Below are 56,002 nucleotides of genomic sequence, written 5' to 3'. Positions count from 1 at the left end.
GGCGACCTGGCGCCGATCGTCGCTCGGCAGGCCGAGTTGCTCACCGGGCTGGGTGTCGCCCCGACCGAGACGTCCGCGACCTCGGTGGATCTGGGCTGCGGGCCGGGCAATCAGAGCCTGGCCCTGGCCGGACTGGGCTTCGACCGGGTCCTCGCGGTCGACACGAGCCGAACACTGCTGGACGAACTCGCCGGATACGCCGCCGACCTGCCGGTGATCGAGCCGGTGCACGCGGACATCCGCACCGTCCTGGCCGAGTTGACCGCACCGGAGGCGGTCGCGGCCGTGGTGTGCATGGGCGACACCCTCACCCACCTGCCCACGAAGGACGATGTGAGCGCGCTGCTCGTGGACGTCGCCCGGGCTCTCGCACCCGGCGGCCGGCTCGTCGTCACCTACCGCGACCTCACCGAAACCCTGCACGGTATAGACCGGTTCATCCCGGTGCGCAGCACCCGCGATCGGGTGTTCACGTGCTTCCTGGAATACCCGGACGAGGACACGGTCCTGGTCCACGACCTGCTGCACATCCACGACGGCAGCGCCTGGACCCAGCACGTCGGCAGCTACCCCAAGCTCCGGATCGCGTCGACCTGGCTCGCCGACCGCTGTGAGGACGTCGGCCTGAAGGTCGAACACAACGAACCCGGACCACGCGGTATCCAGGTCCTGGCAGCGCGCAAGAGGTGACGGCCGCACGGGGTCACGGCCCGACAGCCCGGCGGCCGGAGGATATTCGCGTGCGGTTCGCGCGGTCGCCGTGATACCCCAGGCTCCCATGGAAGATCTCGAAACCACACGCCTCGTGCTGCACCCACTGACCGTCGCGGAGGTGGAGCGCGTGGTGGCCGGCACCCCCGGCGAGGACGCGCACTGGGCGCCGGGGTATCCGACGCAGGGCGATGTGGTCGGAGGCCGACGCTTCCTGGACACGTGCGCGAGCAGCGGCGATCCCGGTGTGTTCGGAAACTACGAGATCCGGCGCCGGGACGACGGGCGGGCCATCGGTGGGCTCGGCTTTCATGGAGCGCCGGACGCCGACGGTACGGTCACTGTCGGCTACGGCCTGATCCCGGACGCCCAGGGCCACGGCTACGCGACCGAGGCCCTGCGCGAACTCCTGCGCCTCGCCCGGGCGGCGGGCGCCGCACGCGTGCTGGGCGACACCGCGCGGGAGAACGTCGCGTCCCAGCGGGTGATGGCGGCCGTCGGTATGCGGCTCACCAAGGAGGACGCCGACCTGAGGCACTATGCGATCACGTGGCCGAAGCACGACGAGGATCCCGACGCCTCGACGCCCGGGCAGCCTGCGGGGGATGACGCTTCCTAGGTGCCGGGGATCGCGGTGCGGCGGTAGGCGTCCGGGGTTTGGCCGGTCCAGCGTTGGAAGGCGCGGCGCAGGGCGCGGGCGTCGGTGTAGCCCAGCCGGCCGGCTATCGATTGCACCGGAAGTTCGGTCTCGCGCAGCAGTGCGGCGGCGCGCTCGTGGCGGACGGACTCGATCTCGTCGCGCCAGGTGGTCTCCAGGTCGCTCAGTCGTCGCTGTAGGGTGCGCGGGCTCATGGTCATGCGCTGCGCGACCAGTTCCAGGCTGAGTTCCTCGCCCAGCGCGCCGGCGACCACGGATCGGAACGTGCCGTGCCAGCCCGCCGCGGGTCGGGCGTTCTCCAGCAGGTTGTCCGCGTACCGGCGCAGGATCAGGGCGAGTTCGTCATCCGGGCCGGGCGGGCGGCGCGGTGGCGCGTCCAGGTCGAGGAAGGTCATCGAGTTCGCGCGGGCGCCGAAGTCGATGGCCCGCGTGCCGAACGCCTCGATCAGGTGCCGGTGATCCTTGGGCGCCTCGTGGGCGAGGGCGACGTGTACCGGTACCACCGACGGCCCCCTCGCGTCCCGTGCCCGCCTGAGCATGATCGCCATCGCGAACTCGTCGATCGCGGTCACCGCCGCCGGCGAGTACTTCGCGATTCCGTACGTGATGGTCAGCCGTCGGTCGTCCTCGACCACCGTCATGTCGACCGCGGGGTCGGTCATGGTGGGGAGGTAGCGGGCGGCGTCGCGGCAGCCGTCGGCGAATGTACCGGCGGTGGTGAACAGGTAGTCCCACACGTGCAGCCGCCCCTGTGCGGCCGTCTCCGCGGTCCGGATGCCGGCACCCGCCGGGCCGGCGTGCGTGATCAGCTCCCATGCCCGGACCACGCTCGCGGTGGGTACCCGCAGCAGCGGGTCCGCCGGCGTCTCCGGTTCGAAGCCCGGCAGAAACGCGAGTTCGCTCCGGGCCACCCCGGCCCGCAGGGCGGCATCCCGCACCACGCGCGCCATGTGTGAGGAAACCGTGTTCTCGATCACTGCCGGAGCATATCCGGGCGGTCAACCGCAACACCGATCCGGGATCTGTCGCGGATGGTCCCCTGATCGGCGCGAAGTGTCCCCCTTCTCGGCGTCGCATGTCCCCCTTCTCGGCGTGGAGTGTCCCCGTCTCGGCGTGGGATGTCCCTCCGGTGCGGGCGGTGGGTACGACTCGGCGGCGGTCGGAATCCGTGCGTGGGGCACGGATCCGGCCGCCGCCGAGAGGAGCCGGCCGTCGTCGGCCGGTGGGTCAGGGGCCGACCGTGCCGTCGATGCCCTCGCGCAGGAGGTCGGCATGGCCGTTGTGCCGGGCGTACTCGTGGATCAGATGGAACATGACCAGACGCAGCGACACGTCCTCGCCGGACTTGGGGTTGTGGCCGGTGACGTCGAGGGACTCGGCGGCGGTCTCGATCCGGCGCGCGTGCTCGATCTCGGTCTCCCAGGCGGCGAAGGCCTCCGCTCGGGTGGACGTACTCGCGTCGTAGGCCACCTGGAAGTCGCCCCGGTCCGACCACACCAGCGGGATGTCCTCGCCGTTGATCACCCGGCGGAACCAGGCCCGTTCCACCTCGGCCATGTGCCGGACCAGGCCGAGCAGGGAGAGCGTCGAGGGCGGCATCGACCGGCGGCGCAGGTCCTCGTCGGAGAGGCCGTCGCACTTCATCGCGAGCGTGGCCCGGTGGTAGTCGAGGAAGGCGCGGATCATCTCGCGCTCGTCGGCGATCACGGGCGGGCTGGGGCGTTCGGTGGGCATGGTGGCTTGCCTTCGATCGGTGGTGGGTGGGTGTCGGCGCGACAAGCCATCATGCCGTGCGCTCCGATGCCGTCGATCGAACCCGGTGCGCACGATCGGCTCAGACGTCGTCGGGGGCCGGCCGGCGCAGTGCGTACCCCTGGCCGAATGTGCGCAGGGTGCGCGCGACGGCGCGACGGGCGTAGGTGTTCGGGGACGCCGCACCCGGGTCGGAGTCCGTCCCGAGACCGCCCGCGGGCAGGCTGCGCAGTACCTCGGCCGCCTCCGCTCGCAGTCGCGGGCTGAGCAGGCCGAGCGCGGAGGTCGCCCGCCGTGTCGCGACAGGCGTCGCGGTGGGGTCGGCCAGGAGGGTGCGCAGTTCGGCCGCCGCCGCGTCGAGGAATCGCGGGCCGAGCTCGCCGAACAGCCGGGCCGCACGAGTGCGGGTGTACCGGCTCGTGTCGGCCCGGGCCAGGACGGTACGGAAGACCTCGGCGGCTTCGGGGAGGTGGCGGGGGCTCAGGAGGGCGAGCCGGCGTGCGATGTCCACGCGGTCACCGGCGCCGGCCTCGGCGGACCCGAGCAGGTCGCGCAACGCCCGGATGCCCTCGGATCGGTATCCCTGCCCGAGCTCCGCCAGACGCTCCGCCGCGGCACCGCGGGCGGAGGGCGGGCAGTCGGGAGCGGTGATCAGGGCGCGCAGGTGCTCCGCGCCCTCGGCGACGTATCCCGAGCCGAGTTCGCCGAGGGTGCGGGCAGCCAGCGTGCGGACGGCGGGTGTATCGGTGCGAGCCGCCAGGATCGAGCGGAGGATGACGGCGACGTCGGCGGTGCTGCCCGCGTGCACGGTCAGGAGCTTGCGGGCCGCGTCCACGCGTTCGTTGGCGGGCCTGTCGCGCGCGGTGACGATGGCTTCGAGTACGTCCGCGGCTTCGTCGCTGTATCCCGGGCCGAGCAGGGCCAGCGTCTGCGCGGCGTCGATTCGGGCGGAGACGTCGGCATGCGTTTCGTCGATCACGGCCCGGAGGAGGGAAGCAGCCTCGGGAGCGTACCCGTTACCGAGGCCGCCGAGCCGGCTCGCGGCGGCCGTCCGGGTACGGGGGGCGGTTTCGGACGAGAGGGCGAGGGCGCGCAGACGTGTCGCGGCTTCCTCGATGTATCCCTGCCCCACATAGTCCAGCAGTCCGGCCGACCACACTCGCTCCTCCGGAGTCGCCCAGGTCGAATCGGCGATCGATCGGAGCACGGTGGCGACCTCGTGCCGGTAGTCCCAACCCAGGTAGGACATCTGGAGCGCGGCGTCCGCGCATGCGCGCGCTGTGCTGTCGGGCGCGGCGAGCACCGCTCGATACGCGTCGAGGGCCTCACCGACGAAGCGTCGTCCTTGAACGGACAGCACACGCGCCGCGTCCGCTTTCAGGCTCGCGTGCACGTCCGGTGCTTCGACAATGGCGCGCGCGAACGTCGCCACTTGGGACAGGTACTCGACACCGAGCCCCTGCAGGGCCTGTATGGCGCCGAGCCGGAAGCCGTCCTGGACATCCGGATCGGCGATGATCGATCGAAGCGAGGCCGCGGACGTGGTGGTCTCCTCGGACGAGAGGCGAGCCAGGGCTCGTGCGGCCCTGATGTGTACGCCGTGGAGGGAGCCGGGATCGTCTCGCAATCGGTGGAGTACTTCGATGATCTCGACCGGTGGGGATGCCTCGAGCCCGATGAGAGCGTCGGCGGCCGCGACCCACAGGAAGGCGTCCGTATCCGAGGCCACCAGCACCGCACGCAGGGCCGCCATCGCCGCCCGGACATGGCCCGGCCCCAGGTCGGCCATGCTCGTCGCGACGGCGAGTCGGTCCTCGCTGTCCACATCGGGTGCGTCGAGCATCGTGCGCAGGACGCGGGCGGCCTCCGCGACGTGGTCGGGACCCAACTTGGCGAGGTTCACGGCGGCAAGCCTGCGCCACGAGGCATGCGTCTTGGGGTCGGTCGATATCGCCTGTAGTGCCGCCGCGGCCTCGACCACGTGCTTCGGGTCGATTCGGGCCAGCGTTTCGGCGATGGAACAGCGTTCGAAGAGAGAGGTGTCGGGTGCGACGAGGAGTCGGCGCAAGGTGGTGACTGCCTCGAGCACGTATTCCGGGGCGACCCTTGCCAACGCCGCCGCGCTGTCTTCCTTGGTGCCGGCGCCCGAGTCGGGGGCGACGAGTTCCGCACGCAGGATTCGCACCGCTTCCGGCAGGAGATCGGGGCTCAGCTCGGCCAGTTTGAGCGCGGTCTGGTAGCGGTCGAAGGGATGGGCATGCGGTGCGGTGAGGTCCGACCGCAATATCGCTTCGGCGTCCGGCAGCAGACGGGGGTCGAGTTCGACCAACCACGACGCGCCGTCTCGGCGGTCCGACGCCGAGGTGCCCGGAGCGGCACAGGCCGCTCGGAGCGCCCGTGCGGCCTCGGGGATGAACGCCCGGTCGATCTCGCGCAATGCCAGCGCGGCCTGCCCGCGATCGTCGATGTCGGCGTCCTCGGCGGTGAGAACCGCCACCAGGGCCTCGACACCGGGTGTCGTGTGCTCCCCGCCCAGACGGACGCAGATCGATGCCGCGTCCACACGTACGTGGGCGGAAGCGCGGTCCGAGGACAGCACGGCGCGCGTGAGGTCGGCGGCCTCGCCGGCGTGTTGTGGTCCGAGGTCGGCGAGTGCGCGGATCGCCGCGATTCGGGTTGCCGAAGGACCCTTCTCGGCGTTCAGTACGCCGCGCAGGATGCCGAGCGCGGCATCGGGATCGTGGATGGCGAGCGCCTGCGCGATTTCCACGCGCAGGTCGTCCCGGCGGTGGCAACCGCCCACGTACTCGTCGAGCGCGGCGCGCACGCTCGGCTCGGGGGCCAGGATCGCGGCGTCCCGGATGGCGTGTTGCACGGACTTCGGCCTGTCCTCGTTGGACAACGTCAACAGCAGGTGCGCCACGAACGAGTCGGTGTGCGATGCCGAGGCCGGAATCCCGCCCGCGAGCAACACCCCGGCCAGCGCCGTGTAGTCGCCGGTGCCCCGATTCAACCAGCCCAGGATCGTGTCGCCCGTGCCATGCAGATGGGCGTGGTGGGCGAGCACGGCGTGGGCGAACAGGTCACCGTCGATCGCGCGGTGCACGACGTACGCCCATTCGGACTCGGCCGCGTCGAAGTGCCTGGGCAACTCGTTCGCGCGGGCGCTCGCCGCGATGTGTTCGGCGAAGCTGTAGTGGGTGAAGCGCAGGAAGTCGGCGTGGTGGGTGAAGACGCCGGCCGTGCCCAGGACCGAGGTGACCAGGCTGCCCCATTCCGGGACGCCGCGGCGGGTGGGTCGGCAGCCGTGTTCGTCGAGCCGGTCGAGGGCGAGGTCCAGGAGGGTTCGGGTGGCGGCGGCCGGGTCGGTGACCACGGTGACGGCCAGGTGCTCCACGAGTTCGTCCCGGTGTTCGAACAGGAAGGCCGCGCTTGCCCGGTGGGCGGCCGAGCGTGGGGTCCAGCGGTGTAGGACGGTTTGTTGCTGCTCGTGTACCTCCTCCAGGTGCGCGTCGGCCAGCAGCGTGAAGTAGTCGCAGTAGAGGGTGAATCGGCTTCCGGGCAGCGGGGTGCCGGGTTGCTTGCGGTAGACGAGCGCGGCGACGGTGGCCAGCAGCGGGACCCGGACCAGGTCGCGGATCCCGGCCGCCTCGGTCTGCCGCAGGAAGCCGTCGGCCAACTCCGGCCCGTCCGCGTGGTCGTGGAACCAGCGGTGGGCGAACTCGCGCAACTGCTCGCGGTCGAAGGGTTCCAGCGTGTACGTCCCGGTCGCCGCGTGCTGGAGCGGGGCCAGTTCGTCGTTGGGCAACGGGCGGGTGGTGATCAGCAGCCGGAATCGCCCGTCCGGATTGCGGACCCGGCCGGCCAACTCGGCGACCAGGCCGCGCCGTCGCTCGGGATCGGTGATCTCGTCGAGACCGTCGACGATCAGCAGGCAGGTGGTGCCCTCGGGCAGGTGGTCGAGCAGGTCGTCCGGGAGGGGGTGGTCCAGGTGCGGGGCCAGTTCGGCGGAGAGGATGCGGACCAGGCGGGGGACCAGCGCGCTGCGGTCGGTGGCGAGGCGCCCGGCAGTGACCCGGAGCGGCAACAGGCGTTCGGCGTCGTCGCCTTGGCCCGATCGTGCTTCGTAGGCGGTGGACAGGGACGCGGCCAGTTGCAGGCTCAACGTGGACTTGCCCTGGCCCGCGCCGCCGGTGATCAGAACGTGGCGGTGCAGGTCGAGGGTCTCCTCGGCGGCGCGCGCGGGGGCCACCGGATGCACCGTCGACTCCACGGTCGAGTCCACGGGCACGAAGTGCCGCTTGCGTCGCTCCTCGTCGTGTCGGTGCCGGAGCAGGTGCCGCTCGTGATCGCGCGACTCCTGGCGCGGCTCGGCCGGTTTCGTGGTCGGCGCGCTGCGGGCCTGTTGGCGGACGTACACGGTGGCCAGGCCGTCGAGCGGCGCGTCGTACAGGCGGTAGGTGAAGTTTCGCGCGGCGATGGTCTGGGCGTGCAACAACTCCCGTAGATGCGGCGGCAATGAGGGTGTGGTGTCGGCGGCCGAGGGGTGCCGGTTCCAACCGAGGACGATCCGCGCGCCGTGGTCGTCGTTGCGCTGCTGCGGTGGTGGGAAGCCCAGTTCGGGCAGGACGCGGTGCAGGTGGGTGTGTACGGTGGCCAGATCCAATGCCTTCGGGCCGCCTGGGACACCGTGTTCCAGGATGTCGATCAACCGGCCGGTGAAGGCGGTGTATCGGCCGCCGATCGGTGCGACCGCCTGTCGGGTGGCGGAGGCCGCGGCGAGGACGTAGGTGCCTTCCACGCGGGACATCTCGGCCAATCGGGCGTCTTGGGGCACTTGCGGGGCGCTCGGGCTCGTGGATCCCGATTTCGGGTCCGTCGTTTCCTCTCCCGACCAACCCGGCCCTGCATCGCCCGGTCCCATCGGCTCCGGTCCCATCGCGTCCGGTCCCATCGCGCCGGCGAGGGCTCGGCCTGCGAAGCAGCAGTCCAGGAGTACCGCCTTGGCGGGGACTCGGCGGGCCGAGCGCAACACGTGGCGGACGTCCTGGAAGGGCAGCGCGGTGTACGCCCGGTCGGGTCGGCACCGGGGGAGGGACAGGAGCAGGTCCTCGGTGTCCGGCGAGATCAGGCCGTGACCGGCGTAGTACAGCAGTACCAGATCGGTCGCTGCACCGGCCGCGTCGCTCAGCGCGTCGAGGACCTGGTCCCGGTGCTCGGGCTGCTCGATCACCACGCAGTTCCGCGCGGGCAGGCCCCACACTCGCGGATCGGTCAGCAACTCCCGTAAACGCACCAGGTTTCGGGCCACGGCCGGGAGTGGCGCGAGATGCTCGAAGTCGTACGCGCCAACCAGGACCACGCGCGACCCCTGCGGGTCGTGCGGCCCGGCGCCCGTGCCACTCACGCCGCGCCGTCTCGGGTCGCCGGCTCGCCGACGAGCTGCACACGCATCCATCCCCCTTGGCCTGCCGAGCAGTTCAGCGTAGTGGGGTCGGGGGGTGGGGGAGGAAGGCTTGGGGGGAGATCGCGACTGTGCTCTGGGGGGCTGGGGGGCTGGGGGTCTGGGGGTCTGGGGGTCTGGGGGTTGTGTGCTCTGTGGTCTGACGGCCTCGTCGTTGGGCCGCGTCGTTCGGCCCGGGGGTTCACTCGTGTGGGTGATCCCATCACGAGTCGGTCGCGCGTCCGCGCGTATCCGGGAGAGGGTGACTGCGGCCGGGCCGGATGGGGTGCGCAGAGCCCGCCGACCGGCGCCTTCGCGGGCCCGTCGCGGGTGTGTCCCAGGCGTGCTGCGGGCGGGTCACAGGTATGACCGAGGCGTGACGTGCGTTCGGCGGCGGTCGTTTCACCCATCGAACGTGGAGCCGCAGGAGGCTCTTGTCCCCGTTCGAGTTGGAGGCCGTCGTGAGTGGTTCCCAGGTACCCGGACCCCGCTCGTTTGCCGCGTCGACGTGGCCGGAACGCTACGCACAACCGGACTCGTACGCGAGCTGTCCGATGTGCCGCAAGGATTTCACCGCACCCGACATCGGGTGGGGATTGTTGCTCAAGCGCGGTGTGTACGGCAACGCGTACCTGTGGCGCGCCGGCCGGGTGCGTGGATACATCGTGGTGGTGTGGACCGGCGGACACGTTGCTCGGCTCACCGCGTTGTCGCCCCGACAGCTCGCGGGCTTCATGGCCGAGGTGATCTCGGCGGGGCGGGCGATCGAGGCGCACTATCGGCCGGTGCCCAAGCTCAACGTATCCCTGTTGGAGAACGACATCCCACATCTGCACGCACATCTGATCCCACGTCACCCCACCGAGCCCTCCCCGGGGCACCCGCAGCCCTTCGCCCACCTCGACCACGACCACCAGGACGAGACCCGCATCCAATCCGACGCCGCAGCCCTACGCGCGCTCCTCGCCTACACAGGCGCAACCTACGCCGCGGAATCGGGCGAGGGCGGCCCATGAACGCCGCCCGTGAACGACAACCACCCACCACCGACTCGCCCGCAAGCCGGCGAACCTCCCGGGCCCACCGAAGCCGCAGCCCCCGAGAGCGCCCGTCGACGGCCCTTGCGGAGGGTTGACACCCCTCGAAGCCGATGACCCACGCGGCGAACTCGATACTTACACCACGAAAGCCGGCCCCACCCCGGCGGAGCAATCCGAATGACGCGCCGACGAAAGGGACATCACGTCGCCGGATGCTCGGGCAAGACGCCGCGCAAGAGGCCGGGCCGAGGCGCTGATCGGTGGCCGAGTCGGCCCTCCGCACGATCGGCCTGGCCCGTCTCCGCTCGAAGACCCGCAGCCGCAGTCACGTCGAGCGACGCGTTGCCGTGCGCATGCGTGGGGGCGGGGGTAGGACGCGGGCTCGGCTCGGATTCGCAACCTACGCGACCCGTGCGGCGCTTCTCATGTCAGGGCCTCGGCGGGAGGATCGCGATGTCCGCCGAAGCCGTGGAGCTACGCGGCTCGCGGCGTGTTCGCCGGGATCTCGAAGATGATCTCGAATCCGTCGCGCTCGTTTCCCCGTTCGCCGACCCGCGTGAAACCGAAGCCCGCGATGGTGGCCAGGGAGGCGTCGTTGTCGGATCTGATGGTGGCCCGCACCGTCCTGACATCGGGTTCGGCGGCGGCCCTGGCGAGTAGCGCCGTCAGCATGGCGCGGGCATAGCCCTGGCGGCGGTACCCGGGCGCGACGGTGTAGCCGATCTCGACCATGCCGGCCTGGTCCGGTGGCCCGTGGAATCCGCCGTCGCCGACGACGGTCCCGTCCGGCTCGGACACCGCGGCTCGCGTGATCCAGGGCGCGGCAGCCGGATCCTTGGCGAGTTGGTCGGCGCGATAGCCGAAGATCCAGCGGGCCCGGTCGCCGACGAAGTACTCGTCGAGGGGGACCCCGGCTTCGGCGCTGCCACCGGCGAGGTCACCGTCGGCAAGCGCGCGCAGCGCCTTCGCGCCGAGTTCGACGAAGCGGACGCGCTTGGGGATGGAGAGAGGTTCGTTGTTCATCGCGGCGATGTTCGCTTGAAACCGGAATGTTGTCCACCGCTTTAACGGTCCCGGTGGGCATGGCGGTTCCGCTCGGTCGGGTCGGGTCACGAGAAAGGGCGTACGGATGCCACGATGCCGACGCCGAGACCCATCTCGCGATCGATCGCCTCCCATGGACATGCGGCTGACGGTGCTCACTCGGCGTCTCGACGCGTTGGTGGGCAAGGCCGGGCGGGACGCGCGCGCGTCCGCAAGCCTGGTCGAGATCCGGGACGGCCACACCCTGATCCCACTCGACCAACCGGCCGAACTGGCGGAAGCCATCCGGAAGTTCACCCGGACCGTACATCCGGCGGCGCCATGACCGCCGTACGGGGCACGCGCCCGACGGCGGAGCGCGACCACGTCGCTGCCACGTCTCGGCGCCGCCCGCGCCGACCCCGACCGGGATACGCCACCGCCTCCGGAGCTTTTCCGGTCCCCGCGCCGACCCCGCCGCCGCTTCGGTCCGCGCTTCGGTCCCCACTCCGGTCCTCGCTTCGGTCCCCACTCCGATCCCCGTTTCGAAGAGCCGCGCCCGTGCCGGCGGTGCGCACGAGGCCACGCACCATGGCGACGCCAACCGCCACCGCGAGCGCGTGCAGGACCACCGCGTACGCGAGGTTTTCCGGCAGTGTGGTCCCGGCCGGGTGCGCGAGCGCGAGATAGAGCGTGAACGGCAACTTCCAACCGCTCCACGCGAACAGTGAGCCCGACCCGATCCAGCCGAGGGCCACCGGGAGCCAACGCGGCAACCGGGCCGGCCGGCCCCACACGAGCAGCCGGCCGGCGATCGCCGCCACGAGGGCCCAACCGCCCCAGATGCCGGTCAGGATCCGCCATTGGGCGTCGCGTGCCTCCGGGTGCGCGACGCCCAGCTTGCCGCCCATCGCCCAGTACAACCACACTGCCCCGAGCACGGCGCCGCCGACCGCCGACCACGGGACCCGCCGGCGAGCGGGCCCGGTGGCCGTGGCTCGATCACCGACGCGTCCGGCGAACACGTCCGGCCGACGCCGCAACAGGTACGCGGGCAGCGCGAGGGCCAGACCCAGTCCCATACCGACGAAGCCGATCTGGACCAGCACCGCCTCCCAACCCGGCATCGACGCGTCCTCCGCGCCCGTGCCGGCATCGCCGGCCGCCTCCGGGCCCGCGCCCGCATCCCCACCCGCCTCGGTGCCCGAGTCCGAGTCGCCGCCCGATGTCCACACCGAACCCAGCACCGCGTACGGCAACATCGGCACCAGGAAACCCGTACCCACCCACGCGCAGAACGCCAAGGGAGCGCCGGGAATCCGCATCCCCCACGGCCGGACGAGCGCGAGCGCGACGGCGATCCCGATGCCCGCCATGCCTACCGTCGCCGTGTTGAGCACCACCCACTCGGTCAGCCCGAAGCCCGAGCCGATCGGCAACATGCCGACCAGGGAACCGACCACCCACGACACCTTGATCAGCAGATAGGGCGTCAACGCGAGCGCCGCCCCGTACCCTCCGACTCGGCCCGATCGATCCCACCACCGCACCGGAACTCCCCTTTCCTCGGCAGGAGTTCCAGCCTGCATCGACGAGTTACCGGGCACATCGGTCGAGCGGCGGGGCGCCCGTCCCCCGATCGGGGACGGAACGGGTCGACCCGGGAGCGAGTGGCGACCGAGGAGCGGCTCCGACGGAACGACGTGCAGGACCGGCCCGTGCGTTCGCTACGTCCGGGGCGCGCCGTACCAGCGCCACGAGGTTCGGCGCGCACGGCCCGGGAGTTCGGCGCGCCCGGTGGCCCAAAGCAGTGTCGGCCACGGGTCCGTGTCCTGAGGTACGTCGGGGAAGAGCCGGGCGAGGACGCGTGCGCACAGATCGGCGGGCGGCGTCCAGGGCAGTGCGAGACCCTCGGCCAGGTCGTGGGTGTGTACCAGGGTCTCCACGATGCCCATCGCGGCGAAGCCCTCGGGGTCCGAGGCGCCGTGGCCGTGGTGCGCGCGCACGCTCGGCGGCGTGGTCCGGGTCATGGCGACGAGCAGCGCGCCGCTCGCCTCCAACACCTGCAACAGGCCGTCCGCGCCCGCCGCGCGGTCGGCGTGGATGACGTTCGCCGGTCCGCCGGGCCGTCGACTCCACCATAGGAACGGCACCTCGCCCGCCATGGGCGGGACGCCGGGACCCAGTTGCGCGGCGTACGCGAAGAGGTCGTCGCTCAGGTGCTCGACCGTTTCCCAGCAGTCCCACTCCAGCGATCCGGCCTTCGCGTCCCAGGCCTCGGTGGGCACTCCCCGGAGCGCGGCCACCGCGAGTCGTACGGCCCGATCCAGGTCATCCGGCGTCACCGGTCCCGGTGACACGGACGTGGCGTCCGAGGAGGGTTCGGACATGGCCTCTTCAGCTGATTCACGCATGGATACGACCGTATCGCCACCGCTTCGCGAACACGAGGCGTACCGTGCCGCGCCCCCGCAGCCGGTACGCCGGGCGGCACCTGTCGGGAGCGCCGTCGGCCGTGCGGCCGAGAATGCCGGCGCCTGCTACCGTCGCGCTTCGAACCACGTGATCGTGACGTCGTTGGAAAACGACTCGCGGGCGGTCACGGCGAACCGCGTAGGGTCGAACTCCCCGTCGAACAGCGGGGTTCCGCCTCCCGCCACGACGGGGTAGCTCTTGATGATCAGCTCGTCGAGCCCGGGCAACAGCGTGCCCGCGAGCCGGCCCCCGCCGCACAGCCAGATGTCCCGGCCGGCCTCGCGCTTGAGCTCGCGGACCAGTGCGAGCGGGTCGCCGTCGACCACGGTGACGGCCGGGTCGGGGGACTGCCCGAGGCTGCGGGCGACCACGTACTGGCGCAGGTGCGCGTACGGGCTCGACAGACCGTGTTCGAGTGCGGGGCGATAGGTGCCGTGGCCCAGCACGACCGTGTCGAAGCGCAGATTCGGCGTGTCCGCGAGGCCCGCCCGCGCGCGCATGGCGGTGGGTACGGTCTCCGGATACCGCGCGTTGACCCACGCGGCGTAGTCGGTGGCCTGTCGTTCGTCGCCGACGGGGTAGAAGTCGACCTGCCCCGCAGGGCCGGCGATGTAGCCGTCGATGGAGACTCCGATGTAGTAGACCAGCTTTCGCATGCAAATAACTCCAGACGTAGTACTCTTTTTGAAGTGGTCAGAACGTAGTACTACGTTTGGAGTGGTGTCAATGGTTCGCAGGAACGCCGAGCGTCGGGCGGCGCTCGTCGACGCCGCCATCGAGGTGCTGGCGAAGGAAGGCGCCCGCGGGCTGACCTTTCGGGCAGTGGACGTCGAGGCAGGGGTGCCGACGGGCACGGCCTCCAACTACTTCGCCAGCCGCGACGAGCTGCTCACCCAGGCAGGCGCCCGGGTCTACGAACGACTTCAGCCCGACGAGGCGCTGATCGCGCGGCAGCGGGCGAGTACGCCGGACAAGGAGGCGTACACAGTGCTGATGCGGGAGGTGGTCGGACGGGTCAGTGCCTTCCGGACCGGCTATCTGGCCTTGCTGGAACTGCGCTTGGAGGCCACCCGGCGGCCGGAGTTGCGCTCGGTGCTCACCGAGCGGGTCCGCGCCGACGTGGCCGCCAACATCGCCTATCACGAGGAGTCCGGGCTGCCCGGCGACGCGACCGCGGTCCGCCTGCTCTACCTGGCGTTCAACTGGCTCATCGTCGAACAGCTCACGCTGCCGGGGGTGTTCTCGGAAGCCGAGCGCGAACACCTCGTCACCGCGGCGGTCGACCGCATCGTGAACCCCTGACCGACCCCCGGGCGGTGCGACCGTGCCGGGGCGGCCGTTCGGCGGCACGGAGCCGGCGGTCGGGGTGCGGCCGCAGTGCGCCCGACCGCCGTCCGGGCCGGGTTCGGGCGTGACGTCCCTCCGCTGCCGGTCGTTGGTCCGGGCGGAGGTGTGCGTCCCGGCGCGCGGGTCGGGTCCCAGTGCCCGGTGTGCGGTCGCGGACACCGCCGCGTACCGGGGGCGACACCCGAAGCTCCCGGATCGATCTGGGGAGAGCGACACTTGAGCGACCACCGCCACAACGCCATCGCCTACGCCGCCATCATCCTCGAACGATCCGATGGGGCCGTGTTGTTCATGGAGCGCAAGGACACCGGCTTCGCCGACGGCCTGCTCGCCCTGCCGGGTGGCCTGGCCGACCCGGGCGAACTCCTCATCGAGGCGTGTGCCCGGGAGACCAAGGAGGAGATCGCCACCGACGTGGCCACGGCTGATCTGCGCACGGCGTACGTGTCCCAGGTCCTCGGCGAGACCGGTGTTCCGGTGATCGGTTGGTACTTCCACACCACCGCCTGGTCGGGCGTCCCGAGCAACGCCGAACCCGACCAGTGTGCCCGGCTGGCCTGGCTCGATCCGGCCGACCTCCCGGCCGACGTCGAGTCCACGGACGCGACGGCGGTCACCGCGTGGCACCGCGGCAACACTCCGGTCCGCTGGGCCTGACCGTCCCGCCGACCGCGCGGGTGGGCTATCCCGCCTCGCGGTCGGGCCAGATCACCCGCCCGTCCCGGAACACCAGCGGTACGGGCTCGGTGTCCTCCAGGAAGCGCAACCGCCCGAGTACGACCGACCCGTCCGGGCTCGTGTGCGCGTCATTGGCCCGGGCGGCCAGCCAGGTCAACAGGACGCCGACCGCGTCGAACTCGTCCGGATGCAACTCCTGACGTACGCTCACGACCCACCCGCCGGTGGTCGGCGTCACGTCGGCCGTCGACTCGCCACCGACCCTCAATGCCATCCCGGTACGACCCAGCACGGGACGCGGATCGTCCTCCACCGTCGGCACGCCGAAGTCGTCCACCACGACCACCGGAAACTCGGTCACGATGCCGCGGGCACCCGACGCGGGAAGAACCCCGCCGCCGAGACCGGCATGCCACCGCAACTCGGCGACCTCGCCGCCGGAGAGCGGCCCGCGGATCGCCAAGGCCAGGGTCAACTCGTAGAGATCACTCACACGTCGGGACCTTAGGGGTGGCGCCGACGGACGGCGACCCGACCGAAGTCCGTCCGCGTCCGTCCGCGGACAGGAGCGGCCGGGTGCGGCCGGGTGCGGCCGAGCTCGGACACGCGCGGGTGGGTGCGCGAGATCCATTGCGGGGTTCGGTTGTCGACTCCCGCGCGCGGATTCCCATGCACGTTCCCATGCACTTCACCATGCGACTCACCATGCAATCTGCCATGCAGCTCCCCATGCAAGTACCAGGTCAGACGCCTTTTCACGCCTTCCCATGATGGCCTTGCTCATGCCGAAGCACCCGTCGGCAACCGCGTTGATCGGAGTACTCGTCGCGGGTTCTCCCCCCGGGGCTCCGCGTGCGGTCGGAGTGCGTCCTGCCGGTGAGGGGGCGGAAGACGTCGTCGAGGTCGGGGGTGTGCACGGTCAGTGCCTCGGTCCGGATGGCCGCGTCGTCGAGGGCGTCGAGGACGGTGCGCAGGGCCGCGGCGGTGTCGTCGCCGGGGACGCTCACAATGAGGGTCTCGCCGTCGCGGGTGGTGGCGCGGAAGAGATCGGCGGCGGCGTCGAGTCGGTCCTGGTCGGCGAACCGGATCCGGATGTGGGCGCCGGGGGTGCGGCGTTTGATCTCCTCGGCGGTGCCCTCGGCGACCAGCCTGCCGTAGTCCAGGACGGCGACCCGGTCGGCGAGTCGGGCGGCCTCCTCCAGGTATCGCGTGGTCAGCAGGATGGTCACGCCGTGGTCGGCGACCAGGCCGCGGACGACGTCCCAGACGATCCGGCGGCTGCGCGGATCCAGGCCGGTGGTGGGTTCGTCGAGAAGGATCACGCGCGGTTCGCCGACCATCGCCATCGCCAGGTCGAGCCTGCGGCGCGTGCTCCGGGACAGGGTGCGCGCTGGTGCGTGGGCATCCCCGGCGAGGTCGAACCGGGCGAGGAATTCGTCGGCTCGTCGGTGACCCTCGGCCCGGCCCAGGCGGTGCAGGTCCGCCATCAGGATCAGGTTCTCCCGAGCGGTGAGCAGGTTGTCCGCGGCGGTGAACCGACCGGCGACGCCGATCGCGCGGCGCACCTTGTCGGCGTCCCGGGCGAGGTCGTGGCCCGCCACTCGAATGTGGCCGGCGTCCGCGCCGATGAGTGTGGACAGGATTCGTACGGTCGTGGTCTTGCCCGCGCCGTCGGGGCCGAGCAGTGCGAAGACGGTGCCCTCGGGGATGTGCAGGTCGATGCCGTCCAGCACCACCTTGTCGCCGTAGGACTTGGCCAGGCCGACGGCGCTGATCGCCGGTGCGTGGACGAGGGGCGCGGAAGTCGTGGTCATGGCAGTCGCATTCCCCGAATCGTGGCTCTGTGGTCTCGTCCCGGTCGCGCGCCGGGATCAGGCGCGGTGGATCACGATGTGGCCGAGGTCTGTGCGGGCACGGACCTCGACGGTCTGCTTGGAGGCGTCGGGGCTCCCGGCCGGGCCGAGCGAGTTGCGCACGTCGCCCACCCGGGTCCGTACGTCGAGCCGGGCCGCGGTGGACTCGCGGATGCCGACCTCCAGATTGCCGGTGCCGGTCCGCAGGCGTACCCGGCCGCGCGCCACCTCCTCGATCCGGATCGCGCCGTTGGCACACGTGGCGTCCACGTCGGCGTGCGCGACGCCGATCGCGATCCGGCCGTCGGACGAACAGACCCGCAGATCGCCGCCGACCTCGCCGATGGTGCTCTCGCCGGCGGCGTTCGTGATCGTCGCCGCGCCGGTGACGGTGCCGATCGCGATCCGGCCCGCCGCGACGATCTCGGCGTCCCCGATCACGTGGCCCACCCGGATGTCGCCGTAGCCGGTCCGGGCGTACATGGTCCGCGCCTCGTCGACGCGGATCGTGCCGACCGAGGTCTCGAGCCGGCAGCCGCCGAGCGGGCCCAGGCAGGTGAAGTCCGCCAGCGGCGTGCTGGCTTGGACCTCGGAGCCGGCCGGCAACTCGATGGCTATCTCCACCGAACCGCTCTTGCCGAGCGGTGAATGTCTCCCGGGCCCCTTGACCACCAGCCGACCGCCGGTGCAGGTGACCGAGATCTGCTGCGCGGCTCGTACGTCGAGTTCGTCCGCGCCATCGCCGGGTAACACCTCGACGACCGTATCGGTGCGCTTGCTCGCGGTGATCCGGACCGAGCCGACGTCGAATTCGAGGTCGACGGAGATCGGCTCGGGGGTGTCGAACCTGGGCATGGCGGTGCTCTCCTCGTGGCTGGTGGTGTTCCCGCCGGTGGGGCGGGGCGGGAGAAGAGTGGAGCGACGTCGGGTGGTCGGCGCGTGCGCGGGTGCGGGCGCCCTACGGCCGGCGGACCCAGCCGGTGTAGCGCCGTCGGCCCCGATCTCCGGTGGGGCCGCCTGGTGCGCCGTCGCGGGTCGCCTCGGGTTCGAGCGAGCCGGCGGCGGCGCGGACCAGCCAGGCGTTGACCGACAGGCCCTCGTACGCGGCGGTTTCCTCGACCCGGGATTTGAGGTCGGCGGGCAGGCGGAAGTTGATCCGCGCCATGCCGCCGTCCTCGCCGCGGGCCGGGGCCGTCGGTGCCGCGGCTGCTCCGCTCGGCTTGCGCTCGGGTGCCCGGGCATCCGCGTACGCCTCCCGCGCCGACGGCGCCGTCACCACGAACTCGGGGTCGAGACCGCGCAGTCGTATGTCCACCGAGCCCGGCGCCAGTTCGCGGGTGACCTCGGCCATCGCGGCGGACAGCGCGCCGAGCAGAACGAGTCGGGTGGCCGAGTCCAGCGGGGCGGTGAGGCGCTCGGCAAGGCCTCGGGCTTCGGCGCCACCCACGTTCGCAGCGACCGCGAGTTCGTTGCGGAGACTGTCGACGTATGGCGTGAGGTCCATAACGCCATCATGGCACGAAGATGGCGCCATGACGAGTCATTGTGACATCATTTCTCGATGATTAGGGGGTCATTTGTGGCGCAAGACTTTGCGGTGACAGCCTGTGAAAACCGGATCCGTGGTGTAAACACCCAGGTCGGGAGGCTATTTCTTGCCGACGTGCGGCATTGGCCCGTGGCCCTCGGTGGTGCCACGATACCGAAGCGGACCGGCAGTATGCACCGTGCCGCCGTCGAAGACCAGAGCCGTGGCCGATGCCTCCGGCGGCACACTCACGACGGCGGGCGCACGACGGCGAACGGGCGACGGCGCACGATGGCGAAACCGGCGACGACGAGCGCGCATCGCGGTGGAGGCGGCACCGGTGCGTCACGGGACCACCGCGTGTGCCGAGTCGTCCGGCCCGCCTGGGCCGCAACCACCATCGCGGCCAACCGACTTCCGCATCCGGTCGCCTCGTTCCGCCCGGCGGTGCCGCCGCGATGGGGCCGACCGGGGGATTCGCGGGGTCGTAAAGTGATCATGCAGGGGTGGCGAGGCACGGTTGGCGAGGGGGCCTGAAGACGTGGCGATACGGGATCAACTGCGGGGCATCGGCGGGGCGGTGGGCTCCGCGGCGGCGTCGGGACGCGCGGCGGTGGGGAATCGGATCGGGGCCGGTCGGGCCCGGGTCGCGTCGGGGGACTGGGTGCGCGGGACGCTGGACGCGCTGCCCGCGCCGGCCGCACCCGCCACCGTGGCCTGGGAATTCTCACTGGGCGCGCTGGTGTGTCGGCACCCGAAGGTCCCGGCGATCACCGCGCGACCGCTGCGGCTGCTCGACGGGCTGGGCGCGGTGCGGTTCGGCCCGGAGAGCGTCGGCTTCGACGGGGAGGACATCCCGTGGGAGAAGGTGATCCGGCTGACCGTGCACGACGCGTTCGCGTCGATGACCACGGCCGCGCTCGACACCGAGGTCGACCGCGTCCGTGAGGTGTTGCCGCCGCTGCCCGGCCGCAAGTGGGCGGTCACCAAGGTGGTGGAGGGTCTGCTCACGGTCGTGCTCGCGTCACTGGAACAGGCCGACGACCGACGACTGGACAGCGCGGCGGTGGCCTGCGAGATCACCTACCGCGGCCTGCTCGGCCGCGAGAAGACGCTGCGCGCGAGCCTGTTCGCCACCGCGCTGCTGGCCCGACAGACCGCGGTCGCGGACAGCCTGGTGGCCACCGCCCGAGCGCACGGCGTCGAGGTGGTCGCGGCCGTCCCCGAGGGCGGCGCCGACGACGCGGCGGCGGCCGAGCGTACCCGCGTCCTGCGCGCCCGCACCGACGCGGTCTCCGCGCGGCTGCGCGCCCAGCGTGAGCAGGCCGCGGATGTCGTCCCGCCCACCGAGCCGGCGGCCATCGGCAGCGCGCCGGGCACCACGTCCGCTCCGTCGGCTCCGCCGTCCGGCCCGAGCAACCCGGCCCACCCCAGCGACGCGACGGACCCGACCGACCCGTTCTCCTGCTGACCGCCCGGGCCGCTCGGCGGCGTGCCCCTCGGCCGGATCTGCGTCGTGGCGTGCCGGCTCGGTCCGACGCGCCTCGCGGCGCGCCCCTCGACCCGATCCGTTTCGCGGCCCGCGTTCCCGGCCCGACCCGGTGTGCCGCCGTGGGGGCGCGTTACGCGTGGGCCTCGATGCCGTAGGGGCGCAGGCCGCGACTGCGGTAGTTGAGCAGGGCGTTGGGGTGGTCCTCGGAGGATGTGTGCAGCCATACCCGGCGGACCGGTTCGGTCGGCGCACAGGTGGAGGTGCGCCACGCCTGACGGAGCAGCAGGGTCAGCGCACAGCCGCCCAGGCCCTTGCCGACGAACTCGGGGAGCAGGCCGAACGTGACCACCTCCACGTTCCCGTCGGGCTGCGGCTCCAGGTTGCCGATGCCCGCCCGCTCGCCCGCGTGCGTGATCAGCCAGGTTTGCCGCAGCGGGTGCGCGGCCCGAAGTTCCGCCCAGTCACGCTCGGTTCGGGACGCGCTGCGCCAGCCGTAGGGGGCGCCGACCCGAGCCTGGAGCGCGTACACCTCGGGCGTGATCGGGTCGAAGCGGTGCAACGCGAGGTTCGGGACGGAACGGGAGGGCCGAAGCTCGTCGGCCGAGGTCATCTCCAGGTACATCACGGTCTTCCCCATCGACGCAGGCTATCGCCGCCCCGATACGTCCGTCGCGTCGTGCTCCGGGGTCGACAGGGCATCCGGTTGGGCCGGACGGACGCCGCGGTCGACCGTGCCGCGCACTCGGGCCCGCGGCACGATCCGTTCGACTTCTTGTGGGTGTCATGTCGTGGCCATACCGGCGCAACACGGGACGGCGAGACTGTGGGCATGCGAAAGTTCAGCACACCGGAGATGCCTGTGACCCCACCGAACGACCTGCTCGACCCGAAGCACCACCAGGGACGCGAGCGCGGCATCGCGCTCGTCGCGCACGACCGATACAAGCCGGAGATGCTTGCCTGGGCCCGGATCCACCGCGAGATCCTGGCCGCCCACCGCCTGTACGCGACCGGGACCACCGGCGGCATCATCGCCGACGAACTCGACCTGCGGGTCACCCGGTTCCGTAGCGGCCCGCTCGGCGGCGACCAGCAGATCGGATCACGGATCGCCGAGGGCGACGTGGACCTGCTGGTGTTCTTCTGGGACCCGCTGAGCCCCCAGCCGCACGAACCCGACGTGCGCGCGCTGCTGCGGCTCGCGGTCCTGGCGAACATCCCGGTGGCCTGCAACCGGGCGACCGCCGACTTCGTGATCACCTCGCCGCTGTCGGCGACGGCCGACGATCCGGACCGCCCCGGCTCGCCGGTCTTCGAGCCGCTGGCGGCGTAGCGCGCCCGGGCGTACAGCGCGTGCACGCCGACGGGGCGTGCAGCGGGCGGGTACGGCCGCCGCCGCGCTCAGGGGCGGGTCAGACCCCTGCTGTCGGCGTAGCGCACCGCGTCCGCCCGATTGCGCGCGTTGATCTTGGCGAAGGCGTTGTTGATGTGCGTCTTGACGGTCGCCTCGCCGATCGACAGGGCGGCGGCGATGCCGGCGTTGGTCAGCCCGTCGACGATCAGCCTCAGTACCTCCACCTCGCGATCGGTGAGCCGATCGGGATGCGCGGCGCGCGGCACGGGCCGCGTCGATTCCGCCGACTCCGTCGATTCGGCCGAGGCGGCTTTGGGCGTGGCGATAGTCGGATGCGGGATACGCGGTCGCAGTGTCGCGGCCGGCTTCGGGTGCGCTGTCGGCTCGGGCCCGTCCGTCACGTCGGTCAACCTTTCGAGCACTGTGGCCTACGCGGTGATTCGGGCCGTGTTTCGGCGAGTTCTGGGTATTGGGGCCGTTCCGTACCCCGCCTCGCGCCGTACAACCTACCGGGGCCGACGTCGCCTTCCCGACCGCCGCACCGCGGGCGCCCGGGATCCTCCGTCGGCGTTTTCGTCGACCGAGGACCCCGGGCGGATGTGGCCGGCTCAGCCGCCGGCCGGCGGCGTCGGCGCGGGGTCCGACCAGTGGGTGAGGACCTTGGTGTACGGGTTGGCGGCGAGCCACGAGATCGCGTCCCGGGCGCTGCGCTCGTAGCTCTCGGCCAAGGCCCGGGCCTCGACCAGGGCGCCGGTGGTCTCGACCAGGCTACGCATCCGGGCGAGCGCGGTCTCCGGGTTGGTCTCGTGCAGGAGCGCGTGTCGGATCGCGGCGCGCTGCTCGGTGCCGCCGCGTTCGTGGGCGAGCAGTACCGGCAGGGTCGGCCGATGGTTGCACACGTCACTGTCGGCGGGCTTGCCCATCGTGGCGGCCGACGCGTCGTCGTACGGGAGCAGGTCGTCGCGGATCTGGAAGGCCAGGCCCACGTGCCGTCCGAACGCTCCGAGTGCCTCCACCGCCGCGTCGTTGCCGCCGCCCAGGATCGCCCCGACCCGGCAGGACGCGGACAACAGCGCGCCGGTCTTGCGAGTGGCCATCGCGAGGTAGTCCTCGACCGGGCAGTCCAGATCCCCGGCGAAGCCCAGTTCGTCGAACACCCCCTGGCACATCGCGTATCCGCCCTCGGCCTGGGCGGCCATCGCCCGCGCGATCCGCTCGCCGGGCACCCCGTGGCGCGCACACTCCGCGAGCGCGCCGAACCACGCGAAGTACAGGCTGCTGCCCGCGATGATGGCGCGCTCGGGGCCGTAGGCGATGTGTACCGCCGGTCTGCCGCGCCGCTCCTCGTCGGCGTCGATGATGTCGTCGTGGAGCAGGCTCCCGGTGTGCACGCACTCCATCCCGACGGCGGCCGGCAGCGCGTGCTCGACCTCGCCGCCGACCGCGAGCGCCGCGTACATCACCAACGCGGGTCGCAGCAGCTTGCCGGTCGGCAGGAGCGCGTAACGGTGCACCGCGTCCATGCCCTGGGCGTCCTGCGGCCAGCGGCGGGCGAACTCGGCGGCAAGGACGGTCGGTACGTCCACGATCGGCCGATCGCACAACTCGTACGGGGTGGGCGCGACCGTCGCGCGCGCCCGCTTGGTCGATCGACGTTTGTGCGCCGTCGAGGAAACCTGCGGTGTCTCGGTCACGGCTTGCGAACCCCCTGTGTCGCCCCCTGAGCGCGGCCCCCGCCGCGCCGGAGCGCATGGGGGCGACGCATGATGCGGACGCTCGCCGGCGCCCGGATCAACCCAACAGACCGCGGGGGTTCGGCGACAGCCGGGTACGGAAGCATCGCTCCGGCGTACGCTCACCCGAACGGGAATCCGCGCCTCCACACCCCACCATCGCGTGGTTTCGCGCCGGGGCACCCGGATCGTGGACCCTGCCGGCGGACGGGTCGATGTCCCCGGGCGGGCCGCGATCGTCAGTGGTAGCCGCTCAGCCCGTCCGCCAACTCCGCGCGGTCGCCGTCCCGGAGCGCGGCCAACGCCTGCTGCAGCGCGAACGTGCCGCGGATCGCGGCGACGCGCTCGCGGCCGGCGGCCTCGGGTATGCCCATCAGATCGAGTACCTCGTCGAGCAGGTCGTCACCGTGGGTCGCGGCGATCGCCGCCAGATCCTCCGCCGGATCGCCGAGCGAGACGTCGTCCCAGTCCAGCACGCCACTCAACCGGGGCACGCCGTCGACGGTGGTCCACAACACGTTCGCACCGCCCAGATCGCCGTGCACCACGGCCGTCGCGACGGGCGACAGGGCCAGTACGGCCGCCAGTTCGAGATCGGCGCGGCGGCGGCCGGCCGCCGACATGAGCGGGTACAGCTCCGCACGCACGTCGTGGGCGAACCCGGTCCACGCGCCCCCGGCGCCCGGGGCCACGCGGCGCAGCCCGGCACGCACGTCGGGGTCGGCCGCGGCGCCGGCCAGGGCGGTCAGCAACTCGGCGTACCGCGCCGCCGCTTCCGCCGGGACGGGCGCGTCCGGATCCAACGGCTCGCCCGGGAGCCGGTCCAGCAGGAGATATCCGGGATCGTGTCCCGCTCCGAGCGGTTCGGGGGTGCGCACGCCGAGCGACAACCCGGCGAGCAGCCGCAGTTGCGCGGCTCGACGCGGCAGTCGGCGTTCGGCCGCGTCGGTGCGCGCAAAGCACACCACCCGCGTCGCTCCGAGCACGACATCGTGGAACTGACCCCGACGTACCGTCAGCGCGGCGGGATCGTCGGTGGGCAGGAGTCGGGCGAGCAACCCGGCGTGCCGGGTGAGCACGTCCTCGTCGGCGTCCGGTGGACCGGACCGCGTGCGTTCAGTGGTCACTTCGCGATCATGCCGGCAGCTGCCGAACGACGCGCACGGGCCACCCGCAGGCTGCCTCGGCCCGACACGGCGGCGGTGCCGGCCGGCGCTCACGACCGCGTGACCGCGCGGAGACGCCGCCGACTCCCGGCGCGGCGCTCAGACCGCCACAGCGCGTTCCGCGCGCAGCGCCGCCGCGATCTCGACGCAGCGTCGGGTCTGGATGCGGACCAGGTCCAGGGACATGAGGGTCGGGTCGCCGGTGCCGCCCTCGAGGTCCGGCGCAGGGGGGAGTATGGCCACCGAACGCTCCGGCTCGCGCGCGCAGCGGCCGGGCGCGGGTCGGTGGACGATGCCGAAGCTGCGCATCAGCCCGCCATGCAGCGTGCCGGGGGCCGGCGTGGTCACGAACACGCCGAACACCTGCTCCTCGGTGCGACGTACCCACGCGCCCCGCATCTCGCGCGCGGCCGACGCGGTGGCGGGCGCGGTCCCGGAGTCCGAGAGTCGGCGCAACAACGCGACCACGTCGCGGTCCCGCGCCGGAGCGCCGAGCACGACGACGTCGGCCCAGCTCAGATCGCGCGCGGTCGCGGGTGGATCCGCTCTCGGGTCCGCCGGTTTCAGGTCCGGCTCGGCCTCCGGCAGCCGGCGCAACCGGACGTCGGCGCCGGTGTTCCAGGCGACCGCCGCCACCGCGTCGGCCAGCGCCCGAACACACTCGACGGTGTCGTGGTAGACCACTGTGACCTTGATCGTCATGTTGCCGTCTCCTTTGCCGATCCTGCGGCGCGCGGCCGCCCTCCCCGAATCCGGGACATCCTCACGCTAGGCGCGGACCGCCTTCCCGGAGATGGCCGTACGCGCCACGAAGAGGACTCCGCGCGCCGGCCGGCGGTCGATGGTGGTCGAACGAGTCGGTAGTGGCAGTCGATACCAGGCCGCACCGACATCGGCGCCCGGATCGCGGTGCGGCCACCGCCCCGCGCGGGGCGCACTCCGCCCCCACGCGCCGCACCCCGCGGGAACGCGGCACAACCGCCCGGACGACCCCGAATCGGCCGTTTCCCGTGTGACCGGTCGCCGGCCCCGAGTCCGGCCTCGATTAATGCGCACCCCCGCGTCCTCGAAGTGAACTTCCGGGGAACGGAAGGTACTTACCGTCGGACAACCGCGCCGCCCGGACACCGACACATCCGCCCGCCACCGCCGGACGTGACCTCGGCGCCCGAGGCGAGCGCGCGTGAATCGGGTACCGAAGCCCCGGTGGGCTACCGTCACTGTGCCCCGCTCACCGGAACCGCCCACCCGAGCCGCCCACCCGAGCCGCCCACCCGAGCCGCCCACCCGAGCCGCCCACCCGAGCCGCCCGCCCGAACCGCCTCGCCCCAAGCCCCCGCCCCCGTCGCCACCCCGCCCGACCCGTACCCAGGAGACCCGACCGATGGCGCTGGACCCGCTGGACAGCCGGATCATCACCGCGCTCATCGACGACGCGCGTTCGACCTACGCCGAGATCGGCGCCCGGGTCGGTCTGTCCGCGTCCGCCGTCAAACGTCGGGTGGACCGGCTGCTGGCCGCCGGTGTGATCACCGGGTTCTCCGCGTCCGTGGAGCCGGCCGCGCTGGGGTGGAGCACCGAGGCGTTCGTCGAGTTGTACTGCGTCGGGCGCACCTCGCCGAGCGCGATCGGACGGGCGCTGGCGAAGTTCCCCGAGGTGGTCTCGGCGAGCACCGTCACCGGCGACGCGGACGCGGTGATCCACCTGCTCGCCGAGGACGTACAGCACTTCGAACGCATCCTGGAGCGCATCAACGCGGAGCCGTTCGTGGTCCGCACCAAAAGCTCTGTCGTGCTTTCCCGGCTGGTCAGGCGCAATGGAACGAGTTGGCAGGGAGTGGAGACGCAATAGATCGGCGTCGACGCGCAAGATCGACCTCTTGGCCCGATCGCACACCCGTACGTAGGGTTTGAGGTGCCGGTGCGGACCAACCCGGCGCCCCACGGTTTTCGCCGGAACACCGACCCGCGCGGGATACGCCACCGCGGGAAACCCACCCTGCGCGGGAAACGCCGCCCGAACGCGCCGAGAGATTGTCGAGCCCCGCCATGCGCATGCACCGGTACGATCCCGCCCTCGCCGACCTGGTCTTCGACTACATGCGCGAGCGGCTCGCACTGGATCCGGTCCCGCTGGACAACCCCGGGCGCAAGGACAAGCTCGACCGCGCGCTCGACGGCCTGATCGGCGCGCAGGGCAACGACCCGGGCGACGTGCTGGCGATCTACGCCGACCAGCTCGCGCCGGCGGTCATCTCCTGCGACAGCCCGCGCTTCCTCTCCTTCATTCCGGCCGCGCCGACCAAGGCCGCGCTGCTGTTCGACATGGTCGTCTCGTGCGCGTCCCTCCAGGGCATCTCGTGGCTGGAGGCGGCGGGTGCGGTGGCCGCCGAGAACCAGGTGCTGCGGTTGATCGCGGACCTGGCCGGGCTGCCCGCGAGCGCCGGCGGTTGCTTCGTCAGCGGCGGCTCGGCCGGCAACCTGTCCGCGCTCGTGGTCGCCCGGGACATGGGCCGGCTGCGTACCGGCGCCACCGCCCGGGACCGCCTGCGGATCGCGGTCAGCGACCAGGCGCACTCCTCGATCGGCAATACGCTGCGCATCATCGGCATGGACGCGCTCGTGGTGAAGACCACCGACCACCGCCTGACCGGCGAGGCGCTGCGCGCCGCGCTGGACGCCGACCCGGACGTGGCGGACGTGGTGGGCGTGGTCGCCACCGCCGGCACCACCAACGCGGGGATCATCGACGACCTGGCCGGTATCGGCGCGGTCGCCCGCGAGCGCGACCTGTGGTTCCACGTGGACGGCGCCTACGGCGGCGCCGGCCTGCTCGCGCCCAGCGTGCGCGCCCGCTACGACGGGATCGAGCTGGCCGACTCGTTCGTGGTCGACCCGCACAAGTGGCTGTTCGCGCCGTTCGACTGCGCCGCGCTGGTGTACCGCGACCCGGCCCTGGCCCGCGGTGTGCACACCCAGGACGCGTCCTACCTGGACGTCCTGCACACCGACGCGCCCGAGGAGTGGAACCCGACCGACTACGCGTACCACCTCACCCGCCGTGCCCGCGGCCTGCCGCTGTGGTTCTCGCTCGCCGTGCACGGGACCGACGCCTACACCGAGGCGATCGAGACCGCGCTCACGCTGGCCCGGGACACCGCCGAGCTGATCCGGGCCACCCCGCACCTGGAACTGATCCGCGACCCCGAGCTGTCCGCGGTGCTCTTCCGGCGGGTCGGCTGGAGTGCGGCCGACTACCTGGAGTGGTCGCACCGGCTGCTGGCCGGCCAGGTGGGTTTCGTCACACCGACCGGTTGGGAGGGTGAGACGGTGGCCCGCTTCGCCTTCCTGCATCCGGGTACGACGATGGCGATGGTCGAGGAGATCATGGCCACGATGGTGTAACGCCCTACGGCCTGCCGCTCGCGCGTTCGGGTCGCCGTGGCCCAAACTGGAACCCGATGGACGGCTTCCGGGGGCCGGGCGCCTCACGGGACCCGGGGCTGGAGAGGACAGGCGTGGCGCTGGACGAGTACGCGGACCCGCCGATGATGGTGCCGGAGGTCGACGCCGTGACCGGCGCTGTCGCGCGCCTGGTCGGGGTCGAGGGCGACGACGTGCGCGAGGCCGGCGCGTACGCGGTCTTGCAGGGTCTGCTCGACGGCACGCCCGCCGCGGTCGCGGTGATGAGCCCGAGCCTTCGCTATCTGTACGTCAATCCGGCGCTGGCCCGGATGAACGGCGTCTCGGCCGAGGAGCACCTGGGCCGGAGCATCGGCGAGGTGCTTCCGGAGGTGGACGCCAAGGACGACATCCTGCGGGCGGTGCTCAGCGACGGCGTGGCCCGCGAGGCCACCTCCACCGGGATCACGCACGCGGGCCCGCCCGGGCGCCGCTGGTGGCACGGCGCCTACCACCGCCTGGAGCACGAGGGCGTGGTGGTCGGCCTGGCCGGCGTGATACTCGAGGTCTCCGAGTCCCGCCGCACCCAGATGGAACTGGACGCGGCCCGCCGCCGGCTGGCGTTCCTGGACGCCGCCGCGACCCGGGTCGGCACCACCCTGGACCTGGTGGAAACCTGCGAGGAACTGGCCGAACTGTTCGTCGCCGAACTGGGCGACGTGGCCGCGGTGGACGTGTTCGCGGTCGAGGGTGCCAACGGCACACCGCACGCGCCGGAGGACATGGTTCGGATGTGGCGGGCCGCGCTGTCGCACCGGCCGGGGATGGCCGAACAGGCCGCGATCCTGCGCCGGCCCGGCGAGAACGTGGACTACCAACAGGGCTCGATGGTGCCGCGCGCACTGAGCGAGCGCAGCCCCGTGGTGGTCAATCGGGCGAGCGACGAGGAACTGGCCCGCGAGGTCTCCAGCCCGGACCGGCTCGCGGTGTTCCGCTCGGTCGGCCTGCACTCGGTGGTCGCGCTGCCCCTGGTCGCCCGGGGCAGCGCGATCGGCATGGTCACCCTGGCCCGGCACGGCGCCGTACCGGCCTTCTCCACCGAGGACGTGGTGCTGGCCCGGGACCTGGCCCGGCGCGGGGCGATCAGCGTGGACAACGCGCGCCGCTACGCGCACGAGCACGACATCGCGCTGGCCCTCCAGCACGCGCTGCTGGCCGCGCCGGACGCACCGCACCCGGACATCGAACTGGCCTCGCGCTATCGCCCGGCGGGCAGCAGCGTGGAGGTGGGCGGCGACTGGTACGACGCGGTCGCGCTCAGCGGCGGACGCACCCTGCTCGCGGTCGGCGACGTGATGGGCCACGGCGTGCAGGCCGCCGTGGAGATGAGCCAGTTCCGGGCCCTGCTGCGGGTGCAGGCACGCTCCGACCTGGAGCCGCACGAGATCCTGGCGGCGGTGGACCGCACCAGCACCAAGGCGGGCATCGAGCGGGTGGCCAGTTGCCTGCTGGTCCTGGTGGACCCGGACGCGGGCACGGTCACCTTCGCCAGCGCCGGCCACCTGCCGCCGCTCCTGGTCGGGCCCGGCGACGCGGCCGAACTCGTGGACGTCCCGGTCGGACCACCGCTGGGCACCGGGTTCGGCGGTTACACCTCGGTGCGCCGGCGCAGCCAGCCGGAGCGGGTCCTGGTGATGTACACCGACGGCCTGGTCGAGCGGCGGGGCGAGGACATCGGCGAATCGCTCCAGCGGCTGACCCACGTGGGACTGAACGCCGAGACACCGCTGGTGCGCCTGGTGGACACGCTGATCGCGCGGATGATCACCGACAAGCCGGAGGACGACATCGCGGTCCTGGCCGCCCGCCAACACCCGCCCGGCGAAGCGGCGGGAACGGTCGCGGGCCGGTGACCCGGGCGCTCGATTCGGCGCGGCACGAGGGGCGCCAGGGTCGGGTGACGGAGGCTCAGCGGATCTCGACGATGGTCACCGTGGCGCAGCGGTCCTCGATCACGAAGGTTGCGATGCCCTCGACGCAGAACGCGTAGCTGCGGGTGTCCGGCGCCTTGTGCGCGGCTCGCCGACTCGCCACGGATCGGCGCGCAATCGGTTCACCGTGTCGGAGTAGGCGCTCTGCACGTGGGGCCCGCGCCGCGCAGCCAACTCTACGGCTGGGACAGGGATTCGACGCGGTACGTCATCGGCTCACCGTTCCCGGATCGGGGGGCGCGAGCGGGCGTCGCCAGACGGCGCGGGACGTGAAACCTGCCGGTCGGGCGCGTCGGCGGGCGCTCGGTGCGGTTTCGTCAGTCGGTGTGCGGGGTCGGCCGGCTCAGGGTGTGGCGGGTGCCGACGACTCGGGGACGCGGGTGTGGGGGCGGTGCCGGTGCCGGCGGCGCCGAGACCAGAGTGCCGGCGATGGTGTCCTCGAGGCGGCGGCGGATCGGGCGCCAGCGGGCGTCGTGGCGTGCGGCGCGGGCGGTGGCGCGACGCAGCTTGTGCGGCTTGTCGTGGTAGCGCCGCCTGGCCCACGGCGACCCCGGCCGGGCCAGCCGGATCGCCGCGACAACGTTGACGAACGGGACGAAGATGCCGATCACCCCGGTGCCGACCTTGCCCTTGGCGAACGTGATCGCCGCCATCGCCACGTCGAGCAGCAGCACGATCACCCACGCCACCCGATCGTCGACGGTGTCCCCCTCGGGGGTCGCTTCGAAGGGCACGAACCCACTCGCCGCCAGGCCGGCCGCGGCGGTGGCCAGCACGGTGGCCTCGATCGAGATCCGGCCCTGCTCGGTCCAGTACACGTCGGCCAGATGTACGACCATCCCGAACTCGTCCAGCACCAGCCCCGCGCCGATCCCGAGCAACACCCCCGCGACCGACCGGGCGACCAGGTACTCGCCGGCGCCGACCGCGAGGAAGCCGCCGAGCAGGGCGAGCACGATGCCGGGCACCACGTGGTGGATGTGCACACCGCCGCCGCCGATGTTGTGGAACGGCCCCCGGCCGGCCCGGATCAGCCGGGTGATCGTCCGCGTCACCAGGAAGGTGATCAGCAGCGACGCGAACGCCAGGGTCATCGGCAACCGGCCGTCGTGGATCATCGTGTCGTGCCACCAGTCGGCCGAGTCCAGGTGCTCCGGCGCCATCGGTACCCCTTTCCGCGTTCGTGCTCGTGTTCCCGGTCGGGGGCGGCGCACGAACGCCGAACAGGTGAACCGGGCCGTGTCCTGGGATGCCGCGGTGACCAAGCGGTCGTGGTCTCGTTGGGCGGGACATGATGAAGCGCATCGCAGCCGCCGCCCTGGCCGGCACCGCACTCGCGGCCTTCGCCGCGTCCGCCGCCCACGCGCAGGAGCCGACGCCGAACACCGGCAAGGTTGCCGGTGTCCCGTCCGCGGTCTATCCGGACGGGCTCAACAGCCTGCACCACGTCAGGCAGGTCGCGGACACCCTGCCGCTGTAGGGCTCCGCACCACAGACGGGCGTGGTGTCCCGGTCCGGCCCCGAACGGGGACACCACGTCTTGGGCACCGCACCCGCGCGGACCCCGAGCCCGGGTCACTCGTCGTCGAGGGCTCGGCGCAGCTCCTGGGTCTCGCGGTTGGCGGCGGCGAGGTCGTCCGTCATCCGGCGGGTGCCCTCGGCCACCCCCGCGTCCCAGATCCGTTGCACGAGGGCGCTTGCCCGATCCTGCGGCAGGTCGGTCTCGCGCATCAGCAGCTCGGTCAGCTCGATGATCGGGTGTTTGGGGTGCATAGCCCCAGCAGACCCGCCGACGGGCCCGGCCGCACCCGGGGCACGGCCGGTCGGGGGAGCGACCGAGCCGGCCGTGCGTGGGACGCCGGCTGGGTCCTGTCCGGCGGATCCTGGTGGGTCCGCGCCGCCTGGCACCGCGCCTCGCCGCACCGGAGAAACAGCCGAATGGAACCCCTTGCGGCTGCTTCTCCGGCACGCCGATGCACGGCATCCGCCCTTCGGGCTCCTCGCTGCGCTCACGACGCGGCCCGATTCACCAAGATCCGCCGGACAGGGCCTATGCCTTCAGGTGCTCCCACGCTCGCGGGTGGGTGGTCAGGTAGCCGGCCAGGTTCTGCGCCGGCCGGCCGGTCAGGTTCGGGACCGCGGTGGACACCTCGCTCATCTCGCCGGTCGCGATCGCCTCGTACGAGGTCACCCAGCCGGCCATCTCCCACGCCGGCGCGTTGTAGTGCGCGCGCGAGGCGTACGCCTGATCCCGGGTCTCCGCGACGTAGCGGATCGGTCGCCCGGCGAAGCGGGTCAGCTCGGCCGCCGCCTCGGCGAGCGTGAGCGCGTCGGGGCCGGTCAGGTCGTAGCGGAGGCCGTCGTGCGCGTCGCCGCCGAGCAGGACGGCCGCCGCCGAGTCGGCGACGTCGTCGTGGGCCACCGCCGAGACCCGCCCGTCCCCGCCCGGACCGCGGATGACCCCGTCCGCGCCGACCATGGCCGGCAGCCCGGCCAGGTAGAGACTGTCGCGCAGGAACGTGTACCGCACCCCGGTGGCCCGGATGTGCTGCTCGGTGTGCCAGTGGTCGCGCGCGAATGTGAAGGTCGCGTCCGGCGCCGCGCCCAGGAAGGACACGTACACGATCCGCCCGACACCGGCCGCCACCGCCGCGTCCACGGCGGTGATGTGCTCGCGGACCCGATCGGCGCTCTCTCGCGCGGACACCAGGAAAAGCGTGTCCGCCCCCGCCAGGGCCCGTCGCATCGCCGCGTCGTCGCCGTAGGACGCCGGCGGCGCCTTCACCGCGCCCTCGAACTCCGGCAACCGGGACGGGTCCCGCCCCAGCAGGCGCTGCGTTACGCCGGCCTCGGCGAGCCGCCGGGCGACCCGGCCGCCGACCTGCCCGCTCGCTCCGGTGACCGCGATGACTGGACCCATGACGACGTCCTCTCCCGACGGGGACGGCCCGACAGCACCCGGCCGCTCGGCCACCGACCCTACTGCCCGGTTGTCCGACATCCCCCGAACCACGCCCGCACGGCGTGCCCTTGCCGCCCGGACCGGGTGCGCCGGCCGGTGCTCGCGCGAGTCAGCGGGGGGCGTCGATCGTGCCGAGCACCCGGTCCACCAGCGGACGCGTCCGGTCGACCACATCGTGGGCCTGGTCGGGGTACTTCGCGGCCAGGACCACCGCGCCGATCACCAACAACAGCACAAGCAGACCGGAACCGCTCGAACGGCCGCCGCGCCGGCGCCGCCGACGGTCGGCGGCTGCCGCCTGGTCGGCGAAGACGCGCCGGTTGACGCCCTCCTGGAACGCCTGTGCCTGCCGTGCCGCCTGCATTCCCGGATCGATGGGCATATCCGGGCCCCCTTCCCCCCTGCCCGCGCGGTCGCGGGTCATCGGTGGGGACGGGCCGGGTGGTCGCCGTGGTTCGCCGTATGCGGGGCTGTCACCGCGTCGGAACCAATCCGTGACGGCGGCGGATCCGGGCCGGCGGGCGCGGCGCGCGGACGACTTCGCGACCGGATGGGGCTACTCGTCCCACCAGCGGTCGCCCTGCTCGCGACGGTTGGCCACGATCGCGGCGAAGGGCGGGATCGCCATCGCGACGACGGTCATGCCCGCGGCCGCGGCCACCGACCAGCGGTAGACCACCGTGCCGGCCAGCAGGAACAGCAGCAGGCAGACGCCCATCATCACGAAGTAGCGCTTGCGGCGCCGCCGCTGGGACGGGACCGGCCCGGATGGAGTGGCACCCCCTCGACCGGGACCGCCCGGATCGTTGGAGCTCATGTGTTCACGGTACGACTTCGCACCGCCGGACGGGCTCGCGCCGCACGCGCGATCTCGCCATCCCGGGGAGTCACGCCCGGATGACAATATTGGTATAGACCTTTCGGGTCGGACGGTGTTGACTGGCGTCGAGGCGGGGCCGTGGGTCCGTGCCGATCGCCGGAAAGGAATCAGTCGCCATGACGACCGTCTCCCCTCCGTACGCCGGCGCGCCCGTCGCCTATCTCAGGTGCTATCCACGCGACCCGTGGGAGATGGCCGCGCATCGCAACGCGCTGACCGCGTACGCGCAGGGGCTCGGCCTGAACCAGCCCGTGGTGTGCCTGGACAACGGCGTGTCCTCGCGCGAACAGGCGCCGGAACTGGAGAACCTGCTGGCCCAGGTGGCCGCGGGCGCGGTGCGCACCGTGCTGATACCGGGCCTGTGGGTGTTCGCCCTGGACCCGGAGCGAGCCCGGGCCACCGCCGACCGGTTCCGCGCCGCCGGCGCCGAGATCATCGACCTTCCGGGCCGCTGGCACCAGCGCGACGGCCGCCGCGTGGCCCGGTGGTGACCTCCCGCCGTGTGGCCGGGTGGTGATTCCTTCCCCGGACGGGGCGATTGCGCGCGACCAGGGGGCGGGCGATCCCGGGCCGAGTGATCCCGAGCGGCCCGGGAGCCGGGCGATCGCGCGCGGTCAGCTGGAGGCCGCCGCGCGCACCGTGTGGTTCAGGAGCAGAGCCGTCGTCACCGGCCCCACACCACCCGGTACCGGGGTGAGCGCGCCGGCCACCGGCGCCACGGACGCCGCGTCCACGTCGCCGACCAGACCGCCGTCGGCGGTGGGGTTGGTGCCCACGTCCACCACGACCGCGCCGGGCGCGACGTGTTCGGCGGTGATCAGCCCGGCTCGACCGACGGCGGCGACCAGCACATCGGCGGTCGAGGTCGACCCGGCCAGGTCCTTGGTTCGCGAATGGCAGACGGTCACCGTCGCGTCGCGGTCGAGCAACAGGTGCGCGGCGGGCTTGCCGACCACCGTCGAGCGGCCGATCACCGCGACGCGCCGGCCGCGGAGTTCGATGCCGTGGTGGTCCAGGATCGCCACCACCGCCTCGGCCGTGGCGGGCGCGAAGGCGGGCAGACCGGCGGCGAGCCGGCCGAGCGAGAGCGGGTTCGCGCCGTCCACGTCCTTGCCGAACGCGATCGCGCCGGCCAGGTCCGCCGGTACCGCGCCGTCCGGCAGGGGGGTCTGCAGGATGATCCCGTGCACCGCGTCGTCCGCGCTCAGCGCCGCCAACGTGCCCCGAATCGTCTCGGGGGCAGCGTCCGGACCGAGGTCGACCACGTCGCAGGTGATGCCGACCTTCGCCGCGGCCGCGGCGATCGAGCGTACGTACCACGCGCCGGCCTCGTCGGCCGTGGCCACCACGACCGCCAACGTGACCGGGGTGCCGGCCTCGGCGAGCAGCGCGGCCCGGGTCGCGGTCTCGGCGCGGATCGCGGCGGCCAGTTCCCGGCCGGAGAGCACGCTCGCGGTCATCGGTTGACCTCCTTGCGGACGGCCGCGGTGACCTGGTCGGCGCGCACCGCGATGTCGTCCACCCGGCCGGCCTGCGTGCGCAGTTCGGCGCGGGCCGTCTCGTCCTTGATCCCGCGGAGGTTGATCTCGATGTTCACCCGCGCCGTGGTGGCCGCCGCACGGGCCGCCTCGGCCGCCGCGGCCACGTCGGTGACCACGTTGGGGTTGCCGATCGGCAGGAGTTTCTCGGCCAGTTCGACGCACGCGGCGGCCACCACGACCACCTCCGCCGGCGGCTTGGCCGCGCCTACCAGCGCGGCGGCGATCGTCGCCGCGCGCTCGGCGACGGCCTCGTCGGTGTCCGCGGGCAGCCGGTAGGCCTCCGTCACCGCGGTGAAAGCGGCCGCGTCCTCCCCGGCCAACCGCAGTGCCACGTTCCGCAGTTCGTCGGTGAGCGCGATCACCTGGGCGATCGAGGAGGCGTGCTCGGCGTACTTGTCACCGGTGGTGTAGCGCGCGACCATCCCCAGCAGCGCCGCGGCCTGGGCGGCGTGCAGCGCGGCGGCCGCACCACCACCCGGCGCCGGCACCCGGTCGGCGAGGTGCTTCAGGTATTCGCTGATCTTCTCGTCGCGCATGCGCGCCCGTCCTTCGGTCGGTGGGGCCGAGACCGGTCCTGGATCCCCCGACCGGCACCACGACGGGGCATCGAGCACACACGCCTCGGCGCACGTCCGGAAATCCTCGCACGACGCGGCCGAAGCCCGGAAAGCGGGAGGTGGGAGGCCCGACCCGGGCGTCGACGACTCAGCCCGGCGCGTCCTGGGCGGGCCGATCCTCGCGGTGGTCCACGCACCACACGACCGCGGTCGCGTTGTCGTGGCCGCCCGCGTCCAGGGTCGCCTTCAGCAACCGGGCGACGATCTCGGTCGGCGCGTCGGGTGCGGCCAGCAGCGCCGCCAGCGGGTGGTAGGCGATCTGCTCGGCGACGCCGTCGGTGCACAGCAGGTACACGTCGCCCGGCCGCAGGCTCACGTTGAGCACGTCCGGCTCGGGGCGGTCGGGATGTCCCACGTAGCGGCTGAGCCGGTAGCGCGCGGCGGCGGCCTGTGGCGACTCGCTCGGGTACCAGCCGTACAGCGCGCCCAGCCACGCCTCGGTGTGATCGACCGTCAGCAGGTCCAACCGACCGGCCCGCAGCCGGTACGCGCGCGAGTCGCCGATCTGGACCAGCCAGGCCGTCGCCTCGGCGGTCCGGACCGGTGGCGGTGGCGGTGCCTGGTTCGGGTCCGGATCCGGCTCGGCGACCAGTGCGGTGAGTGTGCAGCCGGTGAAGCCGGGCAGGCCCGCGGCCTCCGCCAGCACCAGGTCCTGGATCCGGGCGACGCTCGCTCGCAGGTCGGCCGGGCCGGTCCCGTGCCCGGCGGACGCGGATCGGCGGATCGAGGCGGTGAACTCGGTCATCGTGATCCGCCCGGCCGCCGTGCTGCCGGGCCCGTCGCCCATGCCGTCGGCGACGGCGGCGAGCCGCAGGTCCGGCTCCAGGGCCGGCACGTCGAAGTTGGCCTGGTACTTGTTGCCCACCACCGTGCCCGCGGCCGCGCGTACGCGCACCGGACCCACCGCGAAGCCCGCCCCGGCCGTCGTCCCCGTCTTCTCCCGGCGTCGTCCGAACATCCGCGGCCCCCTTCGCTCCGTTGGGCGTACCAGCGGAACGCTATCGGGGGATCAGGTCACCGTGCGGAAATGTGTGGTCAATCGACCCTCGTCGTCGAGCCGGTGGAACGCGAGCGCCGGGGGGATGTCCGGGTTCACGAACGGGGCGTCGTCGTCGACGCGTTCCCACGGCAGGTTGATGGTGGACACCACCCCGGGGGCGACGATCAGCGGCTTGCCCGCGAACGTGGTGGCCGCCGGGGTGTGCGCGTGCCCGCACAGCAGACCCATCACGTTGGGCCGGTCCGCGACCACGGCGGCGAGGCGGTCCGCGCCGAACTGGCGGATCCGGTCGATTTCCGGGCTGCCCAGTTCCACCGGCGGGTGGTGGAAGGCGACGAACACCGGCGCGGAGGAGGGCACTTCGTCCAGCACGTCGGTCAACCAGGCGAGCGTCTCGTCGGCGAGCAGGCCGTCCGCGCGGCCCGGGACGGACGAGTCGCACAGCGCGAACACCGCGCCGCCGGCCGTGTGGTGCACCCGGTTGATCGGCTCGTCGCCGGCGGGTTCGCCGAACAGCCCCGCACGAAAGGGCCCGCGCACGTCGTGGTTGCCCGGCAGGATCAGCACCGGGTGCCGGGACGCGAGCAGCGCACGCGCCTGGTCGTACTCGGCGGGCGTGCCGTTGTCCACGATGTCGCCGGTGACCAGCACCACGTCCAGGTCGTACGGGAGCGCGTCGAGATGGGCCATCGTTGCCCGGGTGCGCTCGGCCGCGCGCGGACCGCCGTCGAGGTGGGTGTCACTGAGGTGCGCGAACACGATCATGCGGGCGTCCTTGAGGGGAGGGGAAGCGGTGGTTCCGGTGTAGTCGGCCGCGATGACGCCGACGCTACGGGGATGACCGGACCAGGGTTAAGATCCAGTGAAATGTTCGAGGATTGGACCAGTTCCCCGATCGACGCGCTCGATCTGCACGTCGAGGTCGACAGCGCCGCCGGTCGCCGCGTCGGTTTGGAGCGCGCGCTGCGCGCGGCGGTGCGGGCCGGGCGGCTGGCACCGGGCACGCCGCTGCCGTCCACCCGCGGCCTGGCCGCCGAGTTGGGGTTCGCACGCGGGACGGTGACCGCGGCATACGACCAACTGGTCGCCGAGGGGTACCTGATCGCCCGTCAAGGCGCCGCCACCCGGGTCGCGGACCTGCCCCGCCCACCCGCGCGGGACGCGGCGGACACCGGATCGACACCACAGGCACCGCGCTTCGACCTGCGACCGGGCCTGCCGGACGTGTCCGCGTTCCCCACCGCCGCGTGGCTGCGCTCCACCCGCCGGGTGCTGACCACCGCGCCGCCCGCCGACGTGCACGGCCCGGGCGACCCGCAGGGCCGCATCGAACTGCGCACCGTGCTGGCCGAGCACCTCGGGCGCACCCGCGGCGTGTCGACCACACCCGATCGCATCGTGATCACCTCGGGCTTCTACCAGTCGGCCGGCCTGCTCGCGAGCGTGCTGGCCGAGGCCGGGGTGGCGGCGGTGGGGATGGAGGACCCCGGACACCACGTCTACCGCGACGTGTTCCGGCACGCCGGACGGGTGGTGCTGCCGCTGCCGGTGGATGCCGACGGCGCGCGCCTGGACCGGCCGGTCGATCCGGCGCTGGGCGCGGTGGTGTTGACACCGGCGCACCAATACCCGACGGGCGTGCCGCTGCGACCGGGGCGGCGGCACGAGGTGTGCGTGTGGGCGCGTGCGAGCGGCGGGCTGATCGTGGAGGACGACTACGACGGCGAGTTCCGCTACGACCGGCAGCCGGTCGGCGCACTCCAGGGGATGGCGCCCGAACACGTCGCGTACTGCGGATCGGTGTCCAAGACGCTGGGGCCCGGCCTGCGCCTGGCCTGGATGGCGCTGCCCGCCCACCTGGTCGAACCGGTGGTGCGGGCCAAGTACCGGGCCGATTGGCACACCCAGGGGCTGAGCCAACTCGTCCTCGCGGACCTGCTCGCCCGGCACGACTACGACCGGCACGTACGGGCCGCGCGGCTGAGCTATCGGCGGCGGCGGGCGTATCTGGTACGCCGGTTCGAGGCGGAACGGCGGGCCGGCGCACTGCGGTTGTGGGGCGTCCCGGCCGGGTTGCACGTGCTGATGACGCTGCCGAAGGAGGGACCGACCGAGGAGCGGGTGCTCGCGCGCGCCGCCGAGCGCGGGATGGCGCTGCGCGGGCTGGGCGAGCTGTGGCACCGGGAGGCCCCGGAGCAGGGGATCCTGGTGGGCTTCGCGGCACCGGCGGCGCACGCGTGGACGGGCACGATCGAGGCGCTCGCGGCGGTGCTGCGCGAGCGGTGAGCCGGGTGTGGCCGGCCGGATGGGGCCGGATCCTTCCTTGCACGTGCGCTCAGGGCGTCCGGAGCACCCGGAAGTACAGATGTGTGACCCGCCGGCCCTCGATCACCCGGGTCGCCTCCAACTCGATCGGGGTGTTCGCGAGCTGGTCGAAGAACCGGATGCCCGCGCCGAGCAGGACCGGGACCAGGTCGACCACGATCTCGTCGATCAGGCCCGCGTCCAGGCACTGGCGCACGATGTCCGCGCCGCCGACACCCACCGTCAGGTCGCCCGCGACCGCCCGGGCCTGCGCGACGGCGCTCTCCACGCCGGCGGTGACGAAGGTGAACGGCGCCCGGGGGTGCGCGGTGACCCAGTCCCCGGGCACGTGGTGGGTCACCACGAAGACCGGCACACCGAGCGGGTGGCTGCCGTCCCACCCGTCGGTGTGGTCGAACAGGCGGCGCCCGGTCACCACCGCCCCCGCGTTGACCAGCAGCTCGCGCAGATGCCGGGCACTCGCCTCGGAGGTGCGGAACGTCATCGCCCCACCCGGTGCGGGCGTTTCCACGTTCCCGTTCGAGTACCAACCGAACAGCTCCGCCACGCCGTCCGACGGGTCGGCGATGAACCCGTCCAGCGACATCGTCTTCTCCGCCACCACAATCGCCATCCGGCTGCCCTCCTCGGCCGTAGGCCCCGGCCGGCGCCCACGGCGCGGGCCGGGTCGGTCCTTCCAGTCTCGGTGAGGCGGACCGCGAGCGCTTGCGAAACCCGTGCCCACGGGCTTCCGGCGGCGGGAGCCGGGCTTTCGCCGGCGGAGCCGGGGGCCTCGCACAGGCGCAATCGGCGGCTTTTCGCGGGGGAACCTGTGGTTTTCCGGATCGCCCACGACAAACGGTGACGGATTGTATCGTCACGATTACCATGTCGATCCGCGAGAGAGGCCACTCATGTCGGACGCACCCCGGATGTCGGATCACACCGAGCGTTTCCCCGGCGCGGGCTCCCTCTCCTGGCGCTACTGCGGACAGTGGCGGCTGCTGACCACCATCGGTCGGGCGATCGTGCTGGAGACGGCGCACCCGGTCGTCGGCGCCGGGGTGGTGGAGTTCTCCACGTACCGCCGGCACCCGTGGCGTCGGATCGAGCAGACCCTGCTCAGTCTGCAACGGCTGCTTTATCAGGACGAGGCGGACCGCGAGCGCGAGGCGGCCCGGCTGCGCCGACTGCACGGGCACATCAAGGGGGTCGACGCGCAGGGCCAGGCGTTCTCGGGGCTCGACCCGCAGGCGCAGGCGTGGGTGCACCTGACCGTGTTCGACGCGATGGTACTGATGTGCGAGCTCGGCGGCGATCCGCTCGACGACGAGCGACAGGCCGAGTTGTACGCGGAATGGCTGTTGGTGGGACGGCAGTCGGGGGTGCCGGCGAGCGAGATGCCGGCCACGCTGGAGGAATACCGCGTCTACTTCGACGAGACCGTGCGCGAGCGGCTGACGGCCGGGCACGGGGTCGAGCAACTCCTGGATGCGCTCGGGCGGTTGCCCGCGCCCGCGCAACTGTCCTTCGTGCCGGACGCGGTGTGGTCGGCCGCATGCTCCGTGCTGGGCACCGGGATCCGCGCGCTCGTGGCCGCCACGCTGCCGCCGAGCTATCGGGAGCGATTGGGCGAGCGGGGAAAGGTGCCGTTCGGTACCGAGGCCGTCTTGTCGCTCGCCTGCCGGACGGCCGCGGTGGCCGGCGACCTGCTGCCGACGAGGTGGGTGTACATGCCACTCGCGGCGACCTATATCGCGGCCAAGCGGGAAGCCGGGCGCGGGTTGCGCCGGTTCGGGGCGCGCGATCGTTCGGCCGACCCGGCGGCGCAGCTCGCGGACGCCTTCGTGCGCATTCTCGACCAGACCGGCGACGGGGTGTTGTCCTGGCCCGATCTGGCCGCCCTCGCACGGGTGTTCAGCGATCGACTCGACCTGGCGGCGGTGGACGAGGAGGTCATGTACGCGGCCTTCCACGCCTGGTGGGACGAACTGCGCGCGACGGCGGACGCGAACCACGACGGTGTGGTCGACGCCGACGAGTATCGAGTGCTCGCCGAGGCCGCGCCGGGGGCCGCGATGGCCGCGCTGATGGTGCGGGTGGCCACCGCGGTGGACCGCGACGGGGACGGTCGGATCGATCAGGCCGACTACGCGCGTCTGATCGGCTCGGACCTCGCGCCGACGCGCCGGATCGGCTGGTTGCACGCGGTGGACACGGACGGCGACGGGATGGTCACCGTGGAGGAGTTCGCCGAGGCGCTGCGGGAGAGCGTGCTCGGGCGGGCCCGATCGGACACGCTGGACTACGTGCTCGGCCGGGCCTGAGGGGCTCCGGTCGGTGAAGCCGGGCGGGGGCGGATCGGCGCGCTGCCGGCCCGCTGCCGGCCCGCTCCAACAGGGTGCGGGTGATCGTGTTGCCCCGGTACGGCGCCAGGTGTGGCGCAGCGCGGCGTTCGTGCGGCCCGAGCGCAGCAGCGGATAGTCGTCCACGAACGCCTGCCAGGTCGCGCAACCGCGCTCCACGTTGACCCTGATCCAGGTGCAGTTCGGCCGGCCGGGCGGTGGTGACCGCGCGGGCTCGGCGCTCGCCGCAGGGGCGGTGGCGCAGGGACAGGACGAGCGCCCGGATCGCTCCGGTACGATCGCCCACCGCCGCGAGCGCATCGGCTTCCTGGTGGGCCGGCGTCGCGTGGTGGTAGAGCCCGATGCCCGCCGCGTCGCCCGCCGAGCGAGCCGGCGCCCGGGCGACCTCGCGCAGGTGTACCAGGGCGGCCTGACGGTCCCGCAGCCCGCCGCCGCGACCGCCGACTGGCCTACCCCGAAGGCGCGTTGCCCGGCGGGTAGCCGGTCGAGGTCGCGCGCTCGGCCTCGGCCGGATCGAGCGCGTGCGCCCGGTGGCCCGATGGTGCGCCTGCACGTTCAGCGCCCGTAGTGCGGGCGCGAGGCAGCCGGGACCGGCGCCTCACGACCCAGCTGTGCGGTTCGCGCTCGAAGCGCGCTCGACGTACGCCCTGCGTGCGCCCGGCGGGCAAAGGTCACGCGGGAGATTCGCCGGGTAACTGTGGGTGTCGTATGCATGGAGGAAACCATCCACCGGCTGATACCGTGAACTACGAGGCCAAGCATGCAGCTTTGCTCATAAAGTGCCTTTGTCATCCCCGCTTTCACGCCGGCCGGGCCGGTCGTTCCGCGACTTCGCGCCGAGCGTCCGGTGCCTCCTGGCCGTTTTTCGTGCTCGATGTATGCATTCGTGTTCGGTTCATGCTCGACTTGTGCGCGGCCTCTTTCTGTTCGGCCCTCTGGTTCGACGTGCGGTTCGGCTTGCGGTTCGAGACATGCGACAGCAGGAGGCGGCTCGATGAGCATTTCCGACGAGGAACGACGCACGTTCACCGAGCGCGACTTGTGGACGCTGTCGGGTGCCGACGATGCCGTCGATCCGCGGACCGAGGGGCGGGCCTGGATCCGGCTCGGCGACGCGATGAGCCGCGCGCTGTACGAGTTCGAACGCGGTGTCTCGGCAGGTCCGGAACCGCAAGTCGTGCCGCGTCGCGGCCCGGTCGAGACCGCGATCGTGCTGCGCGCGCGAACGCGGGACATCCGCGAGCGGGCACTGGCACACCGGGAGGCCGCGCGGCGCGCCTTCCGGATCCTCGACGCGTCGCCTCGGAACGGGTTGGGAGCGCGCCGGCTCGAGGTGTTGATCGCCCTGTCCCTGGCCGCCGGGCAGGCACGCTGCTTGAGCAGGCGGCTCACCCACCTGCCCCCTCCCGTGTCCCCACGCGTGATCGCGCTGGTCGACGCGCTCGGGACGGCCCTGGCGGAGAGCGGGCGCGCGTTGCAGGCGATCCAGGGCGGATTGCGCGAGATACCCGGGTCGGACGGTCCGGCGAGATGTGATCCGCTCGCCGTACCGGAGGCCGTCGCGGCGGCGGTACGGCTCGCGATCGCCATGGAGGAAGAGGTCCGGGCCGAGGCGGTCGACGCGTCAGGGGCGGATCTGTCCCGACTGGACCTGGTAGACACGGGCCCGCTCGCGGGCGTGGTGTGGTCCCGGACGACCGTGTGGCCGGCCCGCATCGCGCCGATGCTCCGGGCTCGTTCCCATCGGGTGGCGGCCGGGGTGTATCAGGTGCGGCGGACGTACGGCGGCTGAGGGGCGGATCCACCGGCGACGGCCCACCGCCCCCGCCCACCGCCGACGGCTCGTGGCCGGTCGGGCACGGCCCACGACCTGGCCCCGTACAACTGACACACCGGCACACCGGCACGCCCGGGAAACTCGACGCGGACACGATCCACGGCAAGGGCGGCGCAAAGGTTACGGGGTCCAGTGGGTGGGGTGGGTGAGGGTTGCGGGGAGCTTGGTGTGTGGGTCGCCCTTGGCGGCGTCGAGTTGGGATTGGACGAGGTACAGGGCGTCCGTGAGGTCCGCGCCGCGCAGGTCCGCGTCGCGGAAATCGGCGCCGATCAGGTCGGCGAGGCGCAGGTCCGCACCGCGCAGGTCGGCGCCGATCAGGTACGCCCCACGCAGGTTCGCGCCGCGCAGGTTCGCGCCGCGCAGCCTGGCACCGATCAGGTCGGCGCCGCGGCGCTCCTTCTTCTTGCCCGGGACGCCCGCGCGGGTCAACTCGCTCGCCCGCAGGAGCAGCGGGTTCAGGCGCTGCCGCAGCGCCCCGATATCGATGTGGAGCAGCTCGGCGGGCTCGCCCAGGGTGAGGCGCTCGGTGTCCTGGTACGCGCTGCGCAACTCGCCGTGGATCGGGCGCGCGGCCGGGAGCGAGCGCGCCTCGTGCAGGTATCGGAGCAACTCGTGCAGGTCCCGCATGATCGGGAACACCCGGAACATCTGCTGCGCGGTGTGCGGCGCCCGGCGCCAGTCCCGTCCCGCGTAGGTGACCTGGGCGACCTTTTGTCCCGCGCCGAAGCAGTCGTAGACGGTGCAGCCCGAGAAGCCGATGTCGCGCAGGCGCGTGTGCACGCCGCAGCCGAAGTCGTCCGCCCGGAGATTGGGGCAGGCCCGACCGGCGGGCTTGTCGATGGCGAAGTCCGCGGAGGCGGCGAAGGCGGGCGCGACGCAGCACAGCGCGAAGCAGTTCGCGCAGTCCGCGCGGAGGCTGTCGGCCCGTTCCTCGACGAGGCCCGGGTCTCGGCCGGGTACGGCGGGTTCGCGCTGGTCGGACACGGTGTGGGGACTCCTGCCGGATCGGGCTGCCGCGAGCCGCCGCTCCGTCGCGCGCTCGGGATGATCCGTTCATTGTCCCCGATCGGGTGAGAGTTCATCGCAGGGCGGGTCCTTCGCGGGGGCGGGTCCGGGTGGCGCGGGATGCGGGGGTGGCCCGCTTCGGCACGTCCCGCCGTTCGGTGCGTCGGACCTCAGCGGCCGGGCGTCGCCGGGCGGGTCCGCGGCGCGGGTGCGCCGACCTGGCCGAGCCACAGCGTGTCCCGGGCCCGGACCATCGCGACGAACACCCTGCGCCGGGCCAGTTCCGCCCGCTCGCGGGCCGCGTCGCCACCGCCGCGGGTGCCGCCCCGGGCGCCGCCGGGCCGCGCCGGGTCGTACCTCGGCAGCAGTACGTGCTTGAAGTCCAACCCCTTGGCGCGGACGTAGCCGCCGATCTTGACTCCCGCCGTCGGCCGACCCTCGTACTGCGCCAGAAGACATACCGGGATCCCGGCCCGCTCGATCAGGTCCGTGTAGTGGCCGACCTCGGCGCGGGAGCGGCACAGCACCGCGGTGTCCGGCCACGCGCGGGGGTCGGCCCGTAACGCGGCGAGAAGAGCGGCGTCGTGCGCGGCCACCGTCGCGCGATGCACCCGGACCACCTCGCGCGCCGGTTCGCCCGGCCCGTCTGCGTTGCCCGCCCCGCCGTCGAGTTCCAGGGGACGGGGGCCGGTGACGCGGCCGTGTTCGAGGTCCTCGAAGCCATCCGCGCCGACCACCGCGAGTGCGGCGCGGACGATGCCGGGCGCGTTGCGATAATTGCGGCGTAGGACGTGGGTGCGCTCCTCGGGGATCGTGACACCGGCCTCGGCGAGCCGGAAACCGCCCGGATACACGGCCTGTTGGCCGTCCCCGATGAGCAACAGGCCGTTGGCGGCGTCGCCGACGAGCGCGTGCAGCAGGCGTACGCCCACCAGCGAGAGGTCCTGCACCTCGTCCACGATGACCGAGGCGTAGGCCGGCTGCCGCCCGCGCCGCAGCACCTCGCGGAGCGCGGCGGCGAGTACGTCGTTGAAGTCGCACACCTGCTCCGTGCGCAGCAGCCGTTCGTAGCGCTCGTACAACCGCCATACCGCCTCGCGGTCGCCCGCGCGGGTCAACCGGGTCCGCCGCCCGGGTCGGGGCAGCCGCCGGTACCGGTCGAACGTGGTGATCCCACGGCCCTTGATCACGTGATCGATCTCGTCGCGCCAGTAGCCCGCCGAGGCCGCGAGCGTGGACAGGCGTCCACCCCGACCGACCTCGGCCCAGGCCCGGTCGAAGGCGGCGGCGGCCCGGGTCGGGTCGAGCTCGCGCGGCGGGCCGCCACGTCCGTTCAGGAACGCGAGCGCCCAGGCGTGGATGCCGCTGAAGTCCACCCGGTCCACCGCGACCGGCGCCATCGTGGCCAGGAACGTGCGTTGTACGCGGGGCAGGTTGGCGGTGAAGGTCGCGTACAGCACCCGGCCGGTGCCGTGTTGGGCCAGGTAGGCGGCGCGATGCAGGCCGACCACGGTCTTCCCGGTGCCCGCGGGGCCGGTGATCCGGGCCGGTCCGGGCCAGTCGGCCCGGACCAGCGCGCACTGGCCGGGATCGAGGTAGGTCATCCAGCGTTCGATCGGCCCGAGCCGTGCGGCCCGCAGCGTGGCGGCGGCGAACTCCCTCGGATCGAAGGACGCGTCGAGTGGTCCGGGTGGGGACGTACGCGCGACCGCCGTCGTCGACGGGGGCGGGGTCGTGGTCACGGGTGTGGTCGAGGGTTCGGTGGGGTCCTCGTAGGCCGGGAACACCCGCTCCAGGTGCCGCGCGATCGCCGTCACCGATTCCGGGTCCAGGCGGGCCGGTCGCCCCAACAGATCGGGCGCGGCCTGCGTCTCGCCGAGCAGTCGGATCCGGCCCAGGCCGGCGTCGACGCGATGGCCGGCGAACACCATCATCGGCACGACGGCCACCGGCGAGACGCCGAGCGTGGCGATCGCCTCCTCGGCGATCGCGGTGATCGCGAGCAGCTTCGCGGTCTCGCCGGCCCGCGGCCGATCTCCCGCGTACAGGGTGCCGTTTCGGATGTTCGGCGCGGCGCGCCAGTTCTTGACGTCGACGACGTACACCCCGGCGGGCCCGACCAGCAGCAGGTCCACGTTGGCCGTGCGGGTTCCCGGCCATCGGCGGTCGACGGCGGGCCGCCAGCCGTAGCCGGTCAGCATCAACAGGTGTGCCACGACTCGCTGTTCCGCCTGCGACGCGGCCTCGTATCGCATCGCCACGCGGCGGGCCTGGTCCCATTCGCGACGCAACTCCCGTTCTCGCGCCCGCGCGTCGCGCGCCAGCCGGGCGAGGGACCCGCCGGGGGCGGTGCGGGCGGCGGTGCCCGTTTCGCTGTTCGTGCCCACGTTTGCAGATTGCATCGCGCCCCCCACCGTCGCGCCCACCCATGAGCATCCCCATCGGGACGTGTGGTCATAGGCGGCTCCGGCGGTGAATTCCCATGGATTTGTGGGCAGCACGCGGGGCTGTCCCGCGTGCGCGTGGGGTGGGGCGGCGCGTCGATCCGTGGACGTGGTGTCTGGTCGACGGGCGTGGTGTCGGCTCAGCGGGACGCGGCGTCGTGCAATGCGGCGAGGAAGGCGCGCAGGGCGTGCTGCGGAGGCGCGGACTCGCGGACCGCCGCGTAGATCCTGCGGATCGGTTCGGGGTTGCGGATCCGGCGGACGACGGTCGCGGATCGACGGGTTTCCAGAGCTGATTCGGGGACCAGCGCGATACCCGGGCCGGCGGCGGCGAAGCCCTGGGCGGTGGCGTAGTCCTGACTCTCCACCACGAACTCGGGGCTGAAGCCGGCCGCGCCGCACGCGTCGAGCAGGACGTCCAGGCACGGGCCCGGCGACTCGCTCGCGACCCACTGTTCCTCGGCCAGGTCGGACAGTTCCAGCACGGGCTTCGCGGCCAGCCGGTGACCCTTCGGGAGCACCGCGCGATAGCGGACGTCGAGCAGGTGTACCAAGCGCAGCCCGTCGACGGACGGGCGGTCGTCCGGGCGGACCACGAGCGCGATGTCGGCCTGGCCGTCCCGGACCTCGGACAGCGGATGCCTCGGATCGGACAGCTTCAACCGGACCTGCACGCCGGGGTGTTCGCGGCGCAGCGCGGCCGGCGCGGGAGCCACCAGCACGGCTCCGACGGTGGCGAAGTAGTGGATGGTGATCCGACCGGTGCGCCCGGCGCGAAGGTCGGCCAGGGCGGTCTCGGCGGCGGCGACGTGGGTGCCGATCAGCGTCGCGTACTCGGTGAGCAGACGCCCGGCCTCGCCACCCACCGCGAACCCAACCCCGCCACGCCCCACGTCACGCACCCGCCCCGCCGCCAACGCACAGCCCGCCGTCGGCCGTACTCGCCGTGCGCCAAGCGATGTTGCCACAGGCTCGGCGCTGCCTGTTGCCGGCTTCGCGCCACGCCCCCGCCGTCCCCTCCGCCGGTTGGCTGCGGCCCCGCCGCAGGTCTCCGCGGATCGCGGGGTTCCGTGTTGGTCAGGTGGTTTTTGCCGGTGTCCAGGTGCCGGGGCGGATTACCGTGGCTGTGGTGTGGATGGGCGGGCTGTGGCGGAAGTGGAGGGTGAAGGGGATGGTTTGGCCGGGGGTCAGCTCGGGGGGTGTGCCGAGCATGATGTTGGCGCCGCTCGCGGTCATGCCGAGGAGGCCCTTGGCCGGGATCGGGAGGGACTTGGTCATCCACATCCGGCCCGCGTAGCCGGTGTAGGTGTGGAAGCTGAAGCCCACGTCGGCGGTGATCGGTGTGCTCACGCCGACGAGTTCGTCGTTGGCGGCGCCGGAGTTGCGGATGGTGAAGTACGCGGAGGTGGCGTCGGCGTTGGTGGCCAGATGCACGCGGCCGTCGCTGATCGACAACCTCGGTGCGGTGCCCGCCTGTCCCGCGGCCGTCCAGGCGGTGAGCAGGGTCAGTGCGAGGGCCGCCGCCACGAGCGGGCCCGCGACCGTCTTGAGCAGGGCGAGAGGCTTCACTTCGGATCCCGTTTCGGGTCGTCGAGGCGGCGGTCGGCGCGGAATCGGGTCAGCCGCAGGCTGTTGCTCACCACCGCCAGGGAACTGACCGACATCGCCGCGGCGGCCAACATCGGATTGAGCAGCCCGGTCGCCGCGACCGGGATCAGCACCACGTTGTAGCCGAAGGCCCAACCGAGGTTGGCCCGGATGGTGCCGGTCGTCCGCCGGGAGAGCCGGATCGCGTCGGCGACCGCGGCCAGGTCGTCGCCGACCAGCGTGACGTCGGCGGCGCCGATCGCGGCGGCCGTACCACCGCCCATGCCGATGCCCAGGTCCGCCTCGCCCAGCGCGATGGTGTCGTTGATGCCGTCGCCGACCACCGCGATCGCCCGTCCGGGCTGGTCCTGCCGCAGGCCCCGGACCAGTTCGGCCTTGTCGTGCGGGTCCAACTCGCTCAGCACCTCGTCGATCCCCACCGCGTCGGCGACCGCACGCGCCGGCCCGGGACGGTCCCCGGTGGCCAGGATCACCGTGACGCCGAGCCGGTCGAGCGCCCGGATCGCGCCGGCCGCCTCGGGGCGTACCGAGTCGCCCAGCACCAGCACCCCGGACGGCACGCCGTTCACCGTCGCGAGCACGGCGGTGTCCCCGGCCGCGTCCGCCGCGGACAACGCCGCGCGCAGGTTCGCCGGCAACGACGTCACGTCTTCGGCTCCCGGCCGCAGCACCGCCACCCGCGCCCCTTGGACCAACCCGCGGACGCCCGTGCCGGGTTCGGCCGCGAAGTCGGCGACGGCCGGCAGCGGTCCGAGCCGCTCGGTCGCGGCCCGGGCCACGGCCCGACCGATCGGATGCCCGGACGCGGCCTCGACCGCGCCGACCAGGGACAGCAGTTCGCCCGGATCGACCCCCGGGGCGGGCTCGTACCGCAGCAGGCTCATGCCGCCCGTGGTCAGCGTGCCGGTCTTGTCCACCACGACGGCACCGACCCGGCGCAGCCGTTCCAGCCCGGCAGGTTCGCGGATCAATACACCCATCCGGGCGCCGCGCCCGGTCGCGGCCAGGATCGCGGTGGGGGTGGCCAGGCCCAGCGCGCACGGGCAGGCGACCACCAGGACCGCCATCGTCGCGCCGGCCGCGGCCTGCGGGTCACCGCCCGCGCCGAGCCAGAAGCCCAACACGGTCACCGCCGTCGCGAGCACGGACGGCACGAACACGCCCGCGATCCGGTCGGCCAGGCGTTGCGCGTCGGTCTTGCCGGCCTGGGCCTCCTCCACCGACGCGGCGATCCGGGCGAGCCGGGTGTCCGCGCCCACCGCCGTGGCACGCGCGGTGAACCGGCCGCCCTCGTTGACACTTCCGCCGGGCACCGGGTCGTCCGGCCCGACCTCCATCGGCCGGCTCTCCCCGGTCAGGTGGGACACGTCGAGCGCGGATCGACCCTCGACCACGACCCCGTCGGCCGGGACCCGGTCGCCCGGGCGTACCACGAACACCTGACCGACCGTCAAGGACGCGGTGGGCACGGTGACCTCGACCTCCCGGCCGCCCCGGCCCGGGTGCAGTACGGCGGCCTCGTCCGGGACCAGCGCCGCCAACTCCCGTACGGCCGACCCGGTGCGGACCCGGGCCCGCTCCTCCAGTCGGCGGCCGAACAGGACGAACAGGGGTACGGCCACCGCGACTTCGAGGTAGGTGTGGGCCTCGGCGCCGGCCGCGGACGGGAGCAGGTCGACCGTCATCCGCATCCCGGGTTCACCCGCGTCGCCCACGAACAGCGCCCACAGGGACCACCCGAACGCGGCGAGCACTCCCAGACTGACCAGGGTGTCCATGGTCGCGCCCGCGTAGCGCAGCCCGTGCAGGGCCCGTCGATGGAAGGGCCATGCGCCCCAGGTCGTCACCGGCGCGGCCAGCATCAGGCACAACCACTGCCAGTTGGTGAACTGCCACGCGGGCACCATCGACAGGACCAGGACCGGAAGTGCGAGCGCGGCGGTCAGCAGCAGATCCCGCCGACCGCGATCGTGCTCCTCGGCGCCGGCCGGTCGGGCCCGCGTCGGGTCGGGCGTCGGGGCGGTCAGGGTCGCCGAGTAGCCCGCTTCGGTGACCGCCGCCAGCAGGCTCACCACGGGCACCGACGCGGGGTGTACCACCCGCGCCCGCCCCGTGGCCAGGTTGACCGTCGCGCTGACCCCGTCCAACCGGGCCAGCCGCCGTTCGACGCGATGTACGCACGCCCCGCAGGTCATCCCGGACACGGTGACGTCGGTGGTGACCAGTTCGGGCGAGGTGGTCACAGCGCACCGCCGACGGCCCGGAAGGCGGGCACCGCACCGGCCGGTTCGCCCAGTCCCATCCGGCCGTGCCCGCCGCCCTCGTCACCCATCGGCACCGGGGCACCGGGCGGACCGGGCTTGCGCAGGTCGGGGGCCACCGGGCCGGCCTGGCGCCCGACCGCGAAGGCGGCGACGAACAGGATCAACAGGAGGCCGACGAAGCCGAGCACCGTACGGGCGGCCGAGGTCGACCGGGTCGCCCCCGGGGACGAACCCGCGGCGGGACGCGCGGCCCTCGCGAGGAAGGGCAGGCGCCGGAGGCGGCGGCGAGGAGAGTCGGGTCCGCCGGCGAACACGGGCATGAATCGGGCTCCAGGGATCGAACGGCGGGAGGTCGGCTCCGGCGCGCGGGCGGCGCCGCGGTCGACAACGGCGGCACCGGGGACGGACATCGAGGACAACCTTCGAGGAGGGGCATCGGACACGGGCACCGGGGACGGGCATCCGGGTAGTCGGCCGGCGGTGATCGGTGGTTCCCCGAGGGTGCGGATTCCTGAGTGAGAGGTGCGACCGCGCGCGAGGTCGAGTTCGAGGCGGTTGGGCATGGTTTGGGAGATCACTGTACGAGAGCGTTCGAGTCCGGTTCGAGCAGGGTTCGGGAGAAGTTCGGGAATCGGCCGGGCACCCGAGGGCTCCCGCGTACCCGGCAGGTGGGAGCATGAGCGTCACCATGCCTGCCCGGTCAGTGCTTCGAGCCGTTCGCGCCGCGATGTTCGCGGTGATCTGCGTGCTGCTCGCGTTGTTCGGGCACACGTTGATGTCCGACGCGCCGGTCCACTGGGCCGCGCCGGTCGGCGCCGGCGTCGGGATCGCCGTACTGGCGTGGGCCGTGGCCGATCGCGAGCGCGGCCTCGGGGCGATCACGGGCGCGGTACTGGCCGCCCAGGCCGGCCTGCACACGTTGTTCACGCTGGCCCGCCAACCGGCCCCCGAACCGACCGGCGCGGCCCGCTTCCGCGACCAGTGGCTCCAGGTGCTGCTGTGCAACGACGACCGACCCGGCGACGCGCCGACCCGGTCGGTCACCGAACTCCTGGTCCGGATGCGGCTGGACCCCAACCTGGCCGGGCAGTCCCCGGAGGCTGCCGGTTTCGGTCGCCCGCCCTCCGGCGGACACCACATGGCAGGCGCCGGGGGCGGCGGGATGAACCACGACGGCGCGTTGAGCGCCGTCCTGGGCCACGGCGGGACCGGCATGGTCGCCGCGCACGTGCTGGCCGCGCTCGGCTGTGGTGTGTGGCTGCGGCACGGTGAGAAGGCCGTCTTCCGGCTGCTGCGCGTGCTCGCGACGATGGCGGGCACCGTGGTTCTCGCACTGGTGGGCGCCTGGACGTCGCCGGTCACCACCCGCCTGCCGGGCATGCCGCGCGCGGGTCACCGTCGCGAACGCGCCGTACCCAAGTGGGTCTGCCGCCCGCTGCCGGGCCGAGGGCCGCCCGCAGCGCTCTTCGCCTGAGCCGTCCACCCGACCCGCGTGTGTCCGTACGACCCGGCCGTGTTCGCCCCGCTTCGGCGCGGCGACCACCTCCGACGCCGTTCGGCGAGTGCGTGTTCGTGAGTGCCTGTTCGCGCGTATTCGTCCGTGGTCGCCGCGTGTCGCGGGGCCGCGCCCCGACGGGGCGCCGCGCCCGCGTCGGCGCGTGGCGTCCGTGAGGGCGAGTACGCGCCCGCGATCGTGCTGCCCATGCACCGGCGCACGTTCGCGGTGATCGCACGCACCCACCCACACCGCGGGCCGCGACGCCGACCGAGAACGCGTTTGCGTCGCCGTCGGTGGACCCGGGCGTACCCGCCACCCGAGTAGCGCCCGCCGCGCCGACTCGCCGGTCGCCGTGTCCGAACCCGACACCGCGCGCCGAGCGGGCCGGCCGTGTGCCCGGGCGCCATCGGGTGCTTCGCGCACCGCCGTCGAGACCGGGCCCGTGGCTCCCGCGCCGCACTCGGCTCCGGCGGGCGTGCCTCCCACCAACTCGGCGTCGATCCGCTTCCGGCCGATCGATCGCCGCCCGCATGACGAGGACGTGGAACGTGACTTCCCTGCACCCTCCCGGCCGTCCCGGACCCGGAGCCGGCCGACCTCCGACCCTCGATCGACGTCGCGGCCATCGCGCGTGCGTCGGCGGGGTGTGCGATGCATGACCTCGACCTGACCGAGCGGGCCCTGGCGGGCGCCGCCGGAGACCCGGACGCCGTGGACGACTTCGTCCGGGGCACGCATCGCGACGTATGGCGCTTCGTCGCGTACCTGACCGACGTACAGAGCGCGGACGACCTCACCCAGGAGACCTACCTGCGCGCCTGGACGGCACTTCCCCGATTCACCGGGGCGTCCTCGGTGCGCACCTGGCTGCTGTCCATCGCCCGGCGCACGGTCGTCGACCGCTACCGCGCGGCGGCCGCCCGGCCGAGGACCGCCGCGGTCGAGGACTGGGTCGAAGTCGCCGAGCGCCGCCAGGACACCTCCCGGCCCGGCTTCGAGGAGGGCCTCGCCCTCGACGACCTGTTCGGGGCGCTGCACCCGGCCCGCCGGGAGGCGTTCGTGCTGACCCAGGTGCTGGACTTCGGCTACGCGGAGGCCGCGACCATCGCGGGCTGCCCGATCGGCACGGTCCGATCCCGGGTGGCCAGAGCGCGGAGCGACCTGATCACGTTGCTGCGCGAGGCCGAGAGCGTCGCCTTCGAGACCGGGGAGGACCATGCCGTGAGCCATCGGCGAGCCTGCTGACGCGGCTGTTCGGGGCGAGGGTCCGCCGGCGGGACCGGTGTGCCCTCGCCCGCGCGATCCCACCCGGCCCCGCCGGCGGTTCGGTGGTGTCGGGTGGGTTGCGCCGTCGGCCTACGCCTTGCGGTCGGCGAGCGCGTACGACGCGACGGCGACGGTGCCGGCCACCGCGAACACCGAGGGCCACGCGCCGATCTTCTTCGCGAGGGGATGCGAGGCGCCGAACGCGACCGTGTACAGCCCGGTCAACGCGGCGGCCGTGGGCGTCCCGGCCCGCTCCCGCCACCCCTTGGCGGCGAACGCCCCGGCCGCCGCGAGCACCGCGCCACCCAACGGGCGCTTCTTCGTATAGCGGGCGACGGCATAGCCGCCGACCAGCCCGCCGGCGGCGACCGCGGCCGTGGGGATACGAGCCATGGGAAACACACTCCTCGGATGGACGAAGGGAGACGACGAGAGACGACGGGCGACGACCGGAGACGACAGGATCTCGCCCGATCGGTTCCGGTACGACACGCCACTCGCCGGGCGCCTCGTCCGGCGCCCTCACGAACCTAACGCCCCCGAATCCGCGCGCTGCCGCGACCCCGCGCCCACCCCGCGCCCACCCCATGCGCGCCTTCGTGGGCCCGGTGGGCAGATCGGTGTCGGTGCGGGCGGGTAGGGTGCGGCGGTCGGCGGGTCTGTCGCTTGTGGGTGATTCGTCCGCATCGGATGCGTCGGGAGGAGGTCGGCCTTGGAACGGTTTCGGCGAGTCGGATGCGGCACGCGCGACGTGCCGGTCGGCTGCCCGCGACCGGGCGCGTGGTGAGGCCGGCCGCGCCTCGGGTCGCGATGGCACCCGACGCGTACGGCCACGGCGGTCGGCTCCGGCCGTTGCGCGAGGACGGTGTGCCGATCGGGCCCGCCGAGCAGGTCCGCGACCTGGTCGCGGCGATCACCGACCTCGAGGCCGCTCCGGTGCCGCCCAGGTGGGTGTGGGCGTCGGCGGAGAGCGCGTACGCACCGCTGCTGCCCACCCGGGTCGCGCGCTGCCACGACCTCGCGCTGGTCGAGTCGTTGCTGCTCGCGCACGAGGGCCGGTTCGGCGAGCCGCGATCGCTGGGCGCGGCCTGGGCCCGCCTGAAGGGCCTGCCCGTACCGGACGACCTGCCGATCGGCGCCGCCGACGCGCAGGACAGCCTGTTCGTCCCCGACCGGCAGCGGTTGCCCGCCGGCGCCGACGCGCTGGAAGCGGTGGTCGCGGTACACGCCGACCAGGTGCGCCGGATCGACGCGATCGAGGACGCCGCCCGCCGCTCGCGATTCCGGCTGCTGGCCGCCGCCGAGTCGGCGGGCGGACTGGTCGCGGCCGAGATGGCCGCCGACGGTCTGCCCTGGCGGGTCGAGGTGCACGACGCGCTGCTCACCGAATTGCTCGGCCCGCGCCCGCGCGTGTCCGGCGCACCGCCACAACGACTGGCCGACCTGGCCGAGCGGTTGCGCGAGGCGCTCGGCGGGCGGGTGTTCAACCCCGACTCGCACACCCAGGTGATCAAGGCCTTCGCCGAGCAGGGCATCCGGCTCACCTCGACCCGCACCTGGTACCTACGCGACATCGGCCACCCCGCAGCCGACCTGCTGATCAAGTACAAGGAACTCGCCCGCCTGCATGCCGCGCACGGATGGGCCTGGCAGGACACCTGGGTCCGGGGCGGCCGGTTCCGCCCCGAATACGTGGTCGGCGGCGTCGTCACCGGCCGCTGGGCCGGGCGCGGCGGCGGCGCGCTGCAGATCCCGCGGGTGCTGCGCGGCGCGGTCGTGGCCGACCCGGGATGGCGGCTGGTGGTCGCCGACGCGGCCCAGCTCGAACCGCGCATCCTGGCCGCGATGTCCCGGGACGCGGGCCTGGCCCGGTCCGCCGCCGCCGGCGACCTGTACGAGGCGCTGGCCAAGGCCGCGTTCCAGGGCGACCGGGCCAAGGCCAAGCTCGGCCTGCTGGGCGCGATGTACGGCCAGACCAGCGGCGACATCGGGCCGCTCCTGGCCACGTTGCGCCGGCAGTACCCGGACGCGATGGGCTACGTGGAGGCCGCCGCGCGCACCGGCGAGGAGGGCGGCATCGTGCGCTCCCGGCTGGGCCGGACCTGCCCGCCGCCGTCGTCGGAATGGCTGGATCTCGCCGAGGGCGGTACGAGCGAGCCCGCCGCCGACCGCACCGACGACGCCGGCGCCCGCTCGGCCCGCGCCCGTGGCCGCTTCACCCGCAACTTCGTCATCCAGGCCAGCGCCGCCGACTGGGCCCTGTCCCTGCTTGCCGCGCTGCGCCGCCGACTCGCCCGCTACGACTCGGCCCCGGCCGGGCGGCCGCACCTGGTCTTCTTCCAACACGACGAGATCATCGTGCACAGCCCCGCCGAACTCACCGAGGCGGTGGCCGCGGCGATCACCGAGGCCGCCGCCGAGGCACGGGCACTGGTGTTCGGGGACACGCCGGTGTTGTTGCCGCTGATGCCGGCGGTGGTGGGGACGTACGCGGAGGCCAAGTAGGAGCGAGTAGGAGCGTGACCGCGCCTGCGAGCGACCGGGATTCGCCGGACCGGCGCCGGGCCCGTAACCGCAGGTGGGCCCGGCCCGGGCCGCGGTGTCGCTCGTGCCGGGCGGCCGGATGGGCGCGGCATCGACGCGCTCGCATCCGGACCGCGTGGCGTGTACTCGGGCGCGCTCGGCTGCTTCTCCGCGTCCGGCGCGGCCGACCTGAGCGTGGTGATCCGCACCGCCGTGATCCGGGACGGAACGGTCACCGTGG

52 protein-coding genes and 2 pseudogenes (1 of these 54 running past the window's edge) are annotated in these 56,002 nt (G+C 73.0%); 20 read left to right on the top strand and 34 right to left on the bottom strand.

The features are described from left to right. Both ACIRL2_RS09675 and ACIRL2_RS09670 read left to right on the top strand, forming a co-directional pair. Nucleotides 1-690, top strand: partial view of a class I SAM-dependent methyltransferase gene (locus ACIRL2_RS09675; RefSeq protein ID WP_395858926.1) — the 3' portion only. The gene continues 66 nt to the left of window position 1, outside the view; the window shows 690 of its 756 coding nt (coding positions 67-756); its start codon lies beyond the left edge, outside the window; it ends in the stop codon at nt 688-690. A gap of 88 nt (nt 691-778) precedes the next feature. Next, nucleotides 779-1,330 (top strand): GNAT family N-acetyltransferase, encoded by a 552-nt coding sequence (locus tag ACIRL2_RS09670; RefSeq protein ID WP_402231308.1) that lies wholly within the window; start codon nt 779-781, stop codon nt 1,328-1,330. Here ACIRL2_RS09670 and ACIRL2_RS09665 read toward each other — a convergent pair. The 3 genes from ACIRL2_RS09665 to ACIRL2_RS09655 form a co-directional block, all read right to left on the bottom strand. Then, complete coding sequence (locus tag ACIRL2_RS09665; RefSeq protein WP_395858924.1) at nt 1,327-2,346, bottom strand: helix-turn-helix domain-containing protein; 1,020 nt, start codon at nt 2,344-2,346, stop codon at nt 1,327-1,329. The two genes, ACIRL2_RS09670 and ACIRL2_RS09665, sit on opposite strands and share 4 nt — an antisense overlap. A gap of 250 nt (nt 2,347-2,596) precedes the next feature. Further along, nucleotides 2,597-3,103, bottom strand: coding sequence for a DinB family protein (locus ACIRL2_RS09660; protein WP_395858923.1), 507 nt, complete (start codon nt 3,101-3,103; stop codon nt 2,597-2,599). Nucleotides 3,104-3,203: 100 nt separating this feature from the next. After that, a complete protein-coding gene (locus ACIRL2_RS09655; RefSeq protein ID WP_402231305.1) occupies nt 3,204-8,483 on the bottom strand; it encodes an NACHT domain-containing protein in 5,280 nt (1,759 codons plus the stop codon). A gap of 542 nt (nt 8,484-9,025) precedes the next feature. Here ACIRL2_RS09655 and ACIRL2_RS09650 point away from each other — a divergent pair. Continuing rightward, complete coding sequence (locus ACIRL2_RS09650; protein WP_402231303.1) at nt 9,026-9,580, top strand: HIT family protein; 555 nt, start codon at nt 9,026-9,028, stop codon at nt 9,578-9,580. A gap of 498 nt (nt 9,581-10,078) precedes the next feature. On the opposite strand, the gene ACIRL2_RS09645 is transcribed toward ACIRL2_RS09650, so the two are convergent. Further along, the gene (locus ACIRL2_RS09645; protein WP_395858920.1) at nt 10,079-10,627 is read right to left on the bottom strand and encodes a GNAT family N-acetyltransferase; all 549 of its coding nucleotides are present in this window, start codon (nt 10,625-10,627) and stop codon (nt 10,079-10,081) included. A gap of 154 nt (nt 10,628-10,781) precedes the next feature. Between ACIRL2_RS09645 and ACIRL2_RS09640 the strand changes: the two genes are divergently transcribed. Next, nucleotides 10,782-10,973: a hypothetical protein gene (locus tag ACIRL2_RS09640; RefSeq protein WP_402231301.1), complete on the top strand. Its 192-nt coding sequence runs from the start codon at nt 10,782-10,784 to the stop codon at nt 10,971-10,973. On the opposite strand, the gene ACIRL2_RS09635 is transcribed toward ACIRL2_RS09640, so the two are convergent. From ACIRL2_RS09635 to ACIRL2_RS09625, 3 genes are all read right to left on the bottom strand, one after another. Then, nucleotides 10,942-12,123 carry a hypothetical protein gene (locus ACIRL2_RS09635; RefSeq protein ID WP_402231299.1) on the bottom strand — a complete coding sequence of 394 codons (1,182 nt, stop codon included), beginning with the start codon at nt 12,121-12,123 and terminating at the stop codon, nt 10,942-10,944. The genes ACIRL2_RS09640 and ACIRL2_RS09635 overlap by 32 nt on opposite strands. Nucleotides 12,124-12,354: 231 nt before the next feature. Then, complete coding sequence (locus ACIRL2_RS09630; protein ID WP_395859316.1) at nt 12,355-13,017, bottom strand: hypothetical protein; 663 nt, start codon at nt 13,015-13,017, stop codon at nt 12,355-12,357. A gap of 150 nt (nt 13,018-13,167) precedes the next feature. After that, nucleotides 13,168-13,758 carry a dihydrofolate reductase family protein gene (locus ACIRL2_RS09625; protein WP_402231297.1) on the bottom strand — a complete coding sequence of 197 codons (591 nt, stop codon included), beginning with the start codon at nt 13,756-13,758 and terminating at the stop codon, nt 13,168-13,170. Between the two features lie 70 nt (nt 13,759-13,828). On the opposite strand from ACIRL2_RS09625, the gene ACIRL2_RS09620 reads away from it, so the two are divergent. Together ACIRL2_RS09620 and ACIRL2_RS09615 are read left to right on the top strand one after the other, a co-directional pair. Then, nucleotides 13,829-14,404: a TetR/AcrR family transcriptional regulator gene (locus ACIRL2_RS09620; protein WP_395858917.1), complete on the top strand. Its 576-nt coding sequence runs from the start codon at nt 13,829-13,831 to the stop codon at nt 14,402-14,404. A gap of 261 nt (nt 14,405-14,665) precedes the next feature. Beyond that, the gene (locus tag ACIRL2_RS09615) at nt 14,666-15,106 is read left to right on the top strand and encodes an NUDIX domain-containing protein (RefSeq protein WP_395858916.1); all 441 of its coding nucleotides are present in this window, start codon (nt 14,666-14,668) and stop codon (nt 15,104-15,106) included. Nucleotides 15,107-15,131: 25 nt separating this feature from the next. Here ACIRL2_RS09615 and ACIRL2_RS09610 read toward each other — a convergent pair whose 3' ends face one another. The 4 genes from ACIRL2_RS09610 to ACIRL2_RS09595 form a co-directional block, all read right to left on the bottom strand. After that, entirely contained in the window at nt 15,132-15,620 is a 489-nt protein-coding gene (locus ACIRL2_RS09610) for a hypothetical protein (protein WP_402231295.1), read from the bottom strand. Nucleotides 15,621-15,882: 262 nt separating this feature from the next. Continuing rightward, on the bottom strand, nt 15,883-16,941 hold the full coding sequence (locus ACIRL2_RS09605; protein WP_402231293.1) for an ATP-binding cassette domain-containing protein: 1,059 nt from the start codon (nt 16,939-16,941) through the stop codon (nt 15,883-15,885). A gap of 57 nt (nt 16,942-16,998) precedes the next feature. Then, complete coding sequence (locus ACIRL2_RS09600; RefSeq protein ID WP_395858913.1) at nt 16,999-17,835, bottom strand: DUF4097 family beta strand repeat-containing protein; 837 nt, start codon at nt 17,833-17,835, stop codon at nt 16,999-17,001. A gap of 103 nt (nt 17,836-17,938) precedes the next feature. Further along, a complete protein-coding gene (locus ACIRL2_RS09595; protein ID WP_395858912.1) occupies nt 17,939-18,484 on the bottom strand; it encodes a hypothetical protein in 546 nt (181 codons plus the stop codon). Nucleotides 18,485-19,049: 565 nt separating this feature from the next. On the opposite strand from ACIRL2_RS09595, the gene ACIRL2_RS09590 reads away from it, so the two are divergent. Continuing rightward, a complete protein-coding gene (locus ACIRL2_RS09590; RefSeq protein ID WP_395858911.1) occupies nt 19,050-19,979 on the top strand; it encodes a hypothetical protein in 930 nt (309 codons plus the stop codon). A 151-nt stretch (nt 19,980-20,130) separates the two neighbouring features. Here the strand turns inward: ACIRL2_RS09590 and ACIRL2_RS09585 are convergent, their stop codons facing one another. Continuing rightward, a complete protein-coding gene (locus tag ACIRL2_RS09585; RefSeq protein WP_395858909.1) occupies nt 20,131-20,637 on the bottom strand; it encodes a GNAT family N-acetyltransferase in 507 nt (168 codons plus the stop codon). Nucleotides 20,638-20,829: 192 nt separating this feature from the next. On the opposite strand from ACIRL2_RS09585, the gene ACIRL2_RS09580 reads away from it, so the two are divergent. Further along, a complete protein-coding gene (locus ACIRL2_RS09580; RefSeq protein ID WP_395858908.1) occupies nt 20,830-21,333 on the top strand; it encodes a methylglyoxal synthase in 504 nt (167 codons plus the stop codon). A 68-nt stretch (nt 21,334-21,401) separates the two neighbouring features. On the opposite strand, the gene ACIRL2_RS09575 is transcribed toward ACIRL2_RS09580, so the two are convergent. From ACIRL2_RS09575 to ACIRL2_RS09560, 4 genes are all read right to left on the bottom strand, one after another. Continuing rightward, nucleotides 21,402-21,755, bottom strand: coding sequence for a helix-turn-helix transcriptional regulator (locus ACIRL2_RS09575; RefSeq protein ID WP_395858907.1), 354 nt, complete (start codon nt 21,753-21,755; stop codon nt 21,402-21,404). A 207-nt stretch (nt 21,756-21,962) separates the two neighbouring features. Further along, nucleotides 21,963-23,048, bottom strand: a complete 1,086-nt coding sequence (locus ACIRL2_RS09570) for a polyprenyl synthetase family protein (RefSeq protein ID WP_402231289.1) — start codon at nt 23,046-23,048, stop codon at nt 21,963-21,965. A gap of 278 nt (nt 23,049-23,326) precedes the next feature. Continuing rightward, nucleotides 23,327-24,166 carry a phosphotransferase family protein gene (locus ACIRL2_RS09565; RefSeq protein WP_402231556.1) on the bottom strand — a complete coding sequence of 280 codons (840 nt, stop codon included), beginning with the start codon at nt 24,164-24,166 and terminating at the stop codon, nt 23,327-23,329. Between the two features lie 186 nt (nt 24,167-24,352). Further along, nucleotides 24,353-24,955 (bottom strand): hypothetical protein, encoded by a 603-nt coding sequence (locus ACIRL2_RS09560; RefSeq protein WP_402231287.1) that lies wholly within the window; start codon nt 24,953-24,955, stop codon nt 24,353-24,355. A gap of 682 nt (nt 24,956-25,637) precedes the next feature. Between ACIRL2_RS09560 and ACIRL2_RS09555 the strand changes: the two genes are divergently transcribed. The 3 genes from ACIRL2_RS09555 to ACIRL2_RS09545 all read left to right on the top strand — a co-directional run bounded on the left by ACIRL2_RS09555 (nt 25,638) and on the right by ACIRL2_RS09545 (nt 29,568). Continuing rightward, nucleotides 25,638-26,105: an Lrp/AsnC family transcriptional regulator gene (locus ACIRL2_RS09555; protein ID WP_331770984.1), complete on the top strand. Its 468-nt coding sequence runs from the start codon at nt 25,638-25,640 to the stop codon at nt 26,103-26,105. 197 nt (nt 26,106-26,302) lie between these two features. Further along, entirely contained in the window at nt 26,303-27,658 is a 1,356-nt protein-coding gene (locus tag ACIRL2_RS09550; protein ID WP_395858904.1) for a pyridoxal phosphate-dependent decarboxylase family protein, read from the top strand. A 113-nt stretch (nt 27,659-27,771) separates the two neighbouring features. Beyond that, a complete protein-coding gene (locus ACIRL2_RS09545) occupies nt 27,772-29,568 on the top strand; it encodes a SpoIIE family protein phosphatase (RefSeq protein WP_402231284.1) in 1,797 nt (598 codons plus the stop codon). A 55-nt stretch (nt 29,569-29,623) separates the two neighbouring features. Here the strand turns inward: ACIRL2_RS09545 and ACIRL2_RS09540 are convergent, their stop codons facing one another. Both ACIRL2_RS09540 and ACIRL2_RS09535 read right to left on the bottom strand, forming a co-directional pair. Continuing rightward, nucleotides 29,624-29,749: a hypothetical protein gene (locus ACIRL2_RS09540; RefSeq protein WP_402231282.1), complete on the bottom strand. Its 126-nt coding sequence runs from the start codon at nt 29,747-29,749 to the stop codon at nt 29,624-29,626. A 214-nt stretch (nt 29,750-29,963) separates the two neighbouring features. Then, complete coding sequence (locus ACIRL2_RS09535) at nt 29,964-30,809, bottom strand: hypothetical protein (protein ID WP_395858901.1); 846 nt, start codon at nt 30,807-30,809, stop codon at nt 29,964-29,966. A gap of 128 nt (nt 30,810-30,937) precedes the next feature. Here ACIRL2_RS09535 and ACIRL2_RS09530 point away from each other — a divergent pair, with 128 nt between their 5' ends. Then, entirely contained in the window at nt 30,938-31,126 is a 189-nt protein-coding gene (locus ACIRL2_RS09530) for a hypothetical protein (RefSeq protein WP_402231281.1), read from the top strand. Nucleotides 31,127-31,221: 95 nt separating this feature from the next. Here ACIRL2_RS09530 and ACIRL2_RS09525 read toward each other — a convergent pair whose 3' ends face one another. The 4 genes and pseudogenes from ACIRL2_RS09525 to ACIRL2_RS09510 form a co-directional block, all read right to left on the bottom strand. Further along, complete coding sequence (locus tag ACIRL2_RS09525; protein ID WP_395858899.1) at nt 31,222-31,419, bottom strand: hypothetical protein; 198 nt, start codon at nt 31,417-31,419, stop codon at nt 31,222-31,224. Between the two features lie 277 nt (nt 31,420-31,696). Beyond that, entirely contained in the window at nt 31,697-32,566 is an 870-nt protein-coding gene (locus tag ACIRL2_RS09520; RefSeq protein ID WP_402231280.1) for an NAD(P)H-binding protein, read from the bottom strand. A 151-nt stretch (nt 32,567-32,717) separates the two neighbouring features. Next, entirely contained in the window at nt 32,718-32,990 is a 273-nt protein-coding gene (locus tag ACIRL2_RS09515) for a hypothetical protein (RefSeq protein ID WP_402231278.1), read from the bottom strand. Between the two features lie 177 nt (nt 32,991-33,167). Continuing rightward, nucleotides 33,168-33,425, bottom strand: a pseudogene (locus ACIRL2_RS09510) (DUF3099 domain-containing protein); the annotation flags it as partial. A gap of 179 nt (nt 33,426-33,604) precedes the next feature. Between ACIRL2_RS09510 and ACIRL2_RS09505 the strand changes: the two are divergent. Then, on the top strand, nt 33,605-33,979 hold the full coding sequence (locus ACIRL2_RS09505) for a hypothetical protein (protein ID WP_395858896.1): 375 nt from the start codon (nt 33,605-33,607) through the stop codon (nt 33,977-33,979). A gap of 123 nt (nt 33,980-34,102) precedes the next feature. On the opposite strand, the gene ACIRL2_RS09500 is transcribed toward ACIRL2_RS09505, so the two are convergent. The 4 genes from ACIRL2_RS09500 to ACIRL2_RS09485 form a co-directional block, all read right to left on the bottom strand. Next, on the bottom strand, nt 34,103-34,948 hold the full coding sequence (locus ACIRL2_RS09500) for a bifunctional 5,10-methylenetetrahydrofolate dehydrogenase/5,10-methenyltetrahydrofolate cyclohydrolase (RefSeq protein WP_395858895.1): 846 nt from the start codon (nt 34,946-34,948) through the stop codon (nt 34,103-34,105). Beyond that, on the bottom strand, nt 34,945-35,565 hold the full coding sequence (locus ACIRL2_RS09495) for a cyclodeaminase/cyclohydrolase family protein (RefSeq protein ID WP_395858894.1): 621 nt from the start codon (nt 35,563-35,565) through the stop codon (nt 34,945-34,947). Before ACIRL2_RS09495 ends, ACIRL2_RS09500 begins: the two co-directional genes overlap by 4 nt. 169 nt (nt 35,566-35,734) lie before the next feature. Further along, nucleotides 35,735-36,604: a PP2C family protein-serine/threonine phosphatase gene (locus ACIRL2_RS09490; RefSeq protein WP_395858892.1), complete on the bottom strand. Its 870-nt coding sequence runs from the start codon at nt 36,602-36,604 to the stop codon at nt 35,735-35,737. Between the two features lie 51 nt (nt 36,605-36,655). Then, nucleotides 36,656-37,411 carry a metallophosphoesterase gene (locus ACIRL2_RS09485; RefSeq protein ID WP_395858891.1) on the bottom strand — a complete coding sequence of 252 codons (756 nt, stop codon included), beginning with the start codon at nt 37,409-37,411 and terminating at the stop codon, nt 36,656-36,658. A 102-nt stretch (nt 37,412-37,513) separates the two neighbouring features. Here ACIRL2_RS09485 and ACIRL2_RS09480 point away from each other — a divergent pair, with 102 nt between their 5' ends. Continuing rightward, nucleotides 37,514-38,932: a PLP-dependent aminotransferase family protein gene (locus ACIRL2_RS09480; RefSeq protein ID WP_395858890.1), complete on the top strand. Its 1,419-nt coding sequence runs from the start codon at nt 37,514-37,516 to the stop codon at nt 38,930-38,932. Between the two features lie 49 nt (nt 38,933-38,981). Here ACIRL2_RS09480 and ACIRL2_RS09475 read toward each other — a convergent pair whose 3' ends face one another. Beyond that, complete coding sequence (locus ACIRL2_RS09475; protein WP_395858889.1) at nt 38,982-39,584, bottom strand: dihydrofolate reductase family protein; 603 nt, start codon at nt 39,582-39,584, stop codon at nt 38,982-38,984. Nucleotides 39,585-39,882: 298 nt separating this feature from the next. Here ACIRL2_RS09475 and ACIRL2_RS09470 point away from each other — a divergent pair, with 298 nt between their 5' ends. Further along, entirely contained in the window at nt 39,883-41,277 is a 1,395-nt protein-coding gene (locus tag ACIRL2_RS09470; protein WP_402231274.1) for an oxygenase MpaB family protein, read from the top strand. 1,033 nt (nt 41,278-42,310) lie between these two features. Further along, nucleotides 42,311-43,108, top strand: coding sequence for a hypothetical protein (locus ACIRL2_RS09465; protein WP_395858887.1), 798 nt, complete (start codon nt 42,311-42,313; stop codon nt 43,106-43,108). A gap of 165 nt (nt 43,109-43,273) precedes the next feature. Here the strand turns inward: ACIRL2_RS09465 and ACIRL2_RS09460 are convergent, their stop codons facing one another. The 6 genes from ACIRL2_RS09460 to ACIRL2_RS09435 all read right to left on the bottom strand — a co-directional run bounded on the left by ACIRL2_RS09460 (nt 43,274) and on the right by ACIRL2_RS09435 (nt 50,794). Continuing rightward, nucleotides 43,274-44,137, bottom strand: a complete 864-nt coding sequence (locus ACIRL2_RS09460) for a pentapeptide repeat-containing protein (RefSeq protein WP_402231272.1) — start codon at nt 44,135-44,137, stop codon at nt 43,274-43,276. A gap of 191 nt (nt 44,138-44,328) precedes the next feature. Then, nucleotides 44,329-46,545 (bottom strand): UvrD-helicase domain-containing protein, encoded by a 2,217-nt coding sequence (locus tag ACIRL2_RS09455; protein ID WP_402231270.1) that lies wholly within the window; start codon nt 46,543-46,545, stop codon nt 44,329-44,331. Nucleotides 46,546-46,742: 197 nt separating this feature from the next. Then, complete coding sequence (locus ACIRL2_RS09450) at nt 46,743-47,468, bottom strand: LysR substrate-binding domain-containing protein (RefSeq protein WP_402231268.1); 726 nt, start codon at nt 47,466-47,468, stop codon at nt 46,743-46,745. 211 nt (nt 47,469-47,679) lie between these two features. Then, nucleotides 47,680-48,171: a copper chaperone PCu(A)C gene (locus ACIRL2_RS09445; protein WP_402231267.1), complete on the bottom strand. Its 492-nt coding sequence runs from the start codon at nt 48,169-48,171 to the stop codon at nt 47,680-47,682. Continuing rightward, nucleotides 48,168-50,405: a heavy metal translocating P-type ATPase gene (locus ACIRL2_RS09440; protein ID WP_402231554.1), complete on the bottom strand. Its 2,238-nt coding sequence runs from the start codon at nt 50,403-50,405 to the stop codon at nt 48,168-48,170. The genes ACIRL2_RS09445 and ACIRL2_RS09440 overlap by 4 nt, the downstream gene beginning before the upstream one ends. 44 nt (nt 50,406-50,449) lie before the next feature. After that, nucleotides 50,450-50,794 carry a hypothetical protein gene (locus tag ACIRL2_RS09435; protein WP_402231265.1) on the bottom strand — a complete coding sequence of 115 codons (345 nt, stop codon included), beginning with the start codon at nt 50,792-50,794 and terminating at the stop codon, nt 50,450-50,452. 356 nt (nt 50,795-51,150) lie between these two features. On the opposite strand from ACIRL2_RS09435, the gene ACIRL2_RS09430 reads away from it, so the two are divergent. Together ACIRL2_RS09430 and ACIRL2_RS09425 are read left to right on the top strand one after the other, a co-directional pair. Next, on the top strand, nt 51,151-51,948 hold the full coding sequence (locus tag ACIRL2_RS09430; protein WP_395858881.1) for a hypothetical protein: 798 nt from the start codon (nt 51,151-51,153) through the stop codon (nt 51,946-51,948). 675 nt (nt 51,949-52,623) lie between these two features. Further along, entirely contained in the window at nt 52,624-53,217 is a 594-nt protein-coding gene (locus tag ACIRL2_RS09425; RefSeq protein WP_402231263.1) for a sigma-70 family RNA polymerase sigma factor, read from the top strand. 111 nt (nt 53,218-53,328) lie between these two features. Here ACIRL2_RS09425 and ACIRL2_RS09420 read toward each other — a convergent pair whose 3' ends face one another. Beyond that, the gene (locus ACIRL2_RS09420; RefSeq protein WP_402231261.1) at nt 53,329-53,631 is read right to left on the bottom strand and encodes a hypothetical protein; all 303 of its coding nucleotides are present in this window, start codon (nt 53,629-53,631) and stop codon (nt 53,329-53,331) included. Between the two features lie 417 nt (nt 53,632-54,048). Between ACIRL2_RS09420 and ACIRL2_RS09415 the strand changes: the two genes are divergently transcribed. Together ACIRL2_RS09415 and ACIRL2_RS09410 are read left to right on the top strand one after the other, a co-directional pair. Beyond that, nucleotides 54,049-55,743: a bifunctional 3'-5' exonuclease/DNA polymerase gene (locus ACIRL2_RS09415; protein WP_395858878.1), complete on the top strand. Its 1,695-nt coding sequence runs from the start codon at nt 54,049-54,051 to the stop codon at nt 55,741-55,743. Nucleotides 55,744-55,767: 24 nt separating this feature from the next. Further along, nucleotides 55,768-55,989 (top strand): annotated as a pseudogene (locus ACIRL2_RS09410) (chorismate-binding protein); the annotation flags it as partial. Nucleotides 55,990-56,002 lie beyond the last annotated feature (13 nt).

The sequence above is a fragment of the Embleya sp. NPDC127516 genome (genome assembly GCF_044765325.1).
Taxonomy (GTDB): domain Bacteria; phylum Actinomycetota; class Actinomycetes; order Streptomycetales; family Streptomycetaceae; genus Embleya.
The sequence above is the reverse complement of the archived record's forward strand: the minus strand, read 5'-3'. Positions and strand labels throughout refer to the sequence as shown.

Coding starts and splice junctions, on each gene's coding strand:
- ACIRL2_RS09490 (WP_395858892.1), bottom strand. CDS start 36,604: ATGTTCGGACGACGCCGGGAGAAGACGGGGACGACGGCCGGGGCGGGC.
- ACIRL2_RS09585 (WP_395858909.1), bottom strand. CDS start 20,637: ATGGGGAAGACCGTGATGTACCTGGAGATGACCTCGGCCGACGAGCTT.
- ACIRL2_RS09525 (WP_395858899.1), bottom strand. CDS start 31,419: ATGCACCCCAAACACCCGATCATCGAGCTGACCGAGCTGCTGATGCGC.
- ACIRL2_RS09620 (WP_395858917.1), top strand. CDS start 13,829: ATGGTTCGCAGGAACGCCGAGCGTCGGGCGGCGCTCGTCGACGCCGCC.
- ACIRL2_RS09535 (WP_395858901.1), bottom strand. CDS start 30,809: ATGGCGCCGGAGCACCTGGACTCGGCCGACTGGTGGCACGACACGATG.
- ACIRL2_RS09435 (WP_402231265.1), bottom strand. CDS start 50,794: ATGCCCGTGTTCGCCGGCGGACCCGACTCTCCTCGCCGCCGCCTCCGG.
- ACIRL2_RS09475 (WP_395858889.1), bottom strand. CDS start 39,584: ATGGCGATTGTGGTGGCGGAGAAGACGATGTCGCTGGACGGGTTCATC.
- ACIRL2_RS09560 (WP_402231287.1), bottom strand. CDS start 24,955: ATGACGATCAAGGTCACAGTGGTCTACCACGACACCGTCGAGTGTGTT.
- ACIRL2_RS09660 (WP_395858923.1), bottom strand. CDS start 3,103: ATGCCCACCGAACGCCCCAGCCCGCCCGTGATCGCCGACGAGCGCGAG.
- ACIRL2_RS09555 (WP_331770984.1), top strand. CDS start 25,638: ATGGCGCTGGACCCGCTGGACAGCCGGATCATCACCGCGCTCATCGAC.
- ACIRL2_RS09465 (WP_395858887.1), top strand. CDS start 42,311: ATGAGCATTTCCGACGAGGAACGACGCACGTTCACCGAGCGCGACTTG.
- ACIRL2_RS09480 (WP_395858890.1), top strand. CDS start 37,514: ATGTTCGAGGATTGGACCAGTTCCCCGATCGACGCGCTCGATCTGCAC.
- ACIRL2_RS09595 (WP_395858912.1), bottom strand. CDS start 18,484: ATGGACCTCACGCCATACGTCGACAGTCTCCGCAACGAACTCGCGGTC.
- ACIRL2_RS09670 (WP_402231308.1), top strand. CDS start 779: ATGGAAGATCTCGAAACCACACGCCTCGTGCTGCACCCACTGACCGTC.
- ACIRL2_RS09415 (WP_395858878.1), top strand. CDS start 54,049: ATGGCACCCGACGCGTACGGCCACGGCGGTCGGCTCCGGCCGTTGCGC.
- ACIRL2_RS09600 (WP_395858913.1), bottom strand. CDS start 17,835: ATGCCCAGGTTCGACACCCCCGAGCCGATCTCCGTCGACCTCGAATTC.
- ACIRL2_RS09515 (WP_402231278.1), bottom strand. CDS start 32,990: ATGCCCATCGATCCGGGAATGCAGGCGGCACGGCAGGCACAGGCGTTC.
- ACIRL2_RS09520 (WP_402231280.1), bottom strand. CDS start 32,566: ATGGGTCCAGTCATCGCGGTCACCGGAGCGAGCGGGCAGGTCGGCGGC.
- ACIRL2_RS09640 (WP_402231301.1), top strand. CDS start 10,782: ATGGACATGCGGCTGACGGTGCTCACTCGGCGTCTCGACGCGTTGGTG.
- ACIRL2_RS09430 (WP_395858881.1), top strand. CDS start 51,151: ATGAGCGTCACCATGCCTGCCCGGTCAGTGCTTCGAGCCGTTCGCGCC.
- ACIRL2_RS09645 (WP_395858920.1), bottom strand. CDS start 10,627: ATGAACAACGAACCTCTCTCCATCCCCAAGCGCGTCCGCTTCGTCGAA.
- ACIRL2_RS09580 (WP_395858908.1), top strand. CDS start 20,830: ATGCGAAAGTTCAGCACACCGGAGATGCCTGTGACCCCACCGAACGAC.
- ACIRL2_RS09440 (WP_402231554.1), bottom strand. CDS start 50,405: ATGACCTGCGGGGCGTGCGTACATCGCGTCGAACGGCGGCTGGCCCGG.
- ACIRL2_RS09505 (WP_395858896.1), top strand. CDS start 33,605: ATGACGACCGTCTCCCCTCCGTACGCCGGCGCGCCCGTCGCCTATCTC.
- ACIRL2_RS09495 (WP_395858894.1), bottom strand. CDS start 35,565: ATGCGCGACGAGAAGATCAGCGAATACCTGAAGCACCTCGCCGACCGG.
- ACIRL2_RS09605 (WP_402231293.1), bottom strand. CDS start 16,941: ATGACCACGACTTCCGCGCCCCTCGTCCACGCACCGGCGATCAGCGCC.
- ACIRL2_RS09550 (WP_395858904.1), top strand. CDS start 26,303: ATGCGCATGCACCGGTACGATCCCGCCCTCGCCGACCTGGTCTTCGAC.
- ACIRL2_RS09625 (WP_402231297.1), bottom strand. CDS start 13,758: ATGCGAAAGCTGGTCTACTACATCGGAGTCTCCATCGACGGCTACATC.
- ACIRL2_RS09630 (WP_395859316.1), bottom strand. CDS start 13,017: ATGTCCGAACCCTCCTCGGACGCCACGTCCGTGTCACCGGGACCGGTG.
- ACIRL2_RS09420 (WP_402231261.1), bottom strand. CDS start 53,631: ATGGCTCGTATCCCCACGGCCGCGGTCGCCGCCGGCGGGCTGGTCGGC.
- ACIRL2_RS09500 (WP_395858895.1), bottom strand. CDS start 34,948: ATGACCGCGAGCGTGCTCTCCGGCCGGGAACTGGCCGCCGCGATCCGC.
- ACIRL2_RS09485 (WP_395858891.1), bottom strand. CDS start 37,411: ATGATCGTGTTCGCGCACCTCAGTGACACCCACCTCGACGGCGGTCCG.
- ACIRL2_RS09470 (WP_402231274.1), top strand. CDS start 39,883: ATGTCGGATCACACCGAGCGTTTCCCCGGCGCGGGCTCCCTCTCCTGG.
- ACIRL2_RS09530 (WP_402231281.1), top strand. CDS start 30,938: ATGATGAAGCGCATCGCAGCCGCCGCCCTGGCCGGCACCGCACTCGCG.
- ACIRL2_RS09425 (WP_402231263.1), top strand. CDS start 52,624: ATGCATGACCTCGACCTGACCGAGCGGGCCCTGGCGGGCGCCGCCGGA.